The 56,252-nt window shown below is 66.9% G+C and carries 53 protein-coding genes and 1 tRNA gene (1 of these 54 running past the window's edge); 25 read left to right on the top strand and 29 right to left on the bottom strand.

Going from position 1 to position 56,252, the window contains the following annotated elements; translation table 11 throughout:
* Both fba and G474_RS0116605 read right to left on the bottom strand, forming a co-directional pair.
* Positions 1–1,025 carry the 5' portion of a class II fructose-bisphosphate aldolase gene (gene fba / locus G474_RS0116610; RefSeq protein ID WP_026687947.1) on the bottom strand. 40 nt of this gene lie to the left of the window's left edge, so 1,025 of the gene's 1,065 nt are visible here — the first part of the coding sequence; it begins with the start codon at positions 1,023–1,025; the stop codon falls past the left edge of the window.
* Between the two features lie 91 nt (positions 1,026–1,116).
* Positions 1,117–1,785: a phosphatase PAP2 family protein gene (locus tag G474_RS0116605; RefSeq protein ID WP_043464967.1), complete on the bottom strand. Its 669-nt coding sequence runs from the start codon at positions 1,783–1,785 to the stop codon at positions 1,117–1,119.
* A gap of 149 nt (positions 1,786–1,934) precedes the next feature.
* Here G474_RS0116605 and G474_RS0116600 point away from each other — a divergent pair, with 149 nt between their 5' ends.
* The 17 genes from G474_RS0116600 (at position 1,935) to fabG (ending at position 16,052) form a co-directional block, all read left to right on the top strand.
* A complete protein-coding gene (locus G474_RS0116600; protein WP_026687945.1) occupies positions 1,935–2,174 on the top strand; it encodes an acyl carrier protein in 240 nt (79 codons plus the stop codon).
* Between the two features lie 3 nt (positions 2,175–2,177).
* Positions 2,178–3,422, top strand: a complete 1,245-nt coding sequence (locus tag G474_RS0116595) for a beta-ketoacyl-[acyl-carrier-protein] synthase family protein (RefSeq protein WP_026687944.1) — start codon at positions 2,178–2,180, stop codon at positions 3,420–3,422.
* A gap of 25 nt (positions 3,423–3,447) precedes the next feature.
* Positions 3,448–3,732 (top strand): phosphopantetheine-binding protein, encoded by a 285-nt coding sequence (locus G474_RS0116590; RefSeq protein ID WP_026687943.1) that lies wholly within the window; start codon positions 3,448–3,450, stop codon positions 3,730–3,732.
* Positions 3,729–4,394, top strand: a complete 666-nt coding sequence (locus G474_RS0116585; protein ID WP_026687942.1) for a COG4648 family protein — start codon at positions 3,729–3,731, stop codon at positions 4,392–4,394. The genes G474_RS0116590 and G474_RS0116585 overlap by 4 nt, the downstream gene beginning before the upstream one ends.
* Complete coding sequence (locus G474_RS0116580) at positions 4,391–5,728, top strand: AMP-binding protein (protein ID WP_026687941.1); 1,338 nt, start codon at positions 4,391–4,393, stop codon at positions 5,726–5,728. The genes G474_RS0116585 and G474_RS0116580 overlap by 4 nt, the downstream gene beginning before the upstream one ends.
* A complete protein-coding gene (locus G474_RS23790; protein WP_043464963.1) occupies positions 5,721–6,041 on the top strand; it encodes an ApeI family dehydratase in 321 nt (106 codons plus the stop codon). Before G474_RS0116580 ends, G474_RS23790 begins: the two co-directional genes overlap by 8 nt.
* Entirely contained in the window at positions 6,038–6,946 is a 909-nt protein-coding gene (locus G474_RS0116570; RefSeq protein ID WP_026687939.1) for a lysophospholipid acyltransferase family protein, read from the top strand. Before G474_RS23790 ends, G474_RS0116570 begins: the two co-directional genes overlap by 4 nt.
* Positions 6,939–7,505, top strand: a complete 567-nt coding sequence (locus tag G474_RS0116565) for a LolA-related protein (protein WP_026687938.1) — start codon at positions 6,939–6,941, stop codon at positions 7,503–7,505. The genes G474_RS0116570 and G474_RS0116565 overlap by 8 nt, the downstream gene beginning before the upstream one ends.
* A 130-nt stretch (positions 7,506–7,635) precedes the next feature.
* Positions 7,636–9,975 (top strand): MMPL family transporter, encoded by a 2,340-nt coding sequence (locus G474_RS0116560; RefSeq protein WP_026687937.1) that lies wholly within the window; start codon positions 7,636–7,638, stop codon positions 9,973–9,975.
* Positions 9,972–10,625: an alpha/beta hydrolase gene (locus G474_RS21325; RefSeq protein ID WP_043464960.1), complete on the top strand. Its 654-nt coding sequence runs from the start codon at positions 9,972–9,974 to the stop codon at positions 10,623–10,625. Before G474_RS0116560 ends, G474_RS21325 begins: the two co-directional genes overlap by 4 nt.
* Positions 10,626–10,636: 11 nt before the next feature.
* Positions 10,637–11,437, top strand: a complete 801-nt coding sequence (locus G474_RS0116550; RefSeq protein ID WP_026687936.1) for a polysaccharide deacetylase family protein — start codon at positions 10,637–10,639, stop codon at positions 11,435–11,437.
* The gene (locus G474_RS0116545) at positions 11,434–12,156 is read left to right on the top strand and encodes a class I SAM-dependent methyltransferase (protein ID WP_026687935.1); all 723 of its coding nucleotides are present in this window, start codon (positions 11,434–11,436) and stop codon (positions 12,154–12,156) included. The genes G474_RS0116550 and G474_RS0116545 overlap by 4 nt, the downstream gene beginning before the upstream one ends.
* A 124-nt stretch (positions 12,157–12,280) precedes the next feature.
* The gene (locus G474_RS0116540; RefSeq protein WP_043464955.1) at positions 12,281–12,823 is read left to right on the top strand and encodes a methyltransferase family protein; all 543 of its coding nucleotides are present in this window, start codon (positions 12,281–12,283) and stop codon (positions 12,821–12,823) included.
* 37 nt (positions 12,824–12,860) lie between these two features.
* On the top strand, positions 12,861–14,051 hold the full coding sequence (locus tag G474_RS0116535) for a beta-ketoacyl-[acyl-carrier-protein] synthase family protein (protein ID WP_026687933.1): 1,191 nt from the start codon (positions 12,861–12,863) through the stop codon (positions 14,049–14,051).
* Positions 14,048–14,866, top strand: coding sequence for a beta-ketoacyl synthase chain length factor (locus G474_RS0116530; RefSeq protein ID WP_026687932.1), 819 nt, complete (start codon positions 14,048–14,050; stop codon positions 14,864–14,866). Before G474_RS0116535 ends, G474_RS0116530 begins: the two co-directional genes overlap by 4 nt.
* Positions 14,863–15,324, top strand: coding sequence for a hotdog family protein (locus G474_RS0116525; protein WP_026687931.1), 462 nt, complete (start codon positions 14,863–14,865; stop codon positions 15,322–15,324). The genes G474_RS0116530 and G474_RS0116525 overlap by 4 nt, the downstream gene beginning before the upstream one ends.
* Positions 15,321–16,052 carry a 3-oxoacyl-ACP reductase FabG gene (fabG, locus tag G474_RS0116520; RefSeq protein WP_342663592.1) on the top strand — a complete coding sequence of 244 codons (732 nt, stop codon included), beginning with the start codon at positions 15,321–15,323 and terminating at the stop codon, positions 16,050–16,052. Before G474_RS0116525 ends, fabG begins: the two co-directional genes overlap by 4 nt.
* A 32-nt stretch (positions 16,053–16,084) precedes the next feature.
* Here the strand turns inward: fabG and G474_RS0116515 are convergent, their stop codons facing one another.
* The 13 genes from G474_RS0116515 to G474_RS0116455 all read right to left on the bottom strand — a co-directional run bounded on the left by G474_RS0116515 (position 16,085) and on the right by G474_RS0116455 (position 29,870).
* Positions 16,085–17,284, bottom strand: a complete 1,200-nt coding sequence (locus tag G474_RS0116515; RefSeq protein ID WP_026687929.1) for a cation:proton antiporter — start codon at positions 17,282–17,284, stop codon at positions 16,085–16,087.
* Between the two features lie 43 nt (positions 17,285–17,327).
* Complete coding sequence (locus G474_RS0116510; protein ID WP_043464953.1) at positions 17,328–18,098, bottom strand: glycosyltransferase family 2 protein; 771 nt, start codon at positions 18,096–18,098, stop codon at positions 17,328–17,330.
* Positions 18,099–18,100: 2 nt separating this feature from the next.
* Positions 18,101–18,904 carry a lysophospholipid acyltransferase family protein gene (locus G474_RS24490; RefSeq protein WP_026687927.1) on the bottom strand — a complete coding sequence of 268 codons (804 nt, stop codon included), beginning with the start codon at positions 18,902–18,904 and terminating at the stop codon, positions 18,101–18,103.
* Between the two features lie 49 nt (positions 18,905–18,953).
* Positions 18,954–19,967 carry a chorismate transformation FkbO/Hyg5 family protein gene (locus G474_RS0116500; protein ID WP_051282379.1) on the bottom strand — a complete coding sequence of 338 codons (1,014 nt, stop codon included), beginning with the start codon at positions 19,965–19,967 and terminating at the stop codon, positions 18,954–18,956.
* Positions 19,967–21,298 (bottom strand): NAD(P)/FAD-dependent oxidoreductase, encoded by a 1,332-nt coding sequence (locus G474_RS0116495; protein ID WP_026687925.1) that lies wholly within the window; start codon positions 21,296–21,298, stop codon positions 19,967–19,969. The genes G474_RS0116500 and G474_RS0116495 overlap by 1 nt, the downstream gene beginning before the upstream one ends.
* Before the next feature lie 85 nt (positions 21,299–21,383).
* Positions 21,384–23,006, bottom strand: a complete 1,623-nt coding sequence (locus tag G474_RS21320) for a B12-binding domain-containing radical SAM protein (protein ID WP_043464950.1) — start codon at positions 23,004–23,006, stop codon at positions 21,384–21,386.
* A gap of 88 nt (positions 23,007–23,094) precedes the next feature.
* Positions 23,095–23,170: transfer RNA gene (locus G474_RS0116485), tRNA-Phe, on the bottom strand.
* Positions 23,171–23,219: 49 nt separating this feature from the next.
* A complete protein-coding gene (locus G474_RS21315) occupies positions 23,220–24,680 on the bottom strand; it encodes a sensor histidine kinase (protein ID WP_043464947.1) in 1,461 nt (486 codons plus the stop codon).
* Complete coding sequence (locus G474_RS21310; RefSeq protein WP_043464943.1) at positions 24,643–25,329, bottom strand: response regulator transcription factor; 687 nt, start codon at positions 25,327–25,329, stop codon at positions 24,643–24,645. Before G474_RS21310 ends, G474_RS21315 begins: the two co-directional genes overlap by 38 nt.
* 314 nt (positions 25,330–25,643) lie before the next feature.
* Entirely contained in the window at positions 25,644–27,353 is a 1,710-nt protein-coding gene (locus tag G474_RS0116470; protein ID WP_026687924.1) for a cation acetate symporter, read from the bottom strand.
* Positions 27,350–27,658, bottom strand: coding sequence for a DUF485 domain-containing protein (locus G474_RS0116465; protein ID WP_026687923.1), 309 nt, complete (start codon positions 27,656–27,658; stop codon positions 27,350–27,352). Before G474_RS0116465 ends, G474_RS0116470 begins: the two co-directional genes overlap by 4 nt.
* 223 nt (positions 27,659–27,881) lie before the next feature.
* A complete protein-coding gene (gene groL, locus G474_RS0116460; protein ID WP_026687922.1) occupies positions 27,882–29,531 on the bottom strand; it encodes a chaperonin GroEL in 1,650 nt (549 codons plus the stop codon).
* Positions 29,532–29,579: 48 nt separating this feature from the next.
* Positions 29,580–29,870 carry a co-chaperone GroES gene (locus tag G474_RS0116455; protein WP_026687921.1) on the bottom strand — a complete coding sequence of 97 codons (291 nt, stop codon included), beginning with the start codon at positions 29,868–29,870 and terminating at the stop codon, positions 29,580–29,582.
* Between the two features lie 543 nt (positions 29,871–30,413).
* On the opposite strand from G474_RS0116455, the gene G474_RS24485 reads away from it, so the two are divergent.
* Entirely contained in the window at positions 30,414–31,715 is a 1,302-nt protein-coding gene (locus tag G474_RS24485; protein WP_281171743.1) for a methyl-accepting chemotaxis protein, read from the top strand.
* Positions 31,716–31,756: 41 nt separating this feature from the next.
* Here G474_RS24485 and G474_RS0116445 read toward each other — a convergent pair whose 3' ends face one another.
* Positions 31,757–33,835: a DUF1631 family protein gene (locus G474_RS0116445; RefSeq protein ID WP_026687919.1), complete on the bottom strand. Its 2,079-nt coding sequence runs from the start codon at positions 33,833–33,835 to the stop codon at positions 31,757–31,759.
* 180 nt (positions 33,836–34,015) lie between these two features.
* Between G474_RS0116445 and G474_RS21305 the strand changes: the two genes are divergently transcribed.
* Positions 34,016–36,112 (top strand): methyl-accepting chemotaxis protein, encoded by a 2,097-nt coding sequence (locus tag G474_RS21305; RefSeq protein WP_051282378.1) that lies wholly within the window; start codon positions 34,016–34,018, stop codon positions 36,110–36,112.
* Positions 36,112–37,515 carry a D-alanyl-D-alanine carboxypeptidase/D-alanyl-D-alanine endopeptidase gene (gene dacB, locus G474_RS21300; protein ID WP_043464940.1) on the top strand — a complete coding sequence of 468 codons (1,404 nt, stop codon included), beginning with the start codon at positions 36,112–36,114 and terminating at the stop codon, positions 37,513–37,515. The genes G474_RS21305 and dacB overlap by 1 nt, the downstream gene beginning before the upstream one ends.
* Here the strand turns inward: dacB and G474_RS0116430 are convergent.
* The 6 genes from G474_RS0116430 to G474_RS0116405 form a co-directional block, all read right to left on the bottom strand.
* Complete coding sequence (locus tag G474_RS0116430; RefSeq protein ID WP_084513814.1) at positions 37,512–38,588, bottom strand: HD-GYP domain-containing protein; 1,077 nt, start codon at positions 38,586–38,588, stop codon at positions 37,512–37,514. The two genes, dacB and G474_RS0116430, sit on opposite strands and share 4 nt — an antisense overlap.
* Positions 38,589–38,676: 88 nt before the next feature.
* The gene (sfsA, locus tag G474_RS0116425; RefSeq protein ID WP_026687917.1) at positions 38,677–39,399 is read right to left on the bottom strand and encodes a DNA/RNA nuclease SfsA; all 723 of its coding nucleotides are present in this window, start codon (positions 39,397–39,399) and stop codon (positions 38,677–38,679) included.
* A gap of 30 nt (positions 39,400–39,429) precedes the next feature.
* On the bottom strand, positions 39,430–39,840 hold the full coding sequence (locus G474_RS0116420; RefSeq protein WP_026687916.1) for a DUF4870 family protein: 411 nt from the start codon (positions 39,838–39,840) through the stop codon (positions 39,430–39,432).
* 41 nt (positions 39,841–39,881) lie between these two features.
* Complete coding sequence (locus G474_RS0116415) at positions 39,882–40,829, bottom strand: phosphatidate cytidylyltransferase (protein ID WP_026687915.1); 948 nt, start codon at positions 40,827–40,829, stop codon at positions 39,882–39,884.
* 3 nt (positions 40,830–40,832) lie between these two features.
* Positions 40,833–41,462, bottom strand: coding sequence for a lysophospholipid acyltransferase family protein (locus G474_RS0116410; protein WP_051282377.1), 630 nt, complete (start codon positions 41,460–41,462; stop codon positions 40,833–40,835).
* A 2-nt stretch (positions 41,463–41,464) separates the two neighbouring features.
* A complete protein-coding gene (locus G474_RS0116405) occupies positions 41,465–42,079 on the bottom strand; it encodes a CDP-alcohol phosphatidyltransferase family protein (RefSeq protein WP_026687913.1) in 615 nt (204 codons plus the stop codon).
* A gap of 132 nt (positions 42,080–42,211) precedes the next feature.
* Between G474_RS0116405 and G474_RS0116400 the strand changes: the two genes are divergently transcribed.
* Positions 42,212–42,460, top strand: a complete 249-nt coding sequence (locus tag G474_RS0116400) for a hypothetical protein (RefSeq protein WP_026687912.1) — start codon at positions 42,212–42,214, stop codon at positions 42,458–42,460.
* A gap of 3 nt (positions 42,461–42,463) precedes the next feature.
* On the opposite strand, the gene ubiD is transcribed toward G474_RS0116400, so the two are convergent.
* Positions 42,464–43,945, bottom strand: coding sequence for a 4-hydroxy-3-polyprenylbenzoate decarboxylase (ubiD, locus tag G474_RS0116395; RefSeq protein ID WP_026687911.1), 1,482 nt, complete (start codon positions 43,943–43,945; stop codon positions 42,464–42,466).
* 126 nt (positions 43,946–44,071) lie between these two features.
* Here ubiD and G474_RS0116390 point away from each other — a divergent pair, with 126 nt between their 5' ends.
* Positions 44,072–45,349 (top strand): cyclic di-GMP phosphodiesterase, encoded by a 1,278-nt coding sequence (locus G474_RS0116390; protein WP_026687910.1) that lies wholly within the window; start codon positions 44,072–44,074, stop codon positions 45,347–45,349.
* Positions 45,342–46,649, top strand: a complete 1,308-nt coding sequence (locus tag G474_RS21295) for a GGDEF domain-containing phosphodiesterase (RefSeq protein ID WP_051282376.1) — start codon at positions 45,342–45,344, stop codon at positions 46,647–46,649. Before G474_RS0116390 ends, G474_RS21295 begins: the two co-directional genes overlap by 8 nt.
* Here the strand turns inward: G474_RS21295 and ubiA are convergent.
* The 6 genes from ubiA to G474_RS0116355 form a co-directional block, all read right to left on the bottom strand.
* Positions 46,626–47,507, bottom strand: coding sequence for a 4-hydroxybenzoate octaprenyltransferase (gene ubiA, locus G474_RS0116380; protein ID WP_026687909.1), 882 nt, complete (start codon positions 47,505–47,507; stop codon positions 46,626–46,628). The genes G474_RS21295 and ubiA overlap by 24 nt on opposite strands.
* Positions 47,508–47,538: 31 nt before the next feature.
* The gene (locus G474_RS0116375) at positions 47,539–49,146 is read right to left on the bottom strand and encodes a methyl-accepting chemotaxis protein (RefSeq protein WP_043464937.1); all 1,608 of its coding nucleotides are present in this window, start codon (positions 49,144–49,146) and stop codon (positions 47,539–47,541) included.
* A 219-nt stretch (positions 49,147–49,365) separates the two neighbouring features.
* The gene (locus G474_RS21290; protein ID WP_051282375.1) at positions 49,366–50,709 is read right to left on the bottom strand and encodes an MFS transporter; all 1,344 of its coding nucleotides are present in this window, start codon (positions 50,707–50,709) and stop codon (positions 49,366–49,368) included.
* On the bottom strand, positions 50,706–51,944 hold the full coding sequence (locus G474_RS0116365; RefSeq protein WP_026687907.1) for an amidohydrolase family protein: 1,239 nt from the start codon (positions 51,942–51,944) through the stop codon (positions 50,706–50,708). Before G474_RS0116365 ends, G474_RS21290 begins: the two co-directional genes overlap by 4 nt.
* A gap of 1 nt (position 51,945) precedes the next feature.
* Complete coding sequence (gene aas / locus G474_RS0116360) at positions 51,946–54,129, bottom strand: bifunctional acyl-ACP--phospholipid O-acyltransferase/long-chain-fatty-acid--ACP ligase (RefSeq protein ID WP_245589388.1); 2,184 nt, start codon at positions 54,127–54,129, stop codon at positions 51,946–51,948.
* Positions 54,130–54,163: 34 nt separating this feature from the next.
* Positions 54,164–54,475, bottom strand: a complete 312-nt coding sequence (locus G474_RS0116355; RefSeq protein ID WP_026687905.1) for an ArsR/SmtB family transcription factor — start codon at positions 54,473–54,475, stop codon at positions 54,164–54,166.
* A 634-nt stretch (positions 54,476–55,109) separates the two neighbouring features.
* Here G474_RS0116355 and G474_RS0116350 point away from each other — a divergent pair.
* Together G474_RS0116350 and G474_RS23970 are read left to right on the top strand one after the other, a co-directional pair.
* Positions 55,110–55,874 (top strand): Hachiman antiphage defense system protein HamA, encoded by a 765-nt coding sequence (locus G474_RS0116350; RefSeq protein ID WP_026687904.1) that lies wholly within the window; start codon positions 55,110–55,112, stop codon positions 55,872–55,874.
* Between the two features lie 164 nt (positions 55,875–56,038).
* The coding region (locus G474_RS23970; protein WP_211228074.1) for a hypothetical protein at positions 56,039–56,252 on the top strand (214 nt) is incomplete at its 3' end.

Below are 56,252 nucleotides of genomic sequence, written 5' to 3'. Positions count from 1 at the left end.
TCGGCCATCTTGTCCAGGGGAATGACCTTGATCTTGCCGGCCTGGCCTTCGCAGCCGAAGGCCTGGTAACGGGCCAGGCAGATTTTCTTGGCGGCTTCCCGGGCGGGCTTCAGGTAATCGCGGGGATCGAACTTGTCCGGATGTTCAGCCAGGTAGCGGCGAATGGCGCCGGTCATGGCGAGGCGGATGTCGGTGTCGATATTCACCTTGCGCACCCCGTGCTTGATGCCCTGGACGATCTCTTCCACGGGCACCCCGTAGGTTTCCTTCATGTCGCCGCCGAACTGGCGGATCTCGGCCAGCAGCTCCTGGGGCACGCTGGAACTACCGTGCATCACCAGGTGGGTGTTGGGAATGCGGGCGTGGATTTCGGCGATGCGGTCGATGGCCAGGATGTCGCCGGTGGGCTTCTTGGTGAACTTGTAAGCCCCGTGGCTGGTGCCGATGGCGATGGCGAGCGCGTCGCAGTTGGTCTGTTTGACGAAATCGGCAGCCTGTTCCACGTCGGTGAGCAGGTCTTCCCGGGTCATGTGGCCTTCGGCGCCGTGGCCGTCTTCCTTGTCCGCCTTCATGGTTTCCAGGGAACCCAGCACCCCCAGCTCGCCTTCGACGGAGACACCGATGGCGTGGGAGAACTCCACCACCTTACGGGTCACTTCCACGTTGTACTCGTAGCTGGCCACCGACTTGCCGTCGGCCATCAGGGAGCCATCCATCATCACCGAGGAGAAGCCGGACTTGATGGCGGCCATGCACACGGCGGGGGACTGGCCGTGGTCCTGGTGCATCACCACGGGGATGTGGGGATAGGCTTCCAGGGCAGCGAGGATCTGGTGGCGCAGGAAGGGTTCGCCGGCGTATTTGCGGGCCCCGGCCGAGGCCTGCATGATCACCGGCGCGTTGAGCTCATTGGCGGCCTCCATGATGGCCCAGACCTGTTCCATGTTGTTGACGTTGAAGGCGGGCAGGCCATAGCTGTTTTCGGCAGCGTGATCCAGCAGCTGGCGCATGGAGACGATGGGCATGGGATTTCTCCGGCAGAAGATTAGATTGAATTGAAGGGCGGATTTTACTGCAGCCGGGGGCTGCTGCGCAGGGGAAGGATGGCGGCGCGGATCAGAGCCCGGAATCCCGCACCTGGCGCAGGGAAAGCAGGGCAAACAGGACGCCCACCAGAGTACCGGCCAGCACATCCCAGACCACGTGCTGGCGGATGGCCAGCGTGGACCAGATGATCAGCAGGCACTGGGCCAGATTCAGGAACAGCATGAAGCGGGGCAGCCGGCACGTGCCAACCAGGCGGTGCAGCCAGAAGGCCGCGAAGATCGCCGAGGCCACATGCAGGGACGGACAGGCATTGCCCGAGGCATCCAGCCCCCGGATTACCGCCATTTGCGGATAGGCTTCCCAGGGCACGCTGAAGGCGGGCACGGTGGTGGGGAAGAACAGGAAAAACGCCAGGCAGAACACGCACATCGCGGCCATCCAGCCGCCGAAAACCAGCAGGGCGCGCAGATGGCTGAGCAGGGCGGGGGGCAGGGAGACATAGACCCACAGGGAAATGTAGAAGGGATAGGCGTGGGGCGAGAAGGGAATCTGTGCATCCAGCCAGGTCAGGGGCATGGTGAACGGCGCCGACCAGGGGGCGCGCAGCACGGCGAAATAGCCCCAGAAGAACAGGCCCATGAACGCCATGGTCCCGGCGGCCTTGAGCAGGGTCAGGGTGCCCAGGCGGGAGAGGACAATCCGGAACCAGGTGCCAGGACGTTCGGATGAATCATTCATTAATGAAAACCGGGAGGAAGAATGGCGGGAGCCCGGCATGGTAGCAAATCGGGAAACGGCTGCAGCTGTCCTTGCAGTGCTGGTGGCGAGCCAGGCAGGCACAGATGATGCATGTCGAAAAAAACGGTTTCGGCTAGAATATGCCCCCTATGAATTCCATTGATCTCATTCGCGAATTTCTTGCTGAACGCCTGGACGTCCCGGCAGAACAGGTAACGGAAAGCGCCCTTCTCACGGACCTCGGCGTGGATTCGCTGATGCTGCTTGAACTCATTTTCGAATTCGAGGATCGCTTCGACATCAAGCTTTCCCCGGACATCAAGCCCCCCCAGAGCGTAGGGGAGATGGTCACCCTGATGGATGGGTTGATCGCCCGGCACAAGTCTTGAGCCATGGCCCAACGACGCGTGGCAATCACTGGCCTGGGCCTGGTCAGTCCTTACGGTGGTGATCTCCCCGACTTCTTCGAGCGCCTGACGGCGGGCGAATCGGCCATCCGCCACCTGCAGACCGCAGATCAGCCCCGCCCCCTCTCCATCCCTTTCGTGAGCTGCCCGGATTTCAACCCGGACCAGGCCCTGGGCAAACCCCTGGCCTCGATGATGGATCGTTTCGCCCAGCTGGCCACGGCGGCTGCCTTCGCCGCCTGGAGCGACGCCGGACTGGAACGGAGCGGCCCCGCCCGGGAAAACTGGGGCTGCATCTGGGGTACGGCCCTGGGAGGAACCCTGGCGTACGAAAAGGGCTACCGGGAACTCTGGCAGAAAGGCCGGGAGCGGCTCTCGCCCCTGGCCGTGGTCCTGGGCATGAACAACGCCGCCAACGCCCACATCTCGATCCAGCTCGGACTGGGCGGCATCAGCATGAGCCATACGGTGGCCTGCGCCTCCTCCGCCATCGCCATTGGTGAAGCCTTTCTGCGGGTGCGCTCCGGTGCGGCGCCGGTAGTCCTCACCGGCGGCTCCGATGTGCCCCAGGCCTACGGGGTGGCCCGGGCCTGGGAGGCCCTGCGGGTCATGGCCAGCGCTGACGAGCACAGCGCCCCCGCCGCCTGCCGTCCCTTTGCCGCCGACCGTCGGGGCCTGGTGCTGGGAGAAGGCGGTGCCGCCCTGGTCCTGGAAGACTGGGAACACGCCCGGGCCCGGGGCGCCCGCATCCAGGGCGAAATCGTCGGCTATGGCTACAGCTGCGACCATAGCCACCTGGTCCGTCCGGAAGCTGCCGGGCAGGTGCGGGCCCTGGGCCTGGCCCTGGCGGATGCCGGCCTGCAGCCGGACGACATCGACTACGTCAATGCCCACGGCACCGCCACCGCCGAGGGCGACCCGGTGGAGGTGAGCGCCCTGAAAACCGTGTTTGGCCCCCGGGCCCCGGAACTACCGGTGAGCGCCACCAAATCCATGCACGGGCACCAGCTGGGCGCCGCCGGCGCCATGGAAGCCATCATCACCGTGCTCGCCCTGCGCCACCAGGTGGCGCCCCCCACCGCCCACCTGGACAACCCGGACCCGGCCTGCCTGGGGGTCCGGCATCTCCATGCGGCCCTGCGCGGCCAGCCCCTGGAAGCCGCCCTTTCCAACTCCTTTGCCTTCGGTGGCAGCAACGCGGTCCTCGCGTTCCGGGCCCCCGATTCCTGAAGCCCCGATCACCACGGAAAACCACATGTCTGCATCCCTCTCCCCGGAAACTGTCGAAGCCCTGCTGCCCGAAGTCGCCGAACTGATCGTCAACGCCCTCAACCTGGAAATGGCCCCGGCGGAAATCGAGCCCGACGCGCCCCTGTTCGGCGAAGGCCTGGGCCTGGACTCCATCGACGTGCTGGAAGTGGCCCTGGTGGTCTCCAAGCGCTATGGCTTCCAGCTCCGCTCCGACAACGAGGACAACGTCCGCATCTTCGCCTCCCTGCGCGCGCTGACCGCCCATATCGCCGCCCAGCGCAGCAAATGACCGCCACGCCGCCAGCCCGGCTGCTCAAGACTGGGGCCCTGCTGGCCCTGCTCGCCCTCTTCGCGCTGGCGGCCCATTACGGCAGCACCGGTCACGGCAACCCGGATTTCAGCACCTTCGTCGGCACCGCCCCCTTCCTGCTCATGGCCGCCATGTTCCTGCGCCAGGTCAGGCTGCCCGTGGCCCTGCTCGGCAGCGCCCTGCTGCTGGGCCTGCTGACCTGGCTCTGGCCCCAGTTGCGACAGAACGTGGCCCTGCTCTACTACGTCCAGCACCTGGGCGCCCACCTGGCCCTGGGCCTGCTGTTCGGCCGCAGCCTGCTGGGCCCCGGCGAGCCCCTGGTCACCCAGTTCGCCCGCATCCTGTTTCCCCAGGGCATCTCCGCCCGCAACGCCCGCTACACCCGGCAGGTGACCCTGGCCTGGACCTGCTTCTTCTTTGGCAACGCGCTGCTATCAACCCTCCTGTTCTGGCTCGCGCCCCCTACCCTCTGGTCCATCCATGCCAACCTGCTCACCGGCCCCCTGGTGGCCCTGATGTTCCTGGTCGAGCATTTCTGGCGCATGACGGCCCTACCCCCGGAGGAGCGTCCCAGCATCGCCATGGTCATCCGGGCCTACCGGGAAGGCCGGCGCAAAACCGGACCCCTCCAGCACCCATGACACACCTGCCCCTCCTTTCCCGGCACGGCCTGGACGATACCCTGGCCTGGACCCCCGACGGCCCGGTCAGCGTCCGCCAGTTCCTGGCCCAGGCCCGGGTCCTGGCCGGGCAGCTGCCGCCGGGAAAATGGCTGCTCAACGTCTGCCAGGACCGCTACCGTTTTGCCGTCGGCTTTGCCGCCTGCCTGCTCACGGGCAAGGTGAGCCTGCAGCCGGCTTCCCATGCGGCGGCCACCCTGGAGCGCATCCAGGCGGACTACCCGGGCACCTTCTGCCTGCGGGACACCCCGTTCGACACGGTGGGCCTGCCCAGCCTGGACTACCCCGACCTGACCCAGGCCCCGAGCGGGGATGTGCATGCCATCCCGGAGTTTGCCGCCGAGCAGCTCGCCGCCATCCTGTTCACCTCCGGCTCCACCGGCCTGCCCCAGGCGCACTGCAAGACCTGGGGCAAACTGGTCTGGAATGGCCGGGCCGAAGCCGAACGCCTGGGCCTGGACCGCCATCCCCATGCCCTGGTGGGAACCGTGCCGGTGCAGCACAGCTACGGCTTCGAATCCACCTTCCTGCTGGCCCTGCAGGGGGGCTGCCCGTTCTGGTCGGGCAAACCCTTCTACCCCCAGGATATCTGCGCCGCCCTGGAGGCCGTGCCCGGGCCCCGTCTGCTGGTCAGCACCCCCTTCCACCTGGCCACCCTGCTGGATGCGGAAGTGCCCCTCCCGGCCGTGGACCTGCTGCTCTCGGCTACGGCCCCCCTGTCCTCGGCCCTGGCCGCCCGGGCCGAAGCCAGCTGCCAGGCTCCCCTGCTGGAAATCTACGGCTCCACCGAGAGCGGCCAGCTGGCCAGCCGCCGCACCACGGCAGGCCCCGCCTGGGAACTGCTGAGCGGGGTGGAGCTGGAGCAGGCCGGGGAACAGACCTGGGCCCTGGGCCGGCACGTGGAAGGCCGGATTCCCCTGGGGGACCTGATCGAAGTGCTGCCCGAAGGGCGCTTTCTCCTGCACGGCCGGCACGGGGACCTGATCAACATTGCCGGCAAACGCACCTCCCTGGCCTACCTGAACCACCAGATCTGCGCCCTGCCCGGCGTCCGGGACGGGGCCTTCCTGCTGCCCGAGACGAGCGACGAACGGGGCACCACCCGCCTGGCCGCCTTCGCCGTGGCCCCGGGGCTGGATGCCCGCCAGCTGCTGGATGGCCTGCGCCAGCGCCTGGACCCGGTGTTCCTGCCCCGCCCCCTGATCCTCCTGGAATCCCTGCCCCGCAACAGCACCGGCAAACTGCCGCGCCAGGAGCTGCTGGCCCTCCTGGCAGCCCGGAAACGCCATGACTGAACGGACTTTCACCTGGCAGGTGCCCACGGATCACCCGGCCTTCGCCGGCCATTTCCCCGGGCGGCCCATCGTGCCCGGGGTGCTGCTCCTGGATCAGGCCCTCTTGTTCGCCGCCAGCCTGGCGGCGCCAGCCCCGGGGCGCTGGCAGGTAGGCCAGGCCAAGTTCCTGGCCCCGGTGGGGCCCGGGACACGCCTGGATTTCCTGCTGCGGCCGGGGGCCAGGGGTGGCTGGGTCTTTGCAGTCCGGCACGGCTCCCTGGAGGTGGCCTGCGGCAGCCTGACGCCTCCTCCGGCAGCGGCAGGCCGCCCATGAGCCCGCCCGCCGCCGGGGACTGGAAGCAGCAGCAGGAACGCAGCAATCTGCCGCTCCTGAAACTGATGGTCTGGCTCTCCCTGACCTTCGGGCGCGCCCTGGGGCGGCTGGTGCTGCATGGCATCGCCGCCTATTTCACCCTGTTTTCCCCCCGCGCCCGGGCCGCCAGCCGCCTTTACCTGGGGCGGGTCCTGGGACGCCGGCCCGGCTGGCGGGATTGCTACCGCCATGTGTTCAGTTTTGCCAGCACCATCCATGACCGCATCTACCTGCTCAACGGCCAGTTCGAGCGCTTCGACATCACGGTGCACGGTGCCGACGCCCTGCGGGCGGCCCTGGCGCGACAGCCCGGAGCCCTGCTGATCGGGGCCCACCTGGGGAGTTTCGAGGTGCTGCGGGCCATGGGCCGGGACCAGGCCGGACTCCGGGTCAGCATGCTCATGTACGAGGAAAACGCCCGCAAGATCAACGCCACCCTGGCGGCCATCAACCCCCGGTCCACGGCGGACATCCTGCCCCTGGGCCAGCTGGATTCCATGCTGGCCGCCCGGGACCGGCTGGACCAGGGCCACCTGGTGGGCATGCTGGCGGATCGCAGCCTGGGCCCGGACCCCACCCTGGCGGTGGACTTCCTCGGCCAGCCCGCCGGCTTTCCCCTGGGGCCCTTCCGCGTGGCGGCCATGCTGGGCCGCCCGGTGTTCTTCATGACCGGGCTGTACCTGGGGGGGCGCCGCTACCAGCTGCACTTCGAACCCCTGGCGGATTTCACCGGCATCACCCGCTCCGGGCGAGAAGCGGCCATCGCAGCGGCCATCCAGGCCTATGCCCGCTGCCTGGAAAAATACTGCCGGCAAGCCCCCTACAATTGGTTCAACTTCTTCGATTTCTGGCAAACCCATGCGTAAGTACCTGCTCCTGCTCCTGGCCCTCAGCTTTGCCCCCTGGGCCCAGGGGGCCTTCGACATCGCCCAGCTGATGCAGGGCCTGGCCAGCCATCCCGGCGGCAAGGCCCGGTTTACCGAGAAGAAGTTCCTGGCCGTGCTGGACCGCCCCATCGTGGCCACCGGGGAAATGACCTACCTGCCCCCGGACCGGCTGGAAAAACGCACCCTGACCCCCAGGCCCGAACTCCTGCTGCTCGACCGGGACACCCTCAGCATCGAGCGGGACAAGCAGCGCTTCTCCATCAGCCTGAGCCAGCAGCCGGAGGCCCGGGCCTTTGTCGACAGCATCCGCAGCACCCTGGCCGGGGACCGGAGCGCCCTGGAGAAGAGCTACCTGCTGCACCTCTCGGGCCAGCCGGAAAAATGGACCCTGACCCTGCTCCCCAGCGACCAGCGCATCGCCAGCCTCATCCAGCGCATCGTGGTGACGGGCAGCCGCAACCAGATTCTCAGCATCGAATACCTGCAGGCCGACGGCGACCGCTCCCTGCTCAACATCGAGCCGATTCCCGCCAAATGAAGCCCAGCCCCGGCCCCCAACCCGGCTGCACGGCAGCGGCCGTGCCCGCCATCACCTGCCCGCCGCCGCCCCCCGTCCGGAAGAGCCCGGGCGCGGCCATGGCGCCCCCGTGCAGGATCGAGGTCAGCGGATGAAGCGCCACCCCCTGCTCAGTTTTTCCCTATGGCTGCTGGCGATGCTGGCCGGCGCCAGCATCGTCTGGAACACCCGGTTCACGGCCGACATGAGCTTCTTCCTGCCCTCCCACCCCAGCCCCGCGCAGCAGGTGCTGGTGGAGCAGCTCAAGGATGGCGCCGTATCCCGCCTGCTGATGCTTTCCATCGGCGGCGGTGCGCCGGAACAGCGGGCCGCCCTCTCCCGGGACCTGCGCCACCGCCTGGAAGGGCTGCCGGCCTTCGTCTCGGTGCAGAACGGCGCCATGGAGCACCTGGACCAGGACCGGGACCTGCTGCTCCGCTACCGCTACCTGCTCAGCCCGGCCGTCACCCCGGAGCGGTTCACCACGACGGGGCTGGAGGCCGCCATCGGGGAGAGCATCGCCCTCCTGGCCTCGCCCGCCGGGATGCTCTTCAAGCCCTTCCTGACCCGCGACCCGACCGGGGAACTGCCCACCCTGCTGAGCGGCCTGGGGGGCAGCAGCCAGCCGGCCACCCGGGCCGGGGTGTGGGCCTCCCGCGACGGGGAACGGGCGATGCTGCTGGTGCAGACCCGGGCCCAGGGCTCCGACACCGACGGCCAGGAACACGCCATCGCAGAGGTGCGCACCCAGTTCGCCGCGGCCGCCCGGGAGCAGGGCCTGCAAGGCATGGAGCTGCGACTCTCGGGCCCCGGCCTGTTCGCGGTGCAGGCCCGGGCCAAGATCAAGGACGAGGTATCCCGGCTCTCCCTGATCAGCACCCTGGCGATCATGGCCGTGCTGTTCTGGGTCTACCGCTCCTTCAAGCTCCTGGCCATGGGGCTGCTGCCGGTGCTGAGCGGCACCCTGGCCGGCATCGTTGCCGTGAGCCTGGCCTACGGCACCGTGTTCGGCATCACCGTGGGCTTTGGCGCCGCCCTGATCGGCGAGGCGGTGGACTACTCCACCTATTACTTCATCCAGTCCGGCCGCCAGGGCCTGTCGGTCTGGCGCGCCCGCTTCTGGCCCACCATACGGCTGGGCGTCCTGACCAGCGTGGTGGGCTTCGGCACCCTGGTGTTCTCCGGCTTCCCCGGCCTGGCCCAGCTGGGGCTCTACGCCCTGAGCGGCATCCTGACGGCGGCCCTGGTCACCCGCTATCTCCTCCCCGACCTGGCGGCTCCCCTGGTGGCCACGGTTCCCGCCTGCCATGCCCGGCCCCGGATGGGCGTGGCGATCCCGGTCTTGCGCCTGCTGCGCTGGCCCACCCTGGCCCTGGCCCTGGCAGCCACGGCCTACCTGGTGCAGCAGCGGGAACACCTGTGGCACCCGGACCTCTCCGCCCTGAGCACGGTGAGCGCCGAGGAGGCGCGCCAGGACGGCCAGCTGCGGGCCGACCTGTCCGCCCCCGATTCCCGCTACCTGGTGGTGCTCAGCGGCCCTGACCAGGAAAGCGCCCTGGCCGCCGCCGAACGCACCGGCGCCCTCCTGGACGGGCTGGTGGCCCGGGGCGTCATCGGCGCCTACGACAGCCCGGCCCGCTTCCTGCCCAGCCAGGCCACCCAGGCCCGGCGCCAGGCCGCCCTGCCCGGGAGGGACGAACTGCAGGCCCGCCTCGGCCCGGCCCTGGCCGACTCCCCCCTGAATGCCAACAAGCTGCAGCCCTTCCTGGACGACGTGGCCGCCAGCCGCCAGCAGGCCTACCTGCAGCGCCGCGACCTGGAAGGCAGCAGCCTGGCCCTGGCCGTGGACGCCCTGATGCTGGAACGCCCCCAGGGCTGGAGTGTGCTGCTGCCCCTGCATCCGCGGCCCGGGGATGACAGCCTGGGTATTCCCGCCGACCAGGTGCGCGCGGCCCTGGCCGGCAGTGATGCCCTGTTCATCGACATGAAGGGGGAGTTCGAGCACCTGTACCAGGATTACCTGCACGAGGCCCTGCGCCTGTCCCTGCTCGGCATCCTGTTCATCGTCGTGCTCCTGGGCCTGACCCTGCGCTCCCTGCGCGGCCTGCTGGGCACCCTGCTGCCGATCGCCCTGACCGTGCCCCTGGTCATCGCCGCCCTGCATCTCCAGGGCGAACGGCTGCACCTCCTGCACCTGATCGGCATCCTGCTGATCGTCGCGGTGGGCTCCAACTACGCCCTGTTCTTCGACCATGCCCGGCCCCAGGCCCCCCTGGACCCGGAAACCCTCACCTCCATGGGGGTCGCCAACCTCACCACCGCCATCGGCTTCGGCACCCTGGCCCTGTCGTCCGTGCCCGTCCTGCACGCCATCGGCGTCACGGTGGGCCCCGGGGCGGTGCTGGCGCTGCTCCTGGCCGCCATGTTCTCACCCCGGTCCAGCCCCCCATGAGCACGCTGCTGCAAACCTGGCACCAGACCCAGGGCCACCCCGCCCTGGCGGTGCTGCTGCCCGGAGCCTGCATGAAGGCCGGGGAAATGGTCGCCCAGGGCCTGCCCGAGGCGGTGCGCCGCCGGCAGCTGGCCCTGGACCTGTGCATCGTGGACCTGGACCTGGCCGCCATTTCCGGCGGCAGCGCCCTGGCCGCCCTGCAGCAGCAGGTGATCGCCCCGGCCCGCTCCGGCTACCGGCAGATCTGGCTGGGCGGAATTTCCCTGGGGGGGCTGCTCAGCCTGTGCCACGCGGCCGACTACCCGGGCAGCGTCGACGGCCTCTGCCTGCTGGCCCCCTACCCCGGCAGCCGGATCACCCGGCAGCGCATCGTCCAGGCCGGCGGCCTGGAGGCGTGGCAGCCCAGCCCCGAGGAGCTGGAAGACCCGGAGTTCCGGGTCTGGAACTGGCTCAAGGCCGCCCCCCTGCCCTTGCCCGCCTTCATCGGCTACGGCCGGGAAGACCGTTTCGCCAGCGGCATGGCGCCCCTGGCCGAACGCTTCCCGCCCGCCAGCAGGCTGACGCTGCCGGGTGGCCACGACTGGTCCGCCTGGCAGCCCCTGTGGGAAGGCTTCCTGGAGTTCTTCCAGGCCCGGGCCGCCAGCGTCTGAGGAAGATGCCCATGCCCAGACCCTGGCATCCCAGCCCCATCCTGCAAGCCAGCTTCGTCCTGCACGGCGCTGCCGCCTGCGGCCTGCTGGCAGCTCCCGGGCTCTGGCCCTGGGCCGTGGGCGTCCTGGGGGCCAACCACGCCCTGCTGACCCTGGCCGGCCTGCTGCCCCGCTGCGCGCTGCTGGGCCCCACGCTCACCCGGCTGCCCGCCGCCGCAGTGGCACGCCGCCAGGTGGCCCTGACCCTAGACGACGGACCCGATCCGGAAGTCACCCCCCGGGTGCTCGACTGCCTCGATGCAGCCGGGGTCAGGGCCAGCTTCTTCTGCATCGGCCGGCGCGCCCGGGCCCACCCCGCCCTGTGCCGGGAAATCGTGGCCCGGGGCCATCGGGTGGAAAACCACGGGGATGCCCACTCATGGGCCTTCGCCACCTTCGGCCCGGGGCGGATGCGGGCCGACATTGCCGCCGCCCAGGACACCCTGGCCCAGATCACCGGCCAGCCGCCCCGTTTCTTCCGTGCCACGGCGGGCCTGCGCAACCCCTTTCTCGAGCCGGTGCTGGCTTCCCTGGACCTGAGCCTGGCGGCCTGGACCCGGCGTGCCTACGACACCCGCCAGGGTGAGCCGGAGCAGGTCCTGGCCCGCCTGGAACGGGGACTGGGGCCCGGCGACATCCTGCTCCTGCATGACGGCAACGCCGCCCGTACCGGCAACGGCCAGGCGGTGCTCCTGCCCGTCCTGCCCCGTCTGCTGCAGCAGCTGGCCGCCCGGCAGCTGCATCCGGTCACCCTCCAGGAAAGCTGTCCATGAGCCCTGCCTTCCTTCCCACCCTGCTGGACGAAGCCAGCCTCCCCTTCAAGCAGAGCGGCCGCTTCGCCTACCACTATGCCCGGGGCAAGCTGTCTTCCGACTGCATCTTCCGGGAACTGCTGCGCCAGGGCATCTTTCCGGCCCGGGGCCATTTCCTCGATCTGGGCTGCGGCCAGGGCAGCCTGTTCGGCTGGCTGCTGGCCGCCCGCCGCCTCTACGAACGGGGCGAGTGGCCGGCGGACTGGGCCCCGCCCCCCGAGGCCCTCAGCCTGCGCGGCATCGAACTGATGCAAAAGGACGTGGACCGGGCCCGCCTGGCCTTCGGGGCCGAGCATCCCCTGGTCCGCATCGAGCAGGGGGACATGTGCCAGGCGGATTTCGGCCAGGCCGACGTGATCACCATCCTCGACGCCCTGCATTACTTCAATCACCAAGGGCAGCAGGATGTCCTGGAGCGTATCCGCCGCGCCCTACCGCCCGGGGGGCTGTTCCTGACCCGGGTCGGCGACGCTGCCGCCGGCCTGCCCCACCATCTGTGCAACTGGGTGGATCAGGCGGTCACTTTCGTCCGCGGCCACCGCCTGCCGCGCCTCTACTGCCGCCCCCTGGGCGAATGGGTCGCGCTGCTCCAGGCCCTGGGCTTCCAGGTCCGGAACATGCCCATGAACCAGGGCAAACCGTTCGCCAACATCATGTTGATCTGCCGCCTGGCCCCATGAACCCGCGCACCTTGATGCCGCAGCCCCGGCCGCCGGCGCGGCCGGAGACGCCAGCCCGGGGAGCGGTGCCCGGCGTTTTCCTGCGTCTGCCCGGGGCCTCCGGGCTTGCCCCGAGGTTTTCAGGATGAACCTTCCCGTCGCCAACCTTCCCCTGTTCCTGGGCGGCAGCGCCCTGCTGCTCTGGTGGTCCCGCCATCCCCTGCGCCGGCCGGGCAGCCATGGCTTCTACCGCTTCTTTGCCTGGGAATGCATCCTCCTGCTGATCCTGCTGCACCGGGAAGCGGCGGGCGGGCAGGTCCTGGCCCAGACCCTGCTGATCCTCAGCCTGGTGCTGCTGGGCAGCGGCTTTGGCACCCTGTGGCGCCACGGCCGGCACCAGGCCGCCCGGCCGGAAGCCAGCATGTATGTCTGGGAAAGATCCACGGCCCTGGTCAGCAGCGGCATCTTTGCCCTGATCCGCCATCCCATGTACGCCTCCCTGCTGGCCCTCAACTGGGGCATGTACTTCCGCGCCTGCACCCTGGCCGGCCTGCCCCTGGCGCTGATCGCCACCCTGTTCCTGTGGCTCACGGCCCTGGCCGACGAGCGGGAATGCCTGGCCTTCTTCGGCCCCTCCTACCTGGACTACATGGGACGGACCAAGCGTTTCATTCCCTACCTGTTCTGACGCTAAAATCCGCCCGACATTTTCCGAGGTACCGATCTTGCTCCCCCTGCAACTCTCCGCCTATACCGCCACCACCTGTCTTGGACAGGGCCTGGACGCCACCCGCCGGGCCCTGGCGACGGGGGCCAGCGGCCTGGGCCCCTGCGCCTTCGAGACGGTGCAGCTGGATACCTGGATCGGCCAGGTGCCAGGGGTGGATGCCGAGCCCCTGCCGCCGCCCCTGGCCGCCTATGACTGCCGCAACAACCGCCTGGCCCGGCTGGGACTGGAGGCGGACGGCTTCGCCGGGCAGGTCCGGCAGGCGGCCGCCCGGTACGGCCGGGAGCGGATCGGGGTGTTCCTGGGCACCAGCACCGCCGGCATCCTGCAGACCGAGCTCGCCTATCGCCGCCGGGACCCGGTGAGCGGAGCCCTTCCCCCCGACCTGGATTACCGGGGCAGCCACAACGCCTTCTCCCTGGCCGCCTTCACCCGGGACTATTTCGGCCTCCAGGGCATGGCCCTGAGCATTTCCACCGCCTGCTCCTCAAGTGCCAAGGTGTTCGCCGCCGCCGCCCGGCAACTGGCCCTGGGCAGCATCGACGCGGCGATCGTCGGCGGGGTGGACAGCCTCTGCCTCACCACCTTGTACGGTTTCGCCTCCCTGGAGCTGACCTCCCGCCAGCCCTGCCGCCCCTACGACGCGGACCGGGACGGCATTTCCATCGGCGAGGGCGCCGCCTTCCTCCTGCTCGAACGGGCCACGGCAGCTCCCTCCGGCACCGTGCTGCTCCTGGGGTCGGGGGAATCCAGCGATGCCTACCACATGTCTTCCCCCCATCCCGAGGGACTGGGCGCGCGGCAGGCCATGGCGGCAGCCCTGGCGGCCGCCGGCCTGGAAGCCCGGCAGATCGACTACATCAACCTGCACGGCACGGCCACCCAGGCCAACGACGCCGCCGAGGGCAAGGCCGTGGCCGCCCTGTTCGGCGACCGGGTGCCCTGCAGTTCCAGCAAGGGCGCCACCGGCCACACCCTGGGCGCCGCAGGCGCCGTGGAAGCCGTGATCTGCGCCCTGGCCCTGGAGCAGGGCCTGCTGCCGGGCAGCCCGGGCAGCCGCGCCCTGGACCCGGAGATTCCCATCGACTACCTGCTGCAAGCCCGGCCCGGCCGGCTCCGCCATGTCCTGTCCAATTCCTTTGGCTTTGGCGGCAGCAACTGCAGCCTGATTTTCGGAGTCGCCCCGTGACGTCCACGCATCCCCGTTCCCCCCTTTCCGCCTGGATCAGCGGCATCGGCATGATCGCCCCTGGCCTGCCCGACTGGCCCGCCGCCCAGGCCGTGCTGCGCGGCGCAGCCCCCTGGCAGGAGGCCCCCGCCCTGCTGCCGGCCGCGACGCTCCTGCCCCCGGCCGAGCGCCGCCGCGCCAGCCGGGTCGTCCGGCTGGCCCTGGCCCTGGGCCTGGAAGCCGCTGCCCGGGCCGGGCACCCGGTGGAAGAGCTGGCCACGGTATTTACCGCCTCCGGCGCCGACGGCCATAACTGCCACGCCCTGTGCGAACAGCTCGCCAGCGAGGACCGGCAGGTTTCCCCGACCCGCTTCCACAACTCCGTGCATAACGCTGCGGCCGGCTACTGGGGCATCGCCACCCGTTCCATGGCCCCCTGTCAGGTGATCTGCGCCCACGATGCCAGCTTCGGTGCCGGACTTCTGGATGCCCTGGCCCAGGTTCAGGTGGACCGCCGCCCGGTGCTGCTCGTCGCCTACGACAGCGAATACCCGGCTCCCCTGCACCAGCTGCGCGATACCCCCGACTGCGCCGGGGTGGCCCTGGTGCTGGAACCCGAACCGGGGCCCCACACCCTGGCCAGCGTCCAGCTGCAGCCCACCCCGGCAGCCGCCACCCCCATGGCCGATGCCGGACTGGAGCTCCTGCGCCTGGCCATTCCCGCCCTGCGGGCCCTGCCCCTGCTGCAGTTGCTGGCCCGGGAAGCGGCCGGCCGGGTGTGCCTGGACTACCTGCCCCCCACGCAGCTGGAACTGCAGGTGGAGGCGGCCCCATGAACACTCCGCCCCTGGACCAGGCCTGGATCGCCGCCCACATTCCGCACCAGGGCCGGATGTGCCTGTTGCGCCAGGTGCTGCACTGGAATGAGCAGGAAATCCTCTGCCAGGCCGACAGCCACCGGGACCCGGCACATCCCCTGCTGGCGGGCGGCCGCCTGGGCGCGGCCTGCGGCATCGAATATGCAGCCCAGGCCATGGCCGTACACGGCGCCCTGCTGGCAGGCCAGGACGGCCCGCCCCGCCAGGGTTACCTGACCAGCGTCCGGAGCGTGACCCTGGAGGTGGAACGCCTGGACGATCTGCCCGGCCTCCTGGAGGTCCGCGCCGAGCGGCTGTCCGGTGACGGCAACACCATCCTCTACCAGTTTGCCCTGGCCCATGCCGGCAACTGCCTGCTGCACGGCAGGGCCGCCGTGGTCCTGGACGCCAGCGCCCTGAAACAGGAGCTTCCATGAACACTCCCCTGCGCACCGCCCTGGTGACCGGCGGCAGTGGCGGCATCGGCGCCGCCATCTGTCGCCGCCTGGCCGCCGACGGCCGGCACGTACTGGTGCACGCCAACCGCCAACTGGACAAGGCCACCGCCCTGGCCGAGGAAATTCAGGCCGGGGGCGGCAGCGCTGCCGCCGTGGCTTTCGACGTGACGGACCGGGCCGCCACCGCCCAGGCCCTGGAAAAGCTGCTGGAAAACCAGCCCATCCAGATTCTGGTGAACAACGCCGGCATCCATGCGGATGCGGTCTTTCCGGGCATGCAGGGGGAGCAGTGGGATCAGGTTCTAGACGTTTCCCTGAACGGTTTTTTCAATGTCACCCAGCCCCTGTCCCTGCCCATGATCCGCACCCGCTGGGGGCGCATCATCAACATTTCCTCGGTGGCCGCCCTGACCGGCAACCGGGGCCAGGTCAATTACGCCGCCGCCAAGGCCGCCCTGCACGGAGCCGGCAAGGCCCTGGCCCTGGAGCTGGCCAGCCGCGGCATCACCGTCAATACGGTGGCGCCGGGCATCATCGCCACCGGCATGATAGAAGGCAGTTTCGACCCGGCCACCATCCGCCAGCTGGTGCCCATGCAGCGGGCCGGCCAGCCCGAGGAGGTCGCCGACCTGGTGGCTTTCCTGGCCTCCGAACAGGCGGCCTACATCTCCGGACAGGTGATTTCCATCAACGGCGGCATGTGCTGACAGCCGGGGCCTGAAGCGGCTCCCGGGGCCACTCAGGCATCCCGCAGGATAAGGCGCCGCAACCGGGCCAGGCGCGGCGCCACCAGGGGCACCGTGAGCATGGTGCTGAGCACGGCCATGAGCAGCAGGGCCGTGAAGGCCTCGCTGGTGATGATGTGCCGGTCGAGCAGGATGTTGGCGAAGATGATCATGATCAGGGCCTTGGTCTGCAGCAGCCAGCCGATGATGCCCGCCTCGCCCGGGGCCCACTTGAGGATGCGGCCCGCCAGCCCGACCCCGATCAGCTTGCCGGCCACCGAGGCCAGCAGCAGCAGCCCCCCGGCCGCGAAGACGGCGGTCCCGCCCACGCTCCAGTTGGTCCGCAGGCCGGTGGACAGGAAGAACACCGGCATGATCACCAGGAGCACATGGTGGCGCAGCAGGTCCATGCGGGCCTGGTCGAACCACTCGGATTCCAGCACGGCCCCGGCCAGGAAGGCGCCCACCATGAAATGCAGGCCGGACCAGTCGGCCCCGAAGCCGCACAGGGCGAGCCAGATCAGGGCCACGTACCAGCGGTCCCCCTCGGCCAGGCGCAGCATCAGCCGGCGCAGCAGCCAGGCCAGCAGGGCGAACAGCAGCAGGAAGGAAAACTGCTTGCCGATCCGGGCCCAGTCCATGAGGATCAGGGCCAGCACCCCCCAGATGGCGATGTCGTCCAGACTAGCGTAGCGCAAGATGCGCTGTCCCAGGGGCTGGCGCAGGATTTCCAGCTTTTCCATGAACAGGATCAGGATGGGCAGAGCCGTGACGGCGCAGGCCATGCCCACCCCCAGGACAAACTGCCAGGTCATGGCCGCCGGCCCCATCCAGCCCTCGAAGCCGAGCAGCACCAGGGCGGCGGCGCAGCCCAGGAGCAGCGGCATCCCCAGGGCCAGGCCGGCGGTGATGCCGCTTTCCCGCCGGTGCGCCCAGGCTTTCTTCAGGTCCAGTTCAACGCCGGCGATCATCACGAACAGCATCACCGCCCACCAGGCGATGCCATTCAGAGACTGGATCACCGCCGGGGTGAACACGAAACTGTAGTAGTCGGGATAAGCCCGCCCCAGCACCCCCGGCCCGAGCAGGATGCCGGTGATGATCTGCACCACCACCAAGGGCGCGTAATACTCGGTCCGGCCCAGGCGCCAGATCAGCCAGGGCACGGTGAAGATGATGGTCATCGCCACCAGGAACAGTTCGGTATGGTTCACGCTGGATTCCTCCACGAGTCGGAACGGCAGAGCCCCGCCGCTGTCACGAGGCCCGCCCGCCAGCACGACAGCGGCGCCAGACCAGGAGCGGCAGGCGCCAGAGAAAACCCAGGAACAGACGGGTGTGCATCCAGGTCAGCAGGGTGTTGTCGCGCAGGTATTTGAAATGGGAAACCCCCCCCTCGTCGGCCCGGAAATAACGTACCGGCGCCTCCAAGTTGAGGGGGCGCACCCCGGCCCAGCACAGCCGCACCACGGCCTCCGGGTCGAAATCGAAGCGCCGCATCCAGCGGCTGGACCCCATGATGGCGCGCAGGGGAGCAATGGGATAGACCCGGAAGCCATACAGGGAATCGCCTATGCCCATCCACAGGGTTTCCAGGTTGGCCCAGCCGTTGGAGACCTTGCGCCCATTCACCCGCAGGGCCGGCGCATCGGCGGCAAACACCGGCTTGCCCAGCACCATGGCCCCGGGGTCGGCCAGGGAGGCCGCCATGAAGGCCGGGATCAGCTGGGCGGGGTGCTGGCCGTCCGAATCCATGGTCAGGGCATGGGTATAGCCGGCGGCGGCAGCCTGGGTGATGCCGGCCAGCACGGCAGCCCCCTTGCCGCTGTTGCGCGGCAGCACGATCAGCTTCAGCCCCGGGTCCCGGGCCGCCAGGGCCTGGAGCTGTGCCGTGCTGCCGTCGGTGCTGCCATCCACCACCACCCATACCGGGTTCCACTGGTCCCTGGCCGCCTGCACCGTATCGAGGACCTTGGGACCCGGGTTGTAGCTGGGGATGAGGACGAGATGGGTGGAAGATGGGGACATGTTCAGGCAAGGGGAGAGGAGGAATCCTGGCACGGCTGGCCGGGCAGCAGCTGTTCCCGGAAGTGAGCTTCCAGCTCCCGGGTGAAGGCGGCCACGTCGGTGGGAGGCGGAAAGCGGCGCCCCAGGCGGATGCGGCAGGAGAGCGGCAACAGCGGCCGGCGGAACAGGGGCCAGGCCTTGCCCAGGTAGGGGGTGGAGAATTCGATGCACAGGGTCTGCACCGGCACCTGGGCCCGGGCCGCGATCAGCCCGGTGGTGGGGCTGCAGGCATCGAGGGGAAAGTTCAGGGTGCGGCTGCCTTCGGGAAAGATCAGCAGCCGGGCGCCTTCCCCCAGCTCCTGGCGGGCGCCCAGGATCATGGCCAGGGGCGCGTTGTTGCGGATGTAGCGGGCCAGCCGGGCCGCCGCCCCGAAAAGCAGGTTGTCCATGAGCGCCGCCTTCATGATGCACACCACGTCGGGCAGGCGGGAGATGATCAGCACCGCGTCCAGGAGCGAGGGATGGTTGGCCGCCAGGATCATCGGGCCCTCATCCTGGAGCGCGTCCAGGGCCGACAGGTCGAAGCGGCAGGCGCAGCACAGGCCGAGGAAGGCCAGGTAGGCCCGGAATCCCTGGCGGATGGCCCAGCGCCCCAGGCGCTGCCCCCGGGCGCGGGGCAGGAGCGGCTGCAGCAGCATGGCAAAAGGCAGCCAGAGCAGACAGAGCAGGGCCAGGGCGCCCAACCCCAGGCCCATTGCCAGGTATTCGTAGCCGGCCCAGAGCCAGGCGCAACGGGCAGGCCGGGCCCCGGCCGGCACGCCGCTCATGGGCTGGACACCGGAGGGGCAGGAAGACGCTGTCGGCGGCATGGGGCGCTCACGGGCGTTCCAGGGGCTGCAGGGCCTGGGCTTCGATTTCCAGCAGCAGGTCGGCGCGGCAGATGTCCGCCTGCAGGCAGACCCAGGCCGCCTCCGGTCCCAGCGCGGCCTCCAGCCTGGCCCTGAGCCGGGGAAAATCCTCGGCCCGGCGCAGGTAGACCCGGTAGTCCAGATCCGCCAGACCATAGGGCCGGCCCCGGGACAGGCGGTTGGCCTCGGCCAGGAGCACCGCGATATTGGCCAGGGTCTCGTCGCACTGGGCCAGCAGATCGTCCGGATGCACGGTCCGGTGCCCGAGGATGCTGGCCGTACCGGAGACCAGCAGCAGTTCCTGGCCCGGCGGGCAGGCCAGGACCGCCCGGGAGAAACTGGGGCTGCGCGGGCCGTACTCGGCGGGGTAGTCATAGGCGCTGACCTGGCGCGGATTCTCGATGGGGGTCGCCGCCTGGGCCCCGGCCAGGAAGGCCACCGACAGGGGCCCGCCAGCAAAGCCGAGGGCACAGGCCGCCGGCATCTGCTGCCCGAGGCCGCGCCCGTGAGCCATGAAGGCTTCCTGGCGGCCGATATTGAACTGCCGGTAGCGTTCCAGCCCGGCCGTCTCCTGGTTGATGTGGGCCAGGTAATTCCAGGCCCGCCAGAGATGGGGCAGGCCCTGGGCTTCCAGCAGCCGGAAAATGCGCCGGTAAGCAGACTCGCTGGCGGCCTGCAGGGCGCTGCCCGGAGCCCCGGCGAAGTCCGCCTCATCCAGGCTGATCACCCCGTAGAGGAGCTCACCCTGGCGGCGCCAGGCGATGCCCTCGGCCATCCCGGACTGGAGGGGGCCGGCCGCCGTCCAGCACTCCCGTCCCCCTGCCGATGGAAAATCTGGCGCCGCCCCGAGCAGGGGCGCAGCCAGCCATTGCTCGGGCCAGCTCACCCCGGGGACGGCCAGGGGGCCAAGCCGGGCGCCCCCCAGAACGCAGCCGTCTGCAATGCCGGAGGGGGCAGGAAAGGAAATGAAGCCCAGGGACACTATGCGTTGTACACGGCCGGATCGTCGACCTTGCGGATATTGAAGCGGCGTTGTTTCCAGGCCATGAAGGCCCGCCGGGGCTGCCCCAGGCTGGCCAGGTAGTAGAGCCCCTTGAAGATCAGGATGGAGCGCCAGATGGGGGTCTTGCCGAAGATGTCCCCGGCCAGGACCGAGAGCAGGGCCTCTTTCACCCGGAAGATGTTCTTCGGGTACATGAAGAAGTCCCGCATGATGGGATTGGTGATCCGGTAGATGAACCAGGAGAATTCCCTGGGACCCAGGCGCATCAGCTGGTCGAAGCGCTGCAGGGCATGCCCGGCCCGGGCCGGCTCCCGCAGGCAGGCGTCTATGGTCTCGGCCCCGATCACGCCGCTGTTCATGGCCAGCCAGACCCCGGAGGAAAACACCGGGTCGATGAAGGCATAGGCGTCCCCCAGGAGCAGGTAGTTGCGCCCGTGATTGCGTTCGGAGACATAGGAAAAATTGCCCGTGGCTTCCACCGGGTGCACCAGCTGGGCGTCCTTGAGCCGTTCGGCCAGGGGCGGACAGGTGGCAATGCCGTCGCGCAGGAACTGCTCCAGGCTGCGCGCGCCCTTGGTCTTCATGTGATAGGGCCAGAGCACCATGCCGACACTGGTGACGTCATTGGGCATGGGGATGAACCAGAACCAGCCGTGCTCGAACCAGAAGATGGTGATGTTGCCCTCGGCCGCCCCTTCATGGCGCTTCGCCCCGGCGAAATGCCCGTAGATGGCGGAACTGTTGTGCTTGGGATTGCGATGCTTGATGCCGAAGCGGTTGGCCAGGAAGGTGTCCCGGCCCGAGGCATCCACCAGGAAGCGGGCCTGCCAGGTCTGCTCCCGGCCATCCTCGTGACGCGCCCGCACCTGCACGTTTTCGTCTCCCAGGAACTCCACTGCGGTTGCCTTGCAGCCTTCGTGGACCTCGACGCCTTTCCGGGCGGCATTGCGGATCAGCACCGTATCGAATTCGGCGCGCTGCACCTGGTAGGCGTGGGGCATGGACTTGTCCCAGGCTTCGGCGAAATGGAACACCTGGGCCATGCCGTGGGTGGTGGAAACAAACTCGGCGCCGGGCTTGACCATGCCGATGGCCTTGACCTCCTCGGCCACCCCCAGCCGCTCGAAGAGGGGCAGGTTGGCGGGCAGGAGGGACTCGCCGATATGAAAGCGGGGATGACGGGCCCGGTCCAGGAGCACCACCTTGTAGCCCTTCTCCACCAGGAGAGGGGCAATGGTGGACCCGGCGGGGCCGCCGCCAATGACCAGCACGTCGCATTGCTGGATCTGACTCTGTGCTTGCACTTCCATCCCTGATGCCTTTTTTATGTGTTGGCCCGAACTGTTCCCGAACCGGCGCCGGGCCCGCCGACCGGGGGAGGATTATACCTTCTGCCTATGCCAGCGGCAGTTCCGTCCCGCCCGCCGCCGCGTCGATCAGTCCCTGGGCCTGGCGCCGGGACAGGCGCAGGGAGGAGACGGAGAGCAGCTTATCCACCTGCAGCTCGGTGGAGAGCTGGGGCCTCAGCCCCCGGGGCTGGCGGGGATGGGGCGGAAATTCCCGCCGCGCCTGCTCGATCTGGGCCTTGTTGGCGCTGAAGTAACGGGCCGCCGCCAGGGTTTCCGGCAGGTGCTTGAGGACATGCCAGAGACTCCAGCGGTGCTGCCACAGGCGCCGCGCAAAACGACGCCGGTAAGCCTTGCTGTCGTAAAAGCGCTGCACATGCCAGTTGTACAGGGCATCCATTTCCTCCCGGGAGGAAAACCCCTGGGGCAGGAAGACGAAGTTCAGGCAGTTCATCAGGCGCCAGTCCTCCTGCATGCTGCCGCTTCGGCCACTGACGCATTCGTCCCAGATGGGAGCCCCGTGCAAGGGGCTGAACTTGGTCATGTTCATTTCATCCAGATCCAGGGAGAGGATGAAATCGCTGGTGAGCCGGACCGTTTCCGGGGTCTCGCCGGGCATGCCGAAGATGAACAGGCCCTTGGCCCTCAGCCCGGCCGCATGGATCTGGCGCACCGTGTCGCGCACCGCCTCCAGGGTCACCCCGGCCTTGTGCCGCTCCATCATGCCCGGATCGGCGGATTCTATGCCCATGGAGACCATCAGTGCCCCGGCCTGCCGGAGTTTCTGCAGCATTTCCAGGGAGGTATGACCAGTGCGGATGGCGCAGTTGAACTGCACCCCCAGGGGCTGCTCGATCAACAGCTCGCACAACTCCATGACCCGCTGCTTCCTGGCGGTGAACAGATCATCGTAGATATTGATGTGATAGACACCGAAGCGGTCCCGCAGGTACTTCATGTGGGCATAGGTGTACGCGGCAGAGTTGCTCCGGTAAAGCCGCTCGAATACCGTCCGGTCACAAAACGAGCAGGTATAGGGGCAGCCACGGGAGGTGATCATGGTGGCCCCGTGGCGCTGTTCGTAGGCAAACAGGGGCAGGTGGTAGGCGTGGGGAAAGCCCGCCAGCTTCTCGTAGGCGGGGAACGGCAGCTCATCGAGATCCAGGATGCGGTCCCGGCGGGGATTGGCACGGATCCGCCCCGCCGCATCCCGGTAAATCAGGTTGTGGATCTCGGCCAGGGGCTTGCCATCGGCCAGGTCCAGCAGGGCGCCCTCGCCCTCCCCGATCACCAGGTAATCAATTTCCGGAAAGTGCTCGAGGATGGGCGCCCCCAAGGAGGAAACGTGGGCGTTGCCGAAGACGATACGGATGTCCGGACGCCGCTCCCGGATGTAGAGGGCCATATCCACCGCATCCATGAAGCCGGAAGTCGTGGCCGAGAAGCCCACCATTTCAGGCTCCGTGGCCAGCACCTGGTCGCCATTGGCAGCAATGCCCGCCGGCGCATAGGGCCCCAGGCAGTCATGCAGGCAGACCTGGTGCCCGAATTTCTCCAGCCAGGAAGCCAGCTGCATGATGCCGATGGGGGGCATGCGGTTGGCAAGCACGGAAAAATCCGGCTGTCCGGGCACGAAATTGAAACCGGCAGGATGAACCAAGGTGACTCTCATGACTTGCCCCTCTCCCACCTGACAGCGGCCCCTCGAACCGGACCCCTGAAACGAAAACGGCCTCCATTGCTGGAGGCCGCTTGAATTCTGGTGGCCAGTCGCGGAATCGAACCACGGACACGCGGATTTTCAATCCGCTGCTCTACCAACTGAGCTAACTGGCCAAACGAGGTGCGCATTATAGACAGGAGCTCCTGGCAGGTCAAAGCTTTTTTAAACCGGTTTAACTTCCTGCCCCACGGCCGTGCTGTCATACCAGGCCGGGAAGATCACCCGGGCAATGGCGCCCTTGCCCCGGGGGTTGGGGCCCAGGGAGGCCGCGGCCCGGTGCTGATCGGCAATCTCCCGGACGATGGCCAGGCCCAGCCCGCTGCCTTCGGTGCCCGCGTCGTCCACCCGGTAGAAGCGCTCGAACACCAGCTCCGCCTGCTCCTCGCTGATGCCGATGCCACTGTCTTCCACTTCGAGGATGGCGAAATCCCCGTGCCCCACCACCCGGGCAGTCACCTGACCGCCGCCAGGGGTGTAGCGCAGGGCGTTGTCGATGAGGTTGTTGACCATCTCCCGGAGCAGGAAGGCGTTACCCCGGATGATGGCCGGCCCGCTGGTTTCAAAGCCCAGGTCGATGCGCCGCTCCATGGCCCGCATCACCCAGTCCTCCACCGTCTCGCGCAGCAGCTGGTCCAGGTCCAGGGGCTCCTGCTTCTGGTGCAGCTGGTCGCCAGCTTCGGTGCGGGCCAGGGTGAGGAGCTGGTTCACCAGCCGGGAGGCCCGGTCCACCCCGGTGGCGATCTGGCGCAGGGAGTTCTGCAACTGGCGTGGGTTGGATTCCCGCAGGGCCAGCTGGGCCTGGGTCTTGAGGCCTGCCAGGGGCGTGCGCAGCTGGTGTGCCGCATCGGCAATGAAGCGCTGCTGGGCATCCACGTTGCGCTTCATGCGCTCCAGCATGGCGTTGAAGGCGCCGATCAGGGGCTCCAGCTCCTCCGGCACCCGGCGGTTGGAAATCGGGGACAGGTCGGCGGACTGGCGCGCCTCTATGGTTTCCCGCAGGCGGGTCAGGGGCTGCAGCCCCTTGGTGAGACCGAACCAGACCAGCACCACGGCCAGGGGAATGATGATGAACTGGGGAATGATGACGCTGGCAATGATCTTGTTGGACAGCTGGGCCCGCTTTTCCAGGGTTTCCCCCACTTCCACCAACACCCATTGGGCCGGGGCCATGCCGGTATCGTTGAGGAAGGTGTAGGCCACCCGCAGTTCCTGGCCATTTACTTCAGCATCGCGGAAATAGATTTCCCCCGGCTCGGTAACGATGCTGTCCAGGTCTTCCGGAGGGGGAAAGTCCTTGTCCCCGGCTAGGAGCCTGGCCTGGCGGGTGAGTACGTGGAAATAGACGGTGTCGATCTCGTCGGCGCGGATCACGGCCCGGGCCGAACCCGGCAGGTTGATGGCCGGCTTGCCGCCCACGAACTTGAGCTGCCGGGAGATGGCCGAGACGTGCTCCCGCAGGGCCTGATCATAGGGAAAGGCCGCCACGTTGTTGGCGAAATAATGGGTGAGGGCAATGCTGATCGGCCACACGAACAGCAGGGGCGCCAGCATCCAGTCCAGAATCTCCCCGAACAGGGAGCGCTGGCTATCCCCCGTCCGGCGCGTCTTCGGCGGGCTTTTCAAGGCAATATCCAAGACCACGGACGGTGACGATCCTGACGCCCGCCGGCTCCACCTTCTTGCGCAGCCGGTGGATGTAAACCTCGATGGCGTTGTGACTGACCTCCTCGCCCCAGCCGCAGAGATGATCCACCAGCTGGTCCTTGCTCACCAGGCGCCCCACCCGGGACAGCATGATTTCCAGCAAGCCCAGTTCCCGGGCGGAGAGATCCAGGTTCTGGCCGTGCACGCTGGCCACCCGGCCCACCTGGTCATAGGTGAGGGCTCCATGCTGGACCACGGGGGCCGTCCCCGAGGAGCGCCGGGTCAGGGCCCGCACCCGTGCTTCCACCTCGGCCAGATCGAAGGGCTTGCCCATATAGTCGTCAGCCCCCAGGTCCAGGCCCTTGACCCGGTCGCTGGTGCCATCCAGGGCGGTCAGGATCAGCACCGGCAGTTGGGAATCCCGGGCCCGCAGGCGGCGCAGGACCTCCAGACCATTGAGCCGGGGCAGCCCCAGATCCAGGATCAGGAGATCGTAGTGGTAGTTGAGCAGGGCCGTTTCCGCATCCACCCCATTACCGGCGCAGTCCACCGCATAACCGCTCTGGCGCAGGGTGCGGCACAGGCCGTCGGCAATGATCTGATCATCTTCGGCTATCAGAATACGCATGGGCCCCCATCAATTTTTTTGCTCATTTGTAAGCTATATGTCAGTCGAAACCGATAAAATCGGTCCCGCTGTTCTCCTTTTAGGTCACGGAGTTCTGGACTACCGGAACTCGGGGAGCAAATCGATCCTGCACCGACTTGCTCCCTACCGTCTTTTTTGGCGCCCGCCACTTCCTCCAGACGTCCCAGTTTAGCAAATCCCCCCCGGGGCCGGTTATTGCGCCGCAGCACCCGTCACGCGCATCCCTTTCCTGAAGACTGAACACGAAAAAAAGCCCGGGACTCGCCCGGGCTTTTGCGTGGGTCCTGCGTCGCTTAGTGGCTGGAAGCCGCCGCAGCGCCGAGACCGGTTTCGGAGCGGATCTGCTGGGCCGGGAAGGCAGCACGTTCCTGGGCAGCCTGGGCGCTCCGGTCGGTGATGGAGAACAGCCAGATGCCGAAGAAACCAGCCGTCATCGAGAACAGGGCCGGAGAAGCGTAGGGGAAGATGGCAGCCTCGTTGTGCAGCACATCCACCCACACCGACTTGGACAGCACGGTCAGCGCCACCGCCGTGATCAGGCCGATGAAACCGCCGATCACTGCGCCGCGGGTGGTGCAATCCTTCCACAGCACGGACAGGAAGAGCACCGGGAAGTTGGCGGAAGCGGCGATGGCAAACGCCAGGGACACCATGAAGGCGATGTTCTGCTTTTCGAAGGCGATCCCCAGCACCACGGCGATCACGCCCAGGCACAGGGTGGTGATGCGGGACACCCGCAGCTCGGAGGCGGAATCAGCCTTGCCCTGCTTGAACACGGTGGCGTACAGGTCGTGGGACACGGCCGAAGCGCCGGACAGGGTCAGACCGGCCACCACGGCCAGGATGGTCGCAAAGGCCACCGCAGAGATGAAGCCCAGGAACACGTTGCCGCCCACGGCGTTGGCCAGGTGGATGGCCGCCATGTTGCCGCCACCCAGCAGAACACCCTTGGCGTCCAGGAAGGTGGGATTGGTCAGCACGAAGGTGATGGCGCCAAAACCGATGATGAAGGTCAGGATGTAGAAGTAGCCGATCCAGGTGGTGGCCCAGAACACGGACTTCCGTGCTTCCTTGGCATCAGGCACGGTGAAGAAGCGCATCAGGATGTGGGGCAGACCGGCGGTACCGAACATCAGGGCCATGCCGAAGGAGATGGCGGAGATGGGGTCCTTGATGAAAGAGCCGGGGCCCATGATGGCCTGCCCGACCTTGGCCGCATCTTCGGGGCTCTTGCCGGCAGCGGCAGCCACTTCGGACTTGATGCGCACGGCGTCGGCAAACATGGCTTCGGGGGAGAAACCGTAGTTGAGCAGCACCATGAAGGCCATGAAGGAAGCACCGCAGAGCAGCAGGATGGCCTTGATGATCTGCACCCAGGTGGTGGCCGTCATGCCGCCGAAGAGCACATACACCATCATCAGGCCGCCCACGATGACCACAGCCATCCAGTATTCCAGGCCGAACAGCAGCTTGATCAGCTGGCCGGCACCCACCATCTGGGCGATCAGGTAAAAGGCCACGACGACAAGGGTGCCAGTGGCGGCGAAGGCGCGGATCGGGGCCTGACGGAAACGATAGCCGGCCACGTCGGCGAAGGTGAACTTGCCCAGGTTGCGGAGCCGTTCGGCCATCAGGAAGGTGATCACGGGCCAGCCCACCAGGAAGCCGATGGCGAAGATCAGGCCATCGTAACCGCTGGCCATCACGGCAGCGGAAATACCCAGGAAGGAGGCGGCCGACATGTAGTCGCCGGCAATGGCCAGACCATTCTGGAAGCCGGTGATACCGCCGCCGGCGGTGTAGAAGTCAGCCGCAGACTTGGTCTTGGCGGCAGCCCACTTGGTGATGTACAGGGTGCCGGCCACGAACAGGGCAAACATGATGATGGCCGTCCAGTTGGTGGCCTGCTTTTCAGCCTGCCCCAGGTCGGCACCCGCCGCGCAGGCGGCACCCGCCAGGCCGAACAGGGCCAGGGCGGCAAAAACTTGCTTGAGCCGGGTCATTGCTTGACCTCCTTGATGATTTCAGCGGTGACCGCATCGAATTCGTTGTTGGCCCGGCGCACATAGATGCCGGTGATGACGATGGTGAACACGATGACCCCGACCCCGATGGGAATGCCGATGGTGGTCACGCCCTCGCCCAGCTTCTGGGACAGGAACTCCTTGTTGAACGCAATCAGCGCGATGTAGCCGTAGTAGACGATCAGCATGCAGATCGTCATGAACCAGCCATAGGCCGTCCGGGTCTTTACCAGTTGCTGGTATTTCGGATTGGCCCGGACCTTCTCGTTTATGTCTTCTTTCATGGGAACCTCCTTTGGTAATGCTGTTCTTGATGCAGCGGTGGAAAGTTAGCCCCCGAAACTTACTGAGCCCTTACATCTTTGTTTAAAAACATTGAAATAGGCGTCTGTATTTTTATATGTTTTTTATAAAAGTAAAAAACGGATGTCACAAACATCCGTCTGTTTCCGCAAAGAAAAACGGCGCCCCCAGGCGCCGTTTTTCGTGGATCGGGAAGGACCGGGATTACATGCCCATGCCCATGCCGCCCATACCGCCCATGCCGCCCATGTCGGGCATGCCGGCGGCGGGCTTGTCTTCAGCCAGCTCGGCCACCATGCAGTCGGTGGTGAGCATCAGGCCGGCCACGGAGGCAGCGTTCTGCAGGGCGGAACGGGTCACCTTGGTGGGGTCCAGCACGCCCATTTCGACCATGTCGCCATAGACGCCGGTAGCGGCGTTGAAGCCGTAGTTGCCGGAGCCCTTGACCACTTCGTTCACCACCACGGAGGGTTCGTCGCCAGCATTGGCAACGATCTCGCGCAGGGGAGCTTCGATGGCCTTCAGGATCAGCTTGATGCCAGCGTCCTGGTCGTGGTTGTCACCCTTCAGGGCGCCCAGGTTGGCACGGGCACGCAGCAGGGCAACACCGCCGCCGGGGACGATGCCTTCTTCAACGGCAGCACGGGTGGCGTGCAGGGCGTCTTCGACGCGGGCCTTCTTTTCCTTCATTTCGACTTCGGTGGCAGCGCCAACCTTGATCACGGCCACGCCGCCGGCCAGCTTGGCAACACGTTCCTGGAGCTTTTCCCGGTCGTAGTCGGAGGTGGCTTCCTCGATCTGCACGCGGATCTGCTTGACGCGGGCCTGGATGGTGGCTTCGTCACCGGCGCCGTCGATGATGGTGGTGTTTTCCTTGGCGATTTCAACGCGCTTGGCCTGGCCCAGATCCTTCAGGGTAGCCTTTTCCAGGGTCAGACCGGTCTCTTCGGAGATCACGGTACCGCCGGTCAGGATGGCGATGTCTTCCAGCATGGCCTTGCGACGGTCGCCGAAGCCGGGAGCCTTGACGGCCACGGTCTTCAGGATGCCGCGGATGTTGTTCACCACCAGGGTGGCCAGGGCTTCGCCATCCACGTCTTCAGCGATGATCAGCAGGGGGCGGGAGGCCTTGGCAACCTGTTCCAGCACGGGCAGCAGGTCACGGATGTTGGAGATCTTCTTGTCGAACAGCAGGACGTAGGGGTTGTCCAGCAGGGCCAGCTGGCGGTCGCCGTTGTTGATGAAGTAGGGGGACAGGTAGCCGCGGTCGAACTGCATGCCTTCCACCACGTCCAGTTCGTTTTCCAGGGACTTGCCGTCTTCAACGGTGATGACGCCTTCCTTGCCGACCTTTTCCATGGCCTGGGCGATGATGTCGCCGATGGAGGAATCGGAGTTGGCGGAGATGGAGCCGACCTGGGCGATTTCCTTGTTGGTGGTGCAGGGCTTGGAAATCTTCTTCAGTTCTTCGATGGTGGCGGTCACGGCCTTGTCGATGCCGCGCTTCAGGTCCATGGGGTTCATGCCGGCGGCCACGTACTTCATGCCTTCGCGCACGATGGCCTGGGCCAGCACGGTGGCGGTGGTGGTGCCGTCACCGGCGATGTCGGAGGTCTTGGAAGCGACTTCCTTGACCATTTGCGCACCCATGTTGGCGAACTTGTCCTTCAGTTCGATTTCCTTGGCGACGGAAACGCCGTCCTTGGTCACGGTGGGGGCGCCGAAGGAGCGCTCCAGCACCACGTTGCGGCCCTTGGGGCCCAGGGTCACCTTGACCGCGTCGGCCAGGATGTTGATGCCATCAACCATGCGGGAACGGGCGGAATCGCCGAACTTGACTTCTTTAGCAGCCATTTGAATCTCCTATTTTTAAATACGGGGTATGGGTCGGGGAGAAAGCGCTCAGGCTTCCAGCACGCCCATGATGTCTTCTTCACGCATGACCAGGACTTCCTGGCCATCGACCTTGACGGTCTGGCCGGCGTACTTGCCGAACAGCACCTTGTCGCCCACCTTCACATCCATGGCGATGGTCTTGCCGGAATCGTCGCGCTTGCCGGGACCGACAGCCAGGATTTCGCCCTGATCGGGCTTCTCACCGGCGGAATCAGGAATGACGATGCCGGAGGCGGTGGTACGTTCGGCTTCAACACGCTTGACGATCACACGGTCGTGCAAAGGACGGATTTTCATGGAGCAGACTCCTCTTTCTTCAAAAACAGTGATACGGAAATTGGTGGGGTTACGCCCCGGATGGCAACGCGCTGTTAGCACTCGCTGCCGACGAGTGCTAATAATAGGGGCGCCCCAGGGGCATTTCAAGAGCCCCCGACGCAAGTTTTTTTGTTCCTGCACCAGCCGGGAACGGAGCAGGCCCCCCTCAAACCAGCGGGGCCGGCTGTCAGGACGGCAGCCTGACGCTCACGGCCCCTCAATTCCCGCCGAGCAGCCCGGCCTTGCCCCGCCACCGGCCTCAGCCATAAACCTTGCATTTCTCCGAAAAACAAAAGATTCGCCACAAAACCCATGAGAACACCATGGCCAGCCCAGCTCCACAGGCCCGTGCAGCCACGAAAGCTTCGGCTTCCCGATCCCGCTCGCCCCCCGGGCATGGCGCCCCCCTGTTGATTTTTGCAAACTCCTGTGGTCCGATGCGCAACTGCTGCAAAGGCCTCTGTTTTTTGCAATCAACCACAAAGGGAACGCAAGATGTTTGGAGCTGGCAAGCAGTTGAAGATGGAACTGACGGACGCCCTCGCCACGGTGGCCCGGCAGAAGGCGGTGCTGGACGCCATCGACCGGTCGAATGCCCGCATCGAGTTCAAACCCGATGGCACCATCGTGGACGCCAACGCCAATTTCCTGCAGACCATGGGCTACACCCTGGCCGAGATCACCGGGAAACACCACCGGATGTTCTGCGACCAGGCCCTGCTGGGCTCCCCCGACTACAGCAGCTTCTGGCAGAAGCTGGGACGTGGCGAGTTCGTCTCCGGGCGCTTCAAGCGCCTGCGCAAGGACGGCACGCCGGTATGGCTGGAAGCCAGCTACAACCCCATCATCGGTACCGACGGGAGACTGCTGGGGGTGGTCAAATTCGCCGTGGATATCACCCCGCGCATCCTCGAAGCCCAGGACCGCCAGGCCCGGCTGGCCGCCATCGACCGCTCCATGGCCGTGATCGAATTCGACCTGGACGGCACCATCCTCGCGGCCAACGACAATTTCCTGAAAACCATGGGCTACCGCCTGCAGGACATCACGGGTCAGCATCACCGGATCTTCTGTGACCACGCCCTGACCGACAGCAACGAGTATTCCACCTTCTGGCAGAACCTGCGGCGCGGCCAGATCCTCTCCGGACGTTTCCGGCGGCTGCGGGCCGACGGCAGCACGGCCTGGCTGGAAGCCACCTACAACCCGGTGCTGGACCCCGACGGCAAGCCCTACAAGATCATCAAGTTCGCCACCGACATCTCCGCCCAGGTGGAACGGATGGAACGGGAAATCAGCAACGCCGACGAGGCCCTGGACATTTCCCGGGAAAACGAGGCCCTGTCGGACCAGGGGGCCGGCGTGATCAGGGATGCCGCCAGCAAGATGCTGCAGATCGCCGCCTGCGCCCAGTCCGCTTCGGACACCATCGAGGAGCTGGGCCGTCAGTCCGGCCAGATCACCTCCATCGTCCAGACCATCCGGGAAATCGCCGACCAGACCAACCTGCTGGCCCTGAATGCGGCCATCGAGGCGGCCCGGGCCGGGGAGCAGGGGCGCGGCTTCGCCGTGGTGGCCGACGAGGTCAGGAAGCTGGCCGAGCGCACCAGCACCTCCACCAAGGAAATCTCCGGGATGATAGACAAGGTCCAGAACGGCACCCGATCCGCCATCGCCAGCATGGCCGACACCCTGGCCCAGGCCAATGAAAGCGTCACCCTGGCCGACAAGGCCTCGGAATCCATCGCCACCATCCGCGAAGGCGCCCGCCGAGTCGTGCAGGTGGTCGAGGATGTGGGACGCAATCTGCGCAATCAGGACTGAGCCGAAGCGCCCGGCCCCGGCTGGGCCTCAGGAAAAAACCCTCAGGAAGCCGCGGCCATGAGCCGGGCCGCCTGCTCGGCTGCCTCGTCGAACAGAGAGGTGGCGTTGCAGCGGCTCGCCTGGCGCACCCGCAGCAGGGCATCCAGGACCCCGGGCCCCAGGTAAACCGCAAAATCCCAGTCCGGGTTGGCCAGCAGCACCTCACCCCCCGGGCCGTCCCAGGAAAGACGGCCGCACAGGAGCCCGGCCCCGGCGTCGGGCAGCTGGAACTCCAGCCACTCTCCGCGCCGCCCGGGGGTGACGGTGATGTTCCCCGGCTCCGGATAGCGCAGCACCTTGAGCAGGCGCCCCCCGGCTTCCAGATCGTAGTGCTGCAGGGCGCCCCGCCCCACGGGCGCCTGGATGGCCTCTTCGAGCCCGCCTTGCGGCCGGGCCGGAGCTGCGGGCGGCAGGGCCCGGCCGCGCATGGCGGCAGTCTGCAGGGCAAAGCAGGCATCCAGGAAGGGGCTGCCCGGGTCCAGGCGCCGGCCGATGGCGGCCAGGGCAATGGGAATGCGCTTCAGGATGGAAGGGATCAGGGCGGCCAGCCGCTGCCGCTCCTCCTGGGTCTGCTTGGGGGCGATGCTCCACAGCAGTTCATCCACCAGGCCGCTGGCCGCCAGCCATGCCTGGCCCTGGACCCCGCCCGTGCGGCAGGCGGCTTCGAGCACGGCAAACCAGTCGTGCTCCAGGAATTCCACGAACTCCTGGGGCAGGCCGGCCTGCAGCCGGGAGGCCAGGAACTGGCGCGCCACGCTGGCGGCCTGGCCCTCCTGCTCCACCCGGGCCACCAGGGGCTGGTAGGCGGCGGCCAGGGCCTCGATGGCCTCGCCCCGTGCGGCAATGGCGGCATCCAGGCCAGCCAGGGCAGCCGTGAAGGTTTCGCTCCCCAGTCGCGGCGCATTGCGGATGCCGGCGGCGATCTGATTCAACTGCTGGCAGACCGGATGTTCGAACCCGGCTGAAGGCGGCAGGCCGGTAGCCAGTACCGCCATGCGGTCCAGGGTGAGCCGGGCCGGATGCTGGCGCTCGGAAAAGAAACTGCGGTCCTGGAGGGCCAGCTTGAGCACGGGAATCTGCAGGCCGACAATCGCGGCCCGGGCCCCTTCGGCGAGCTGAGGGTGGGCAAAGATGGCCTCGAAGATCAGCGCCAGGGCATCAATGGAAGCCCCGTCCGGGCCGGCCACCCCCAGGTTACGGGCGTTCAAGGCTGCGGGCGGACGCCCGGGCCCATCGCTCCCAGCCCCATGCATGATCAGTTCGGGATTGGTGGGCGTAAAGGCATCCAGGGTCTTGAGACGGTCCAGCAACCGTTCCAGCAGTTCCGCATCCACCACCTGAACCGGCCCGCCCCCGGCCGGGGCGAGCTGGACGGCCCCGCCACCTGTCGGCCCAGGACTAGCGGTCTGCTGCAGCAGGGCACCTTTAAGGGCCGCCAGGGGATCCTCGCCCCCGGATGCCGGCTCCCCGGCCGGCCCGCTGGGGGCCTGGACGATGCTGCGCTGGGCCACGGCCGCCGCCACCCCGGCCTGGGCCAGCAGGTCCGCCAGTTCTCCGTAGAGCACGGGCATGTGCAGGGCAAGCTGCTGCTCCAGACGGTCGAGCAGATCCAGAATCTTCTCCTGGCTCAGCCCCAGGGCGGCGCACAGGGCGGCCAGCCCGGCGCTGACCCCGTCCGGGCTCATGGGGTTGTCCTTCAATACCAGCTCCGGCCGGTTCAGCAGAGTGACGCAGCGCAGGTGCAGACGCCACAGGTTCTCGGCGCAGCGGTCATAGAGACGCCGGGCGATGTCGTCCCGACGCAGTTCCTGTTCCAGCTGGTTGTCATCCACCAGGGAGATTCGCGATGCGGTCAGGCCATCGGCCTGCTCGAACCCCGAGCGGCGGGCCGCGCTCACCATGGCCTCGAAGAAGGCGCCTGCCCCTTCCTGCAGCTGCTCCAGGGCCCTGGGTTCCAGCACCCCGGCTTCCTGGGCCACCACCACGAGGCGCTGCAGATAATGGGCCCGGCATTGCTGGACCACCCCGTAGCGGTCCCAGGATGGCGGCTTGGAGAGAGCTGAGGAATCGGTAAGGTGCATGGCGGCAAGCCCGGAATCCGGACTGCAGGGCACATCCGGCCATGCAGTCCCACCGGGCTGGGAGAGAGTTTTTATGAGGGATCCATGGTATTGACGAAACTCCGGTTTGTCATCACTCTAACGAACTATTACTTTTTGCCGACCCCGGGCCCAGTATCGGCCTTCTTCTGGTGCAACAGCATGAAAACCAATCTTCCGGTCACCCAGCGCGAAGTCCCCTTCCCCGCCAGTACCTACCTGGTATCCCGCACCGACCTGAAGGGTGTCATCACCTATGTGAATGACGCCTTCGAAGAGATCAGCGGCTTTTCCCGCACCGAATTGCTGGGCCAGAGCCACAACATCGTGCGCCATCCAGACATGCCGCCCCAGGCCTTTGCCGACCTGTGGCACACGGTGAAATCGGGATTGCCCTGGCGGGGCCTGGTGAAGAACCGCTGCAAGAATGGCGACCATTACTGGGTCGAAGCCCTGGTGGTGCCGGTCAAGCAGAATGGCCAGACCACCGGCTACATGTCCGTGCGCACCCCGGTGAGCGCCGGCCGCATCCAGGAGGCCGAAGCCCTGTACGCCCGCCTCAAGGCCAGCGGCGCCCCCCTGCATACGGCCCGGGGCGGCTGGTTCGGCCGGCTTTCCCTGCGCGCCCGGCTGTGGGCGATGCTGGCGACCCTGATGGTGATGCTGCTGATCGGCAGCTTCATCGGCCTGGGAGGCATCTCCCATGTCAACAAGGAACTGAAGTACCTCTACCAGCACGAGCTGACGCCCTCCAACAAGATCAACCGGATCATGTTCCTGCTCGGGGACAACCGCTCCCAGGTCATGCTCGGCCTGCAGCACGATCCGGGCAACCCCAACTCCAAGCTCCACGACCACCCCCTGGCCCTGCACATCGACAACACCCTGAAGAACCGCCAGGAAATCAACTCCTTGCTGGACGAGCTCAAGGGCATCCCCATGAGCGCCGAGCAGCAGGCCCTGTTCGACAAGTTCGGCGCCTCCCGGGAGCGCTTCTCCAAGGAGGGGGTGAACCTGGCCCGGGAAGCCCTGGCGGCAGGCCAGTACCTGAAGGCCAACGAGATCCTGCTGCTCCAGATCAACCCGCTCTATGCCCAGATGCAGAAGGACGGGGACGCCCTGATCCAGTCCCTGGCCCGAGCCGCCACCCAGCGCTATGACGATGCCGAAACCAGTTACACCCGGGTACTGACCCTGGCCGTGGCCGGCACCCTGGGGGCCCTGCTGCTGGCAACCCTGGGCGGCTACCTGCTGATCCAGGCCATCGTCGTGCCCCTGCGCAAGGCCCTGAACCACTTCGAACAGATCGCCGAGGGCAAGCTCACCGAAGACATCGACGTCTCCGGCCGGGATGAAACGGGCATCCTGCTCTGCAACCTGGGGGCCATGCAGGCCCACCTGAAGGCGATGATGGACGAGATCAGCGCCGTGTCCCGGGACATCGAGAGCCGCAGCCGGCAGCTGGAAGGCCACATGGCCCAGGTGGCGGAACAGTCCATGCAGCAGCAGGACGCGGTCCAGAGCGTCGCCGCCGCCACCGAGGAATTCAGCCAGTCGGTGGCCGAGGTGGCCAGCAATGCCGAGGAAACCGCCACCGCCGCGCGCAACTCCCAGGACCTGGTGGAAGACAGCAACGGCAAGATCAACCAGAGCATGGTCGCCACCAGCAAGGTGGTGGAATCGGTGCAGGCTTCCAGCTCCACCATCCATGAACTGAGCGACTCGATCCAGAAAATCGGCGACATCACCCGGGTGATTCAGGAAATCGCCAGCCAGACCAACCTGCTCGCCTTGAACGCCGCCATCGAGGCGGCCCGGGCCGGGGAGCAGGGCCGGGGCTTTGCGGTGGTGGCCGACGAGGTCAGGAAACTGGCGGAACGGACCACCAGCTCCACCACCGACATCTCCACCATGGTCAATGAAATCCAGGCGGTGACCCAGACCGCCGTGACCGGCATGGAACAGGCCGCCCAGGAGGTGGATACCGGCGTCGGCATGTTGCGCGAAAGCGTTTCCGGCCTGGAAGGCATCACCAGCGCCAGCCAGCAGGTCTCGGGCATGGCCCAGCAGATTTCCGACGCGGCCCAGCAGCAGAACATCGCCAGCCAGGAGGTGGCCAGCAACATGGAACACATCACCGACCTGATCGAGCAGAACACCAGTTCCGCCCGGGAAGCCAAGAGCGCTGCCGATGAACTCTTGCAGACGGCCGGCCGTCTGGATACCCTGATCGCCCGCTTCCAACTCTACAAACGCTGATGCTCCGCTCCCTCCTGGGAGCCGCCCTGTTCTGCTGGGCCGGCTCCCTGCTGGCCCAGGCCCTCCCTGCCAGCGTCACGCAAGCCCTGGCTACCGCCCAGATTCCCCTCCAGTCCGTGGCCGTGGTGGTACAGCCCCTGGACAACACCGGACCGCCCCTGGTGCGTCACAACGCCCAGGCCCCGATGAATCCCGCCTCGGTGATGAAGCTCGTCACCACCTATGCCGCCCTGGAATTGCTGGGCCCCGCCGCCACCTGGCAGACCGGCGCCTGGGCCAGCGTCGAACCCGGCGCCGACGGCCGCCTGCCCGGCCCCCTCTACCTGAAGGGCAGCGGCGATCCGAAATTCGCCCTGGAAAGCTTCTGGGCCCTGCTGCGCCAATTGCAGGTGCGCGGCATACGCCAGATCGACGGGGACTTGATCCTGGACCGTTCGGTCTTCAACGTCCCGGCCCTGGACCCGGGGGCCTTCGACAACAAGCCCATGCGCGCCTACAACGTGGGCCCCGACGGGCTGCTGGTGGATTTCCGCGCCCTGCGCTTCACCCTGAAACCCGAAGGCAACGGGGTGCGGCTGTGGAGCGAGACGCCCAGCGAAGGCCTGCAGGTGGACGCCCGCCTCACGGCCGGCAACGGCCCCTGCAACGGCTGGCGGGACCGGCTGGAAGTGCGCCACAGCCCCGGGCGGCTGGAAATCAGCGGCCCCTATCCGGTGAGCTGCGGGGAGAAATCCCTGTACCTGGCCCCCCTGAGCGCCGACAGCCATGTGGAAGGCCTGTTCCGGGCCCTGTGGCGGGAGCTGGGCGGCAGCTTCAAGGGCCGGGTCCGCAGCGGCGTCCTGCCCCCCGAGGCCCGGCTGCTGGCCAGCCAGGAATCGCCTCCGGTGGCCGACATGGTCCGGGACGTGAACAAGTGGAGCAACAATGTCATGGCCCGCCAGCTGTTCCTGGCCCTGGGCAACGGGGATGGCAGCGGCGCCACAGAGGAAAAGGCTGCCCTGCGGCTGCGTGAATGGCTGCGGACGAAGCAGCTGGCCTTCCCGGAACTGGTGCTGGAAAACGGCTCCGGCCTTTCCCGCCGGGAGCGGATCAGCGCCGCCAGCCTGAACCAGCTGCTGGTATCCGCCTGGCAAAGCCCGGTGATGCCGGAGCTGATCGCCTCCCTGCCCATCACCGGCCTGGACGGCACCATGAAGAAACGCCTGAACGACACGGCCGCCACGGGCCGGGCCCACATCAAGACCGGTACCCTGGACGGGGTGAAGAGCGCCGCCGGCTATGCCCTGGACGCCCGGGGCCAGCGCTACGCGGTGACTTTCCTGATCAACCACCCCCGGGCCGGGGCCGGCCAGGAGGCCATGGATGCCCTGCTGCTTTGGGTCGCCCAGCGCCAGGGGGGCTAGCTCTCCTCTTTGCCCGCTTCCTCCAGGTCGGTGAGGGCGCCCCGCTCGTCGGCGTAGATGTCGCGGATGCGCAGCACTTCCGGCAGGGCCTGACGGAAGGCCTGCAGCAGCTCCGGATCGAAGTGGCGGCCGGCCTGGCCGTCCATGAAGGCAAGGGAGTCCTGGACGGAATAGGCTTTCTTGTAGGGCCGTTCCGAAACCAGGGCATCGAACACGTCGGCAATGGCCACGATGCGCCCCTCCAGGGGGATCGCCTCCCCGGCCAGCCCGTAGGGATAGCCGCTGCCATCCCATTTTTCATGGTGGGACAGGGCGATCACCCGGGCGGTCTCGAGCAGCTCGTTCTCGTGCTTGCCGATGATTTCCGCACCCATCACCGGATGCTGGCGCATGACGCGCCAGTCCGCCTCGTCCAGCTTGCCCGGCTTCAAGAGGATGGTGTCGGGAATGCCGATCTTGCCGATGTCGTGCATGGGTGCGGTGTTGAGGATGATGTCCGCCGCCTCGGGCCCCAGGCCGTAGGCCTCGGCAATCAGCCGCGCATAGTGGCTCATGCGCAGCACATGGTTGCCCGTCTCGTTGTCCTTGAATTCGGCGGCCCGCCCCAGGCGGCGGATGATCTGGCGCCGGGTCACCTGCAGCTCCCGGGTGCGCTGGCGCACCATGCGCTCCAACTCCCGGGACTGGTCGTAAAGGGCCAGGTGCGTGCGCACCCGGGCCCGGACGATGGGCGGGCTGATGGGCTTGGTGATGTAATCGACGGCCCCCAGCTCCAGCCCCAGCTCCTCGTCCGATTCGCCGTCCATGGCGGTGACGAAGATCACCGGGATGCGGCGCCGGTCGGGGTTGGCCTTGAGGCGGCGACAGACTTCCAGGCCGCTCATGCCGGGCATCATGATGTCGAGCAGGATCAGGTCCGGGGGCTCGGGGGAGCAGACGATCTGCAGGGCCTTCTCGCCACTGGCGGCAACCCGGACCCGGTATTCATCCTTGAGGATCTGGGCCAGCAGTTCCAGATTGTCCGGGGTGTCGTCGACGATCAGGATGTTCTGTTTGGGCAGCAGGGAGGTCACGGGTACGAACTCCGGAACAATGTATTTCCGTAGGATAAACGTTAAGCGAAACCCTGTGTGAGCCCCTCACCAGCCTTTCTGCAGCCTTTCAGCAGGAGACTGGCAGGAAGCGCTCCAGGGTGATGGCCGCCGGTGTCACCCGGGCCCCCAGGGCTGCCACCTGCACCCCCCGGGCCAGGGCCTGGCGCAGGGTCGCACCATAGACCGGGTCGATGTGGTCCGCCGGTCGCACTTCGCACACATCATCGCGCTGGACGCAGAACACCAGCAGGGCCCGGGCGCCCTGGGCCACCATGGCCGCCATTTCCTCCAGGTGCCGGGCGCCCCGTGCAGTCACCGCATCAGGAAAATACCCCCCCCCGCCGGCCACCGCCGCCGTGACGTTTTTCACCTCCACGTAGCAGGGCGGCAGCCCCGCCCCGGTGAGCAGCAGGTCGATGCGGGAGCTCTGCCCATACTTCACCTCCGGCCGGATTTCCTCGTAGCCCGCCAGCCCCGGCAAGCGGCCCGCCTCGATGGCTTCCCGCACCAGGGCATTGCTGCGCCCCGTGTGCAGCCCCACCAGCACCCCTTCCCGGCCGGCTCCATCGGCCAGGCCTGCTTCCACCAGCTCCCAGGTCCAGGCCAGCTTGCGCCGGGGATTGTCGCTGGCGGACAGCCACACCCGGCTGCCCGGACGCTTGCAGCCGAGCATGGAGCCGGTATTGGGACAATGGGCCGTCACCAGCCGCCCGTCAGCCAGCTCCACGTCGGCCAGAAAGCGTTGGTAGCGGCGCACCAGGCGCCCTTCGCTCAGGGGCGGCAGCTGCATTTCAGTGGCGAAAGACCAGAGAACCCGGCCTCAGGGCGCCGGCACCGGCAGGGGCTTGCGGTCCACCAGGGCCATCCAGCCCCGGATCACCCGGTACAGGACCCAGACCCCCGCCACCAGGATCACCAGGAAGGCCGCCGGAATGCCGATGATGGTGAGCGCCATGAGCCCCGCCAGGAGCACCCAGAACAGGGCGAACCAGAAGGTGCGCAGCTGCCAGCGGTAATGGCTGTCGAGCCAGGTGTCGCGTACCTCGCCCCGTTTGATGTAGTTGAGGATGACCGCGATGATGGAAGGCCAGCCAAACAGGAAGGCCCCGACGATGGTGGCCGAAGAGAGCACGCCGCTCAGGGCGGAAAAGGCATGCAGCCCGTACATGATGTGGGCCCAGGTGCGGGCGCCCTCCAGGGGATCGCTGCTGGAAACGGGGTAGTCCGGCATGGTTCGGGCCTCCAGATGGATTCAGGGAGGCCCCATTCTACTCAGGGCACCCACCAGAAGCGCACCAGATGGAAAAAGATGGGGGCCGAGAAGGCGATGGAATCCACCCGGTCGAGCATGCCCCCGTGCCCCTCGATCATGCTGCCCCAGTCCTTCAGCCCCCGGTCCCGCTTGATGGCGGAGAGCACGAAGCCGCCGAAGAAGCCGAGGATGTTGATGGTCAAGGCCAGCAGGGCCGCCTGCCAGGGGGCGAAGGGGGTGATCCACCACAGGGCGGCACCCACGGCCGTGGAGGTCAGCACCCCGCCCACCAGCCCCTCCAGGGTCTTGGAGGGGGAAATTTCCGGCGCCAGCTTGTGCCGCCCCAGGAGCTTGCCCCAGACATACTGGAACACGTCGCTGGACTGGACGGTGAGCACCAGGAACACGATCAGCTGCAGGTTGCGCCCCTCGAAACCGGGAATCTGCAGGGTCAGCAGGGCCGGCACATGGGACAGGCAGTAGACGCAGATCATCAGCCCCCACTGGACCTTGGCGGCCCGCTCCAGGAAGCGGGTGGTATCGGCCCCCAGGGTGGAGGAGATGGGCAGCAGCAGGAAGGCATAGACCGGAATCAGAATGCTGAACAGGCCATACCAGTCGATACCGATCAGGAAATACTGGAGCGGCAGGAAGAGGAAGAAGCTCCACACCAGGGCCCGGTGGTCGCCGCGCCGGGTGTAGGTGACCGAGATGAATTCCCGCAGGGCCTGGAAGGAGATGAAGGCAAACAGCAGGATCACCCCGGTCTTGCCGGCCCAGAAGGCCAGGCCCAGCAGGGCCACCATGCCCCACCAGGCCTTGATGCGGGCATTGAGGTTGGCGATGCCCGGACTGGGCTGGCCGGCGGGCTGGCGCCAGTGCAGCCAGGCGCCGATGGCGCTGGCCAGGGTCAGGAGACCGGCAACACCGGCGAAGATCAGCAGCAGGGTGGTCTGGGGATCGGGCATGGCTCAGTCGCTCGGCGGCGCAAGGCTCAGCAGGGCAGCGCTGCAGCGTTGCAGGAAATCGGCACGGCCCTCCCCGGGCTGCAGCACCAGGGGCGCCCCGAAACTCAAGGTGCACAGCAGAGGGATGGGCACCAGGCTGCCCTTGGGCATAGCCCGGCCCAGGTTTTCTATCCACACCGGGACGAACTCCACCTGGGGCTGGGCCTCGGCCAGGTGGTGCATGCCGCTCTTGAAGGGCAGCAGGCCATCTCCCAGGTTGCGGGTTCCCTCGGGAAACAGGATCAGGGACTCCCCCGCCGCCAGGGGGGCCGCCATGCAGGCGATGGGGTCGGCGTGGCGGCTCACCTTGCGGTTGATCAGCACGCCCCGGAACACCGCCTCGATCAGATAACGGCGCAGGGGGCCCTGGAGCCAGTAATCGGCCCCGGCCACGGGCCGGGTGCGGGCCCGCAGGGCGGGCGGCAGGCTGGCCCAGATGAGCAGGAAATCCCCGTGACTGCGATGGTTGGCGAAATACACCCGGGGCCGCAGGTCTGGACGGCAGCCCAGCCACAGGGCCCGGACCCCGGTGAGCAGCTTGGCAAAGCCGCATAGCAGGGCACCGACCCAGGCATCGAGCAGGCGGGGCGCCATGTTCAGCGGCCCCCGCTGGCCGCCAGGCCGCTGCGCAGGCGGTTGCGGATGTTGAGGAGCATCCCGGCGCAGGCGGCCGGCATCAGCCAGAAGGTCCAGTCCGGCAGGCTGCCGGCCAGTCCCAGCCAGAGCCCCAGGGCCCCGAACAGGAAGGCCCGGTCGCTCTTGCCCACGGGGCCGTCGTACTGGCGCGGCGCCCCCACCATGGGCCCCAGGGCGCCGGTCATCTCGGAGAGCAGGGCGAGGAAGATGACGCTGCCGATGCTGGCCCAGCCAAATGGCGCCACCAGGACGAAGGGCAGGTACAGGGCGGCATCGGCCACCACATCGGAAAGCTCGTTCAGATAGGCCCCCAGGGGCGTCTTCTGGCCGAATTCCCGGGCCAGCATGCCGTCGATGGCGTTCAGGGCCATGCGCAGGAACATCCACAGGGGCAGCAGCAGGAAGGCGCCCGGCCAGGCGGGTCCGGCCAGGAACAGCCCGGCCCCCAGGGCCAGGGAAAGCAGCATGGCCAGCAGGGTGACGGCATTGGCCGTGACCCCCAGGGCGGCCAAACGGGCCACCAGGGGGCGCAGCAATCCCTGGAAGGCCGGCTTGAGTTGATAGATTGTGAGCATGGTCGGCATGGGGGGATGGCAGGATGCCGGCGGATTATACCCAGAGCCGGCCCGGCTACCCGTCCTGCATCGGCATTCCCGCCCTGGCGGGGCTTCGGTTATGCTGGCCCTCCTTCATCCCGGAGACATCCCATGCGCCTGATCGCCCTCTTCGCCAGCCTGCTGTTCCTCGCCGCCTGCAGCAAACTGACCCTGGCCAATTACGACAAGCTCAAGGTGGGCATGAGTTTCGAGGAAGTGAGCGCCATCATCGGCAGCCCGGACAAATGCGACGAGACCCTGGGCATCAAGAGCTGCAGCTGGAGCCAGGGCGAAAGCCTGGTCACCGCCAACTTCGTGGGCAACCAGGCGGTCCTACTCAACGCCAGCAATCTCAAGTAAGCCTTACAACCCCAGTTCGCCCCACAGGGCATCCACCTTTTGCCTGACGGCGGCGTCCATGGCGATGGGGGTGCCCCATTCCCGGCTGGTTTCCCCAGGCCACTTGTTGGTGGCGTCCAGGCCCATCTTGGAGCCCAGGCCCGCCACCGGGCTGGCGAAATCCAGGTAATCGATGGGTGTGTTGTCCACCAGGGTAGTGTCCCGGGTGGCGTCCATGCGGGTGGTGAGGGCCCAGATCACTTCCTTCCAGTCACGGATGTTCACGTCCTCATCCACCACGATGATGAACTTGGTGTACATGAACTGGCGCAGGAAGCTCCAGATACCGAACATCACCCGCTTGGCGTGGCCCGGGTACTGCTTTTTGATGCTGACGATGGCCATCCGGTAGGAGCAGCCTTCCGGCGGCAGGTAGAAGTCGGTGATCTCCGGGTACTGCTTCTGCAGGAGCGGCACGAACACCTCGTTCAGGGCGACGCCGAGCATGGCTGGCTCATCGGGGGGCTTGCCGGTATAGGTGGAGTGGTAGATGGGATTCCGGCGCATGGTCATGCGCTCCACGGTGAACACCGGGAATTCCGCCTGTTCGTTGTAATAGCCGGTGTGGTCCCCATAGGGCCCCTCCAGGGCCGTCTCGCCGGGATGGATCACCCCCTCCAGGACGATCTCGGCCCGGGACGGCACCTGGAGCTCGTTACCCAGGCACTGGGTCAGCTCGGTGCGGGAGCCGCGCAGGAGGCCGGCAAACTGGTATTCGGAGAGGGTGTCGGGCACCGGCGTCACCGCTCCGAGGATGGTGGCCGGGTCGCAGCCCAGCACCACCGCCACCGGGAAGGGCTGGCCCGGATTCGCCTGGCAGTGGTCCCGGTAATCCAGGGCGCCGCCCCGGTGGGCGAGCCAGCGCATGATCACCTTGTTGGGCCCCAGCAGCTGCTGCCGGTAGATGCCCAGGTTCTGGCGCTTCTTGTAGGGTCCGCGGGTGACGGTCAGGCCCCAGGTGATCAGGGGCGCCACGTCCCCGGGCCAGCAGTGCTGGATGGGCAGGCGGGTGAGATCCACGTCCTTGCCTTCCCACACCACCTCCTGGCAGGGGGCGGAAGACACCTTTTTCGGCGCCATGGACAGCACCTGCTTCAGGAGCGGCAGCTTGTCCCAGGCCTCCTTCAAGCCCCGGGGCGGCTCCGGCTCCTTGAGGTAGGAGAGGGTACGGCCCACTTCCCGCAGGGCGGTCTGCCAGCCCTCGCCCCGCTCACCGCCGGCTCCCATGCCCATGGCGACCCGCTCGGGCGTGCCAAAGAGATTGGCCAGCACGGGAACTTCATGCCCGGTGGGTTGCTCGAAGAGCAGCGCCGGTCCTCCGGCGCGCAGCACCCGGTCGGCGATCTCGGTCATTTCCAGGCGGGGACTCACGGCCACGCCGATGCGCTTCAGTTCCCCCTGTTGTTCCAGTTGCGCGATGAAGTCGCGCAGATCGCGGTATTGCATGACGTGCTCCTTCCAGAAGCGGGCAACGATGCCCCAAGCGCCCTGCTTTTGCAATGACCAAAGCCATAAGGGCGGCGACGCCAGCAGCCAAACGGACTAAACTATGCCGATGGAAACAGGCACTCCATGAACACCATTCCCACCTCCGAACTGCAGATCGGCATGTACGTCAGCGAGCTTGACCGCCCCTGGCTCGGCACGCCCTTCCTGCTGCAGGGCTTCCTGATCGAGACCCAGGAGCAGCTCGACCAGCTCGCGGCCCTGTGCGAGACCGTGCAGGTGGACCCGGCCCACTCGGTGGGCGACTTTTTCGCCGCCCGCCGCCACGAGGTGCATCCCCATTTACGCAGGGCCGAGCCGCCGCTGGATTTCGTCGAGGTGGTGCGCCGCATCCGCCAGGTCCAGGGCAAGCGCCCGGCCCGGCCGCCCCGGGTGCACCCGGAGCAAAAACGCAGCCAGCTGGAAGAGGAGCTACTGTACTCGGCCCCCATCATCGAGGATATCCAGGCCAGCCTGGCCGCCCTGAGCGAGTGCATCCGCAGCGAACGGCCCCTGGACCTGGCCCATCTGGGCGAACAGGTGCGCCAGGTAGCCGAAGGGGTGGCCCGCAATCCGGAAGCCATCCTCTGGCTCACCCGCCTGAAAGGCACCGACAACTACAGCTACGACCACGCCCTGGATGTGTCGGTGCACCTGATGGTGTTTGCCCGCTTCCTGAGCCTGCCCAACCAGCAGGTGGAGTGCCTGGGCATGGCCGGCCTGATGCAGGATGTGGGCAAGACCCACCTGCCCCCGGAACTGCTGCGCAAACCCGATCCCCTGACCCCGGAGGAATACCACCTGGTCCAGTCCCATGTGGCCAGTTCCCTGGAGATCATGTTCAGCCAGCCGGGCCTGGACCCGGAATTCCTGGAAATCATCGCCCGCCACCACGAACGCATCGACGGCAGCGGCTACCCCCGCCAGCTGGCCGGGGAAACCATAGGTCTGGCGGCGGAGATGGCCGGGCTCATGGACACCTACTGCGCCATGATCCGGGACCGCCCCTACCTTCCCCCGGTCTCCAACCAGCGGGCCATGGCCGAGCTCGTCACCCTGCGCGGCCGGAAATTCCGGGCCGCCATCGTGGACCAGTTCATCCAGTGCCTGGGGCTCTACCCCATCGGCACCCTGGTGGAACTCAACAGCGGCGAAGTGGCCGTGGTGATCCAGCAGAACCAGGTACGGCGGCTGCAGCCCCGGGTGCTGATCCTGCTCGGGGCCGACAAGTCGGTGGAACGCTACCCCCGCACCATAGACCTGCTCATGGAACCCCTGACCCCCACCGGCGACAACTACCGGATCCAGCAGGCCCTGCCTGAAAACGCCTATGGCATCAATCCCCGGGACTTCTATCTTGCGTGAACCCCATTCCAACCCGGACCCGGGCACCGGCCTGCCCCGCCTGCGTCAGGCCCTGGCCCACCTGGCCCGCCTGCACCAGGGACCGCCGAACGAATGCCACGGCCTGGTGCTCCTGCAACTGCTGCCCAACCCTGCCCTGCTGCGCCTGACCCTGGAGGCGGAAACCCCCTTGCGCCAGGAGATCAGCCGCCGCCTGGGCGCCGCCCTGCGCCCCCAGGACCGGCTCTACAGCCTGGGCACCTGGGAATGGCTGGCCCTGCTGCCGCGCCTGCCCAGCCCGGCCCCGGTTTCCCTGGCCATGCTCAAGCTGCGGCGGGCCCTGCTGCAGCCGCCCCTGGAGAGCGGCGGCATCGAACTGGGCGCCGAAATCGCCTGCGGCGCCGCCTTCAGCCCCGACCAGGGCCACGACCCCCAGCACCTGATCCAGTCGGCCCGGATCGCCGCCCTGCACTCGGGCCAGTCCCACGACGGCACCCTGCTCTACCACCCGGACATGGAACAGGGGGATGCGCACCAGTCCTGCCTGGCCCGGGAGCTGCAGGAAGCCCTGGCGGAAAACCGGCTGCAGCTGTTTCTGCAGCCCCAGGTGGATATCGCCAGCGGCAGCTGCCACCACGCGGAAGCCCTGCTGCGCTGGCAGCGCCGGGACCTGGCCTGGGTGGAACCGCCCCAGATCATCGCCGCCCTGGAACGGGCCGGCCTGCGCCACGACTTCAACCGCTGGCTGTTCCAGCACGCGGCCCTGTACCTGGCCCAGCTCCGGGAGGCCGGCATCGACACCCGGATTTCCATCAACCTCACCGCCCATGACCTCCTGGACCCGGAACTGCCGGAGCTGCTGGGTCAGGCCCTGGCCACCTGGCGCCTGCCCTCCACCCAGCTGATCCTGGAAATCACCGAAACCGTGGCCGTGCGGGAGTCTGCCGAGGTGCTGGAAGTCCTGCACCGGCTGCGGGCCATGGACATCTGCCTGTCCATCGACGACTTCGGCACCGGCTACGCGGGCATGAGCTACCTGCAGCATCTGCCGGTCCAGGAAATCAAGGTGGATCAACGCTTCATCCTGCCCCTGGCGGAGTCCACCCGGGAACAGGAAATCACCCGGGCCGTGGTCGAACTGGCCCACCGGCTGGGCATGGAAGTGGTGGCAGAAGGGGTGGAAACCCCGGCAGTGCTGGAATGCCTGCGGCAGCTGGGCTGCGAACGGGCCCAGGGCCACCTGTTCAGCCCGCCCCTGCCCCTGGAGGAATTCCTCGCCTGGCAGCGGGCCCGGGCTTCAGAAGGGGCGCACGCCCCGTAGCAGGTAATCGAGGGCGATGCCGGCAAAGATGGCGGCCCCGACCCAGTTGTTGTGCCGGAAAGCCTTGAAGCAGCCCGGTCCCTGGCGCTCCCGGATCAGGGTGTAGTGGTAGCCGGCCAGGGCCACAGCCACCAGCATGCCCGCCAGGAACGGCCAGCCCAGGCCGGCCCCCAGGCCGACCCAGGCAATCAGGGCGAAGGCGGCGGCGTAGCAGAGCATCACCGCCAGCACATCGAAGCGCCCGAAGGTGATGGCCGAGGTCTTGATGCCGATCGTCAAGTCGTCGGGGCGGTCCACCATGGCGTACTCGGTGTCATAGGCCACAGCCCAGAACACGTTGGCCAGCAGCAGCACCCAGGCTTCGGGCGGCACCCGCTCCAGCTGGGCCGCATAGGCCATGGGAATGCCAAAGCCGAAGGCGATCCCCAGGTAGGCCTGGGGAATGGCAAAGAAGCGCTTGGTGAAGGGATAGGAGGCGGCAAGGAAAGCCGCCACCACGGCCAGGGCCAGGAGCAGGGGCGAGGCCAGGGGCAGGATCAGCAGCAAGGACACCAGGGTCAGCCCCGCCGCCAGCAGCAGGGCCTCCCGGGGACTGACCCGGCGCGCCGCCAGGGGCCGCTCCCGGGTGCGCTCCACATGGGGATCGAAGTCCTTGTCCGCATAGTCGTTGATGACGCAGCCGGCGGAGCGCATGAGCAGGGTGCCCAGGGCGAACACCCAGACCCAGACCCAGTCGGGCCGGCCCGCCGCCGACAGCCACAGGGCCCAGAGGGTGGGCCAGAGCAAGAGCAGGGTGCCGATGGGCTTGTCCAGCCGCATCAGCTTTTCGTACTCGTCGAGCCGATTCTTCAATGCCATCCAGTTCATGGGCGGCATTTTACTCCCTGGCTCAGATGTGGAAGTGGTTCACCGTCTCGCTCAGGTTGCGGGCCAGGCGCTGCAGGTCCTTGGCGGCGCCGGCGCTTTCCTGGACCGCCGCGGCGTTCTGCTCGCTGATCTGGGCGATCAGCTCCACCCGCTGGGCGATTTCGGTGCTGGCGGCGCTCTGTTCCCCCAGGGCCTCGCCGATCTCGTTGACCGCATACAGCACCTTTTCCGCGTAACCATGCAGGGCGGCAATGGTTTCCCCGGCCTGGGTCACTTCGCCGGATTCGGAACCCACCAGGCCGACACCGCTTTCCATGCGCTCCACCCCCTGCTGGATGCCGTTGCGCACCACATCCACCGTGGCCGCGATTTCCACCGTGGACTGGGCCGTACGCTCGGCCAGCTTCCTGACCTCGTCGGCCACCACCGCGAAACCGCGCCCCTGTTCCCCGGCCCGGGCCGCCTCGATGGCCGCGTTCAGGGCCAGCAGATTGGTCTGGTCGGCGATTTCCTTGATCACCCCGACGATGGCGGCGATCTTCTCGGATTCCCGCTCCAGGGTAGAGATCACCTGGGCCGACTCGGTCACCGATGCGGCCACCCGGCCCATGCCCTGCACCACCTGGGCCACCACCTCGTTACCCTTGCGCGACAGCTCGCCGGATTCCTGAGCATGGCTGCGGGCCTCTTCGGAATGGTCCCGCACCTGGGCAATGCCTACGGTCATTTCCTCCATGGCTGCCGCCACGGCGGACACCGCCTCGCTCTGGCTGGAAGAACGGTCCGCCACCTCCCCGGCCCGGCGGGTCAGCAGATCCGCCGCCGCTAGGAGGGAATCCGCATTCTGACGGATCTGCCCCACCATGGCAGCAAGCTGCCCCTGCATGGCCCCCATGGCCGCCATGACGCTGCCGCTGCGGGGGTTGTGGATCGCCAGGGTGAGATTCCCCGCCGCCACCTGTTCCGCCACCTGCTTCACCTCGGAGGGATCGGCCCCCAGCTGCTGCCCCACGGTGCCCAGCACCCGGGCCAGCAGCACCACGGCCAGCACCAGGCTGGTGAGCACCAGCGCGGCCACCAGAGCCTCGGAACGCTCGATGGCGGCCAGGCTCTCCTGCTTGCTGTGCTCGATCTCCTCCTTCATGAGCTTCATCTGGTCCATCAACTGGGTGCGGATCTGCCGCCACAGAGGGGTTTCCTTGCTGTTGATCAGCTGCACTGCCGCCGCCTGATCACCACTCTTGGCGATGTCCACCACCTGCCCCATGAGCTGGCGCCGCTCTTCGGCCAGCTTGTGCACCTCGGCCATCACTCCAGCCAGGGGGGTACCCGCCTGTACCAGGGTCATGGCCTGCTGGTAATGGCCGTCGAACTCCTCCAGGGCCTTGGCCAGATTGCCATGGCCGGTCTTGTTGGCCGGGTCCAGGGTGATGTTGCGCAAGGCCTGGCCGCTCTGCAGCCCCTGGGCGTACATGCCGACAATGGCCCGCTCCAGGGCCATGTCCACGTCCAGGTGCTGGATGAAGGTGTTCTTGGCCGTATGTAGACCGAACAGAGCCACCCCTGCCGCCACCAGGAAAAAGGCAAAGACCACGCTCATGGCCACGGTAATGCGGGTTTTCAGATTCATCAACAGCCTCCGGTTGGGCTAAAGCCCTTGTAATCGCGGTGCGGCATAAGCAAAACGTTATATCCGGAGAAGATGATAAACAGAAAAACCCTTTTACAGAAATATGTTTATGTCCCGCCGATCCCGGAACAGGACTACGGCACTTCCCTTTTTCCGCCACATGAGCTGCATGAAAAATGGCGCCAGAGGCGCCATTTTTCCCTACAGCCAGGACCCGAGCTACTCCCGGCGCAGGCGCAGCCAGACCAGGGCCCGCGTCAGGAACTCGGGCACCACGGTGAAGATGTAGGCCGCCACCAGGCCGTTGGCCAGGGCCGCCACCAGGAACAGGGTGGGGATGGTGCCGCCCTGATCGAGCAGGAGCGCTGCCGCCAGGGCCCCGACCACCATGAACAGGGCATTCATGATGTTGTTGGCGGCGATGATGCGGGCCCGGTAAGCCGGGTTGCTGCGCTGCTGCACCAGGGCATAGAGGGGCACGCAGTAGAGGCCGCCGCAGATGCCCAGGGCCAGCAGGTCCCCCAGCAGGCGCCAGGTGTTGCCGTCCTGCAGCAACTGCAGCAGGGGCAGGGGCGCCCCGGCCGGGGCCAGGCTCGGGGAAGCCCAGGCCAGGTCCAAGCCGAACAAGGTCATGCCCAGGGCGCCCAGGGGCACCAGGCCGGTTTCCACCCGATGCCGTGAAAGCTTCTCGCAGAGCAGGGAGCCGCCACCGATGCCGACGGAAAACACCGCCAGCAACAGGGTCACCATGCCCTCGCCGCCCCCCAGCACGGACTTGGTGTAGGCCGGGAACTGGGCCAGGAACAGGGCGCCATAGAGCCAGAACCAGGAAATGGCCAGGATGGAGAGATGGACGGAACGGTTTTCCCGGGCGTAACCGATGCAGCGCCAGCTTTCCGTCACCAGGTTGAAGTTCACCCGCAGCTCCGGCTCCGGGGCCGGCGCATGGGGAATGCCGCGGCTGGTGAGATAACCGAGCACGGCCACCGTCAGGCTGACCCCGGTGATCCACACGGTGCCCCCTTCCAGTCCGGCCAGCAGGCCGCCGGTCAGGGTGCCCAGGAGGATGGAGACAAAAGTCCCAGCTTCCACCAGGGCATTGCCCCCCACCAGTTCATCGGGACGCAGGTGCTGGGGCAGGATGGCGTACTTGATCGGGCCAAACAGGGTGGACTGGAAGCCCAGCAGGAACAGGGCGGCCAGGAGCAGCACCAGGCTTTCCAGGGCGAAACCCAGCCCCGCCAGGAGAATGATGACGATCTCCAGGAGCTTGGTGAGCCGGGCCAGCAGGGCCTTGTCGAACTTGTCCGCCAGTTGCCCGGCGGTGGCCGAGAACAGGAAGAAGGGCAGGATGAACAGCCCCGCCGCCAGATTAGCCAGCACCCCCGGGCTCAGGGTGGTCCAGGAGGCGGCTTGGAAGGTGAGCAGCACCACCAGGGCATTCTTGTAGACGTTGTCGTTGAAGGCGCCGAAGAACTGGGTGGCGAACAGGGGGCCGAAGCGGCGGCTGGCCAGCAGGGTGAACTGGGAATGCTCGCCGCTGTTGCGGGTAGGGTCGCTCATGAACGCTGCGCCTCGAAATGGGGTCGGGTGGCGAAGACCCGGGCCGGAAATGCCTGGCCCTGCCAGGACAGGGCCCGCTTCAGGGCCAGGTCGAAATAGAGGGGATTATGTTCCCGCAACAGTTCCAGATCCGCCACCGCTTCAGGCGGCAGCAGTCCCCCCGAGGCCAGGGCGGAGGGGGAGATCAGCGGCAGGATGCCGGGCAGGGGATAGTCGGAGCCGTTCAGGAGCCGTCCGTGCCAGTCCTGGCGCTGAAGCAGGGTCTTGATGACCTCCAGGTCCCGGTTGCGCAGGGTGATGGCGGAAATGTCCCCGGCCAGCAGTTCCTGCCAGGCGGGCTCGTCCATGAGCCGTGCAAAGAGCTGGAAGCTTTCCACCCGGCCGCCCCGGTCCAGGTCCTCGTCCTGCCCCATGGAAGCGCAATGGGCCACCACCACCCGCACCCCGGCTTCCAGGGCCCGGCGCAGACGCAGGGGATTGCCGTAGTGCTGGGTATCGGCGCCCTGCACCGCCTTTTCCTCGCCGCAGTGGGTGATCAGGGGCAGGCGGTGCCGGGCCAGGGCAGCGTAGAAGGCATCGCAACGGGGTGAAGCCGGGTCCATGTTCTGGGCCGCCGGCAGCCATTTGATCGCCTTCGCCCCCTGGGCTACGGCGGCGTCGAGCCGGTCCACCGCATCCGCCCGGTAGGGGTGGATGGAAGCCACCCACTCGAAGGCCTGGGGATGGGCGGCCGCCAGTTGCCGGGCGTAGTCGTCGGGCACGTAGAAGGCGCTCATTTCCGGCAGGGGCTGGCCCTCTGCGTCATGGAAATGGTCGAAGGCGAACAGCATCAGCTTCACCCCGGCCGGCATCGCCTCCACCAGGTTGAGCATGCGGTCCACGTAGCTGGCATCCACCCGCCCCGGGGCGTCGTGGGCGCAGCCGGCGTTCATGTAGAAGAGGCGCTGGGCGTACTGGAGGGGGCGCAAGGGGGTGGACAGCTGCGGCCCCACCAGGATGCCGCTGCCTCCGTCCCCGGTGCCGGCCAGGTGGGCATGGCAGTCCCAGACGTCGGCAGGATTCAGGTCCCGCCACACCCCGGTGAGCCAGGGACTTTCGCTCAAGCCCAGGGGCAGGGCCGCGCGGCAGGGGTTCACCAGACGCGGCCGGGCCAGGCTCCAGCCGGCCACGCCGGAAGCGGCGAGGATGCCCAGGCCCTGGAGGAAGCGGCGCCGGGAAACGGGTAGCGGGCTCATCTCAGACCTCCTCGGCCATGCGTTTCAGGGTGACGTAGTCGGTCTTGCCGGTCCCCAGCAGGGGCAGGGCCTCCAGGCGCACGATCTTGCGCGGGATGGCCAGCTCCGGCACGCCCAGCTCCCGGGCGCTGGCCTGCAGGGCCTCCCGGTTCAGGGCCGGATCGGTGGTAAACAGCACCAGGGCCTCCCCCTTGCTCGCGTCAGGCTGGCTGGAGGCGGCGTGCAGGCCGGCAGGCGACGCGGCCACGGCCAGCTTTTCCACCACTTCCAGGCTGACCATCTCGCCCGCCACCTTGGCGAAGCGCTTCACCCGGCCGACGATGCGCAGGAAGCCATCCCCATCCACCGTCACCACGTCGCCAGTCTCGTACCAGCCCGCGCCGATTTCCGACTCGGGCGGCAGCAGCACCCCGGGCTGGTCCGCCTTCAGGTAGCCGCTCATGACGTTGGGACCGCGCACGTGCAGGATGCCCCCTTCCGGGATGCCGGGTACCGGCAGCAGACGGTGCTCCAGCCCCGGCAGCAGCTGCCCCACGGTGCCGCTGCGATAGGCCATGGGCGTGTTCACCGCCAGCACCGGCGCGGTCTCGGTGGCGCCGTAGCCTTCGAAGATGCGCAGGCCGAACTTCTCGAACCAGAGGTTGCGCACCGTGTCGGAGAGCTTTTCGGCCCCGGCGATCACGTAGCGCAGGCGGTAGAAATCGTAGGGATGGGCAAACTTGGCATAGTTGCCCAGGAAGGTGCTGGTGCCGAACAGCACCGTGCAGCCCCGGTCGTAGGCCAGCTCGGGAATCACCCGGTAGTGCAGCGGCGAGGGGTAGAGGAACAGGTTGGCTCCCGACAGCACCGGCAGCAGGGTGCCCGCCGTGAGGCCGAAGGAGTGGAAGATGGGCAGGGCATTCAGCACCTTGTCCTCGATGGAGAAATCCACCACGGCGCGGATCTGGGCGATATTGGCCAGCAGCGCCCGGTGCGACAGCACCACCCCCTTGGGCTTGCCTTCGGAACCGGAGGTGAACAGCACCACCGCTGCGTCTTCGGGATTGCCGGAGTGCTCCACGCGGCGGGGAAACCACAGGGCCCAGGTCATGAGCCAGAGCTTGTCCGCCAGGGTCACCCGGGCGCGCAGGTCCTCCAGGTAGACCAGCTCCACCCCCTGCAGGGCCGCCAGCTTGTCGCCCAGCTTGGCCTGCTCCACGAAGGCCCGGGAAGTCACCAGGAGGCGGATTTCCGCCGCCGTGCAGGCGGCCTGCATGCCATCGGTACCGGCCGTGTAGTTGAGCATGGCCGGCACCCGCTTCAGGGCGGACAGGCCCAGGATCAGCCCCAGGGTGGGCGCCAGGTTGGGCAGCAGCAGCCCCACCCGCTCCCCCGGCCGGCTCTGGCGTCCCACCAGGCGGCCCAGGACCAGGGTCATCTTGAGCAGATCCTGGTAGGAATATTCCACCTGCTTGATGTCCTCCACCACCTTGCGCCGCCGGCCGTGGATGTCCATGGCGTCACAGAGGCTGGAATAGAGGGTCTGCTGGGGATGGGAGGCGAACAGCATTTCCTGCATCAGGCGGCGCAGCTCCTCCCCCGCCTTGCGCCGACGCAGCTTGGCCGTGGCCGCCTCGGGCATGGGCAGGCTGGTGGTGGGCAACACGGTCAGGGTGATGCGCGGCAGCAGGCGGCGCGGATGGGGATCGGCCAGCCGGGAAAAATAGCTGCGCGAAGGACCATCCAGGCGCACCGGCAACAGGGTCGCGCCGGTCTTGGCGGCCACGAAGGCCGGCCCCTCGTACACCTTCATCAGGCTGCCGGTAAGCGTCAGCCGCCCTTCAGGGAAGATCACCACCCGCCGCCCGGATTCGAGCAGGCGGATCACCTTCTTCATGGCCATGGGGCTGGCGGGGTCCACCGCCAGATGGTCGGAAAGCATCAGCACCAGGCGGAAGAAGGGATTCTTCACCACCCCCGTATGCACCACGAACACCGGGTCCTCGATGGGCAGGAACAGCCCCAGCAGCAGACCGTCCAGGAAGGACTCGTGGTTGGCCACCACCAGCAACCGCCCATCCGGCAGCGCGGCCCCCAGGCCGCGCACCCGGACCCGGAACAGGACCCGGGCCACCCCCCGGAGCAGTATGCGTAACAAGGATTTCATGGTTTCCCCTTCAATGGCGACGGCCTTCAGGCCTGTCATGATCAAGAATTTCGTTATGTAAGCGCAAAAAAAATCAGTGGTGCTGACGCAGGTAATCGAGCACGTTGCCCAGGGTCTGTTCCAGCCGGGCGCGGTTGATCCAGAACCACACCTCCTTGCCCACCTTCTCCGACTCCAGCACCTCCGCCTCCCGCAGGATTTTCAGGTGATGGGAAACCGTGGAGCGGGACAAGGTGGAAACCTCGGCAATCTGGCCCACATTGAGCCGCTCCCCCTTCTCGAACAGGAGCAGGATGCGCTGCCGATGCTCATCCCCCAGGGCCGTGAAAACCCGGGACATGGGCTGCCATTCAGGAGGGAGAGCACGGGTGTAGTCGGATTTCATGTCGATAATCTTAGTTATATCGACGCGTTCATGCAAGAGGTTTTTTGCACGGGGGTCTCGTCCGCAGCTTAAGTTGAGACTTTCGCAGCTTAGATTGAGATAGCAAACGGTTGTGCCACAATGATCTCCAGGATTTTTGTTACATAGCTTGGCGAAAAACCTTGAAGTCAGGAGATTTGAGTTTTTCGATCACGTTCCAGAAACACTTGTCGCCAGTACAATCTGAGCGCATTTAAGAACAGCACTTCACCTGTTGGGCGGCGGAGCAACTGCAGCTCACTGAGTGCTGCGGCCGTTAGGGGCAAATGTTGAATGCGAACTGCTCGGCCAAAGCGGTACGTCGACGTCGCGAGGATCTGATCGCAAATGTCCGCTAACGTGAGCCGATGCGCTTATCAGCTCCCGACCAAGAGCTAGCGTTCGCAAAGGGCGGCTTTCTGCCTACCTACATGCTGATACGCATTGCATCTGAACTGCAACGCTTAATCCGGATATCATGTAGCCAGTTATTGTTGTTCCCCTGAGCACCCCGTGCGCAGTGGCGTGAGGCCCGCCGTCACTGGCCATCCGCGCTGAGATAGCGATTGTTAGTCACGCCGGTGCAAGGGCATTCGATGGTTGGAGGATCTATCGCATGACGCGGTTCGCCGAATGGTGCGCGGAGGTCGTCGTTGGGTCCAGTGCGCCGCATAGCCACACGATGCTGACCGCAGATGCATCTAAATTCGATGCAGCAGTCGCCATCGTGGCAGATGTGGTGCCCGGGCATTTTTTGCCACCGAGCCGGCTGGCGGATATGTTCGCTCGCCTGCAGCGGCATGAAGTTGCTGAGTTGATTCAGAGCCGGCTACCGGAAAGCGCGCAGCTCAAGTCAGGCGATCTCGGCGAGGTGTTGTGCACCACTTTCGTCCGCGAGAAAACACCATTCACGCTGGGCATCAAACGTCTTCAGTTCAAAGACCACCGAAACATGTCGATGCGGGGCGACGACATGTTGGGCTTTAACTTGAACCGCGTGACCGGCAAGCTAACTGTACTCAAGGCAGAGTCCAAGAGCGGTGCAACCATGTCTGCTGCCACCGTCTCGAAGGCTCGAGAGGCGCTGTCTGGCTATGGCGAGTTGCCGTCACCTCATTCAATGGGATTTGTTGCCGACCGGCTGCTTGACCCTGCTGACAAGGCCCTGCGTGACGCAATCGACGATGCACAATTGAAGAAGTCGTTAAAGCCGAAGGACGTTACGCATATGTTGTTCGTCTTTACCGGCAACGACACCACCACGCTGTTGCAAACCAGCTTGAGCGGCTACACCGGGGCTGCGACACAGCACTATGTCGGGCTGCGGGTTCCTGAACATCAGAAGTTCATCAAAGCCGTTTTCGCGGCCGTGGGAGCCTAATGGCAACCACACTAGAGGAGCTTCGCTCAAACATCATATATGGACTCCCCCGGAAATCAAGGAAACTGAACGATAGGTTTGGCAGCTGGAAAGCGCATGCAGTCGTATATCCGGCATCTGGTGTGGGTTCTCTATGACCCGTGCCGACATGGAATCTGCTCACGGTGCGCCAATCGGTACAAGCGGCAGGCAAGCTGCCGGAAGAGTTATCGGCGTCAATCCGTGTCGGTGCGATCCGTTTAGCCATGATGGGCGATCAGTCTCAAAGCAAACGCGGGAGGGGAAACAACAGGAACATGGGGTTTCCTTTCAGCCGGCAATGGCAAAGGCGGTACGACTCAGTTTCTTTTCCTGACGTGGCTGCGGATGACCGTAGGG

Source organism: Azovibrio restrictus DSM 23866 (assembly GCF_000429665.1).
GTDB classification, from domain to species: Bacteria; Pseudomonadota; Gammaproteobacteria; order Burkholderiales; family Rhodocyclaceae; genus Azovibrio; species Azovibrio restrictus.
This window is presented reverse-complemented; position numbering and strand designations above follow the sequence as displayed.

Bases quoted from the DNA above. Each gene is read 5' to 3' on its own strand.
- G474_RS0116605 (WP_043464967.1), bottom strand. From the start codon at position 1,785: ATGAATGATTCATCCGAACGTCCTGGCACCTGGTTCCGGATTGTCCTC.
- G474_RS0116600 (WP_026687945.1), top strand. From the start codon at position 1,935: ATGAATTCCATTGATCTCATTCGCGAATTTCTTGCTGAACGCCTGGAC.
- G474_RS0116595 (WP_026687944.1), top strand. From the start codon at position 2,178: ATGGCCCAACGACGCGTGGCAATCACTGGCCTGGGCCTGGTCAGTCCT.
- G474_RS0116590 (WP_026687943.1), top strand. From the start codon at position 3,448: ATGTCTGCATCCCTCTCCCCGGAAACTGTCGAAGCCCTGCTGCCCGAA.
- G474_RS0116585 (WP_026687942.1), top strand. From the start codon at position 3,729: ATGACCGCCACGCCGCCAGCCCGGCTGCTCAAGACTGGGGCCCTGCTG.
- G474_RS0116580 (WP_026687941.1), top strand. From the start codon at position 4,391: ATGACACACCTGCCCCTCCTTTCCCGGCACGGCCTGGACGATACCCTG.
- G474_RS23790 (WP_043464963.1), top strand. From the start codon at position 5,721: ATGACTGAACGGACTTTCACCTGGCAGGTGCCCACGGATCACCCGGCC.
- G474_RS0116570 (WP_026687939.1), top strand. From the start codon at position 6,038: ATGAGCCCGCCCGCCGCCGGGGACTGGAAGCAGCAGCAGGAACGCAGC.
- G474_RS0116565 (WP_026687938.1), top strand. From the start codon at position 6,939: ATGCGTAAGTACCTGCTCCTGCTCCTGGCCCTCAGCTTTGCCCCCTGG.
- G474_RS0116560 (WP_026687937.1), top strand. From the start codon at position 7,636: ATGAAGCGCCACCCCCTGCTCAGTTTTTCCCTATGGCTGCTGGCGATG.
- G474_RS21325 (WP_043464960.1), top strand. From the start codon at position 9,972: ATGAGCACGCTGCTGCAAACCTGGCACCAGACCCAGGGCCACCCCGCC.
- G474_RS0116550 (WP_026687936.1), top strand. From the start codon at position 10,637: ATGCCCAGACCCTGGCATCCCAGCCCCATCCTGCAAGCCAGCTTCGTC.
- G474_RS0116545 (WP_026687935.1), top strand. From the start codon at position 11,434: ATGAGCCCTGCCTTCCTTCCCACCCTGCTGGACGAAGCCAGCCTCCCC.
- G474_RS0116540 (WP_043464955.1), top strand. From the start codon at position 12,281: ATGAACCTTCCCGTCGCCAACCTTCCCCTGTTCCTGGGCGGCAGCGCC.
- G474_RS0116525 (WP_026687931.1), top strand. From the start codon at position 14,863: ATGAACACTCCGCCCCTGGACCAGGCCTGGATCGCCGCCCACATTCCG.
- fabG (WP_342663592.1), top strand. From the start codon at position 15,321: ATGAACACTCCCCTGCGCACCGCCCTGGTGACCGGCGGCAGTGGCGGC.
- G474_RS0116510 (WP_043464953.1), bottom strand. From the start codon at position 18,098: ATGTCCCCATCTTCCACCCATCTCGTCCTCATCCCCAGCTACAACCCG.
- G474_RS24490 (WP_026687927.1), bottom strand. From the start codon at position 18,904: ATGAGCGGCGTGCCGGCCGGGGCCCGGCCTGCCCGTTGCGCCTGGCTC.
- G474_RS0116495 (WP_026687925.1), bottom strand. From the start codon at position 21,298: ATGGAAGTGCAAGCACAGAGTCAGATCCAGCAATGCGACGTGCTGGTC.
- G474_RS21320 (WP_043464950.1), bottom strand. From the start codon at position 23,006: ATGAGAGTCACCTTGGTTCATCCTGCCGGTTTCAATTTCGTGCCCGGA.
- G474_RS21310 (WP_043464943.1), bottom strand. From the start codon at position 25,329: ATGCGTATTCTGATAGCCGAAGATGATCAGATCATTGCCGACGGCCTG.
- G474_RS0116470 (WP_026687924.1), bottom strand. From the start codon at position 27,353: ATGACCCGGCTCAAGCAAGTTTTTGCCGCCCTGGCCCTGTTCGGCCTG.
- G474_RS0116465 (WP_026687923.1), bottom strand. From the start codon at position 27,658: ATGAAAGAAGACATAAACGAGAAGGTCCGGGCCAATCCGAAATACCAG.
- groL (WP_026687922.1), bottom strand. From the start codon at position 29,531: ATGGCTGCTAAAGAAGTCAAGTTCGGCGATTCCGCCCGTTCCCGCATG.
- G474_RS0116455 (WP_026687921.1), bottom strand. From the start codon at position 29,870: ATGAAAATCCGTCCTTTGCACGACCGTGTGATCGTCAAGCGTGTTGAA.
- G474_RS24485 (WP_281171743.1), top strand. From the start codon at position 30,414: ATGGAACTGACGGACGCCCTCGCCACGGTGGCCCGGCAGAAGGCGGTG.
- G474_RS0116445 (WP_026687919.1), bottom strand. From the start codon at position 33,835: ATGCACCTTACCGATTCCTCAGCTCTCTCCAAGCCGCCATCCTGGGAC.
- G474_RS21305 (WP_051282378.1), top strand. From the start codon at position 34,016: ATGAAAACCAATCTTCCGGTCACCCAGCGCGAAGTCCCCTTCCCCGCC.
- dacB (WP_043464940.1), top strand. From the start codon at position 36,112: ATGCTCCGCTCCCTCCTGGGAGCCGCCCTGTTCTGCTGGGCCGGCTCC.
- sfsA (WP_026687917.1), bottom strand. From the start codon at position 39,399: ATGCAGCTGCCGCCCCTGAGCGAAGGGCGCCTGGTGCGCCGCTACCAA.
- G474_RS0116420 (WP_026687916.1), bottom strand. From the start codon at position 39,840: ATGCCGGACTACCCCGTTTCCAGCAGCGATCCCCTGGAGGGCGCCCGC.
- G474_RS0116415 (WP_026687915.1), bottom strand. From the start codon at position 40,829: ATGCCCGATCCCCAGACCACCCTGCTGCTGATCTTCGCCGGTGTTGCC.
- G474_RS0116410 (WP_051282377.1), bottom strand. From the start codon at position 41,462: ATGGCGCCCCGCCTGCTCGATGCCTGGGTCGGTGCCCTGCTATGCGGC.
- G474_RS0116405 (WP_026687913.1), bottom strand. From the start codon at position 42,079: ATGCTCACAATCTATCAACTCAAGCCGGCCTTCCAGGGATTGCTGCGC.
- G474_RS0116400 (WP_026687912.1), top strand. From the start codon at position 42,212: ATGCGCCTGATCGCCCTCTTCGCCAGCCTGCTGTTCCTCGCCGCCTGC.
- ubiD (WP_026687911.1), bottom strand. From the start codon at position 43,945: ATGCAATACCGCGATCTGCGCGACTTCATCGCGCAACTGGAACAACAG.
- G474_RS0116390 (WP_026687910.1), top strand. From the start codon at position 44,072: ATGAACACCATTCCCACCTCCGAACTGCAGATCGGCATGTACGTCAGC.
- ubiA (WP_026687909.1), bottom strand. From the start codon at position 47,507: ATGGCATTGAAGAATCGGCTCGACGAGTACGAAAAGCTGATGCGGCTG.
- G474_RS0116375 (WP_043464937.1), bottom strand. From the start codon at position 49,146: ATGAATCTGAAAACCCGCATTACCGTGGCCATGAGCGTGGTCTTTGCC.
- G474_RS21290 (WP_051282375.1), bottom strand. From the start codon at position 50,709: ATGAGCGACCCTACCCGCAACAGCGGCGAGCATTCCCAGTTCACCCTG.
- G474_RS0116365 (WP_026687907.1), bottom strand. From the start codon at position 51,944: ATGAGCCCGCTACCCGTTTCCCGGCGCCGCTTCCTCCAGGGCCTGGGC.
- aas (WP_245589388.1), bottom strand. From the start codon at position 54,129: ATGACAGGCCTGAAGGCCGTCGCCATTGAAGGGGAAACCATGAAATCC.
- G474_RS0116355 (WP_026687905.1), bottom strand. From the start codon at position 54,475: ATGAAATCCGACTACACCCGTGCTCTCCCTCCTGAATGGCAGCCCATG.
- G474_RS0116350 (WP_026687904.1), top strand. From the start codon at position 55,110: ATGACGCGGTTCGCCGAATGGTGCGCGGAGGTCGTCGTTGGGTCCAGT.